49 protein-coding genes and 1 tRNA gene (2 of these 50 running past the window's edge) are annotated in these 57,671 nt (G+C 47.1%); 45 read left to right on the forward strand and 5 right to left on the reverse strand.

Translation table 11 applies throughout. The annotated features are described in order from the left end of the window. A protein-coding gene (gene mfd / locus LG211_RS02165; protein WP_148397688.1) for a transcription-repair coupling factor crosses the window boundary here: on the forward strand, nt 1-2,429 show its 3' portion. Its footprint begins 991 nt before the window's first position; only the last 2,429 of its 3,420 coding nucleotides appear in the window; the start codon falls outside the window, past its left edge; its stop codon occupies nt 2,427-2,429. A gap of 135 nt (nt 2,430-2,564) precedes the next feature. Continuing rightward, a complete protein-coding gene (locus LG211_RS02170) occupies nt 2,565-3,494 on the forward strand; it encodes an ATP-binding protein (protein WP_336246021.1) in 930 nt (309 codons plus the stop codon). 73 nt (nt 3,495-3,567) lie between these two features. Here LG211_RS02170 and LG211_RS02175 read toward each other — a convergent pair whose 3' ends face one another. Both LG211_RS02175 and LG211_RS02180 read right to left on the reverse strand, forming a co-directional pair. Continuing rightward, a complete protein-coding gene (locus tag LG211_RS02175; protein WP_148397689.1) occupies nt 3,568-3,768 on the reverse strand; it encodes a hypothetical protein in 201 nt (66 codons plus the stop codon). Between the two features lie 108 nt (nt 3,769-3,876). Continuing rightward, nucleotides 3,877-4,053 (reverse strand): hypothetical protein, encoded by a 177-nt coding sequence (locus LG211_RS02180; protein WP_227754695.1) that lies wholly within the window; start codon nt 4,051-4,053, stop codon nt 3,877-3,879. Nucleotides 4,054-4,326: 273 nt separating this feature from the next. Here LG211_RS02180 and LG211_RS02185 point away from each other — a divergent pair, with 273 nt between their 5' ends. The 22 genes from LG211_RS02185 to LG211_RS02290 all read left to right on the forward strand — a co-directional run bounded on the left by LG211_RS02185 (nt 4,327) and on the right by LG211_RS02290 (nt 27,597). Continuing rightward, nucleotides 4,327-4,701, forward strand: coding sequence for a metallopeptidase family protein (locus LG211_RS02185; protein ID WP_148397690.1), 375 nt, complete (start codon nt 4,327-4,329; stop codon nt 4,699-4,701). Beyond that, on the forward strand, nt 4,702-5,454 hold the full coding sequence (gene dapB, locus LG211_RS02190) for a 4-hydroxy-tetrahydrodipicolinate reductase (protein ID WP_148397691.1): 753 nt from the start codon (nt 4,702-4,704) through the stop codon (nt 5,452-5,454). 73 nt (nt 5,455-5,527) lie between these two features. Beyond that, the gene (locus tag LG211_RS02195) at nt 5,528-7,117 is read left to right on the forward strand and encodes an acyl-CoA dehydrogenase family protein (RefSeq protein ID WP_269476937.1); all 1,590 of its coding nucleotides are present in this window, start codon (nt 5,528-5,530) and stop codon (nt 7,115-7,117) included. A gap of 20 nt (nt 7,118-7,137) precedes the next feature. Continuing rightward, a complete protein-coding gene (locus LG211_RS02200; protein ID WP_148397692.1) occupies nt 7,138-8,487 on the forward strand; it encodes an MATE family efflux transporter in 1,350 nt (449 codons plus the stop codon). Nucleotides 8,488-8,651: 164 nt separating this feature from the next. After that, nucleotides 8,652-9,533: an acetamidase/formamidase family protein gene (locus tag LG211_RS02205; protein WP_148397693.1), complete on the forward strand. Its 882-nt coding sequence runs from the start codon at nt 8,652-8,654 to the stop codon at nt 9,531-9,533. 16 nt (nt 9,534-9,549) lie between these two features. Continuing rightward, nucleotides 9,550-10,920 carry an APC family permease gene (locus LG211_RS02210; RefSeq protein WP_148397694.1) on the forward strand — a complete coding sequence of 457 codons (1,371 nt, stop codon included), beginning with the start codon at nt 9,550-9,552 and terminating at the stop codon, nt 10,918-10,920. Nucleotides 10,921-10,950: 30 nt separating this feature from the next. Further along, entirely contained in the window at nt 10,951-11,841 is an 891-nt protein-coding gene (locus tag LG211_RS02215) for a MerR family transcriptional regulator (protein ID WP_227754691.1), read from the forward strand. Nucleotides 11,842-12,237: 396 nt separating this feature from the next. Next, a complete protein-coding gene (locus LG211_RS02220) occupies nt 12,238-12,762 on the forward strand; it encodes an RNA polymerase sigma factor (protein WP_148397696.1) in 525 nt (174 codons plus the stop codon). Continuing rightward, entirely contained in the window at nt 12,762-14,009 is a 1,248-nt protein-coding gene (locus LG211_RS02225) for a hypothetical protein (RefSeq protein ID WP_148397697.1), read from the forward strand. The genes LG211_RS02220 and LG211_RS02225 overlap by 1 nt, the downstream gene beginning before the upstream one ends. Nucleotides 14,010-14,408: 399 nt before the next feature. After that, nucleotides 14,409-17,522 (forward strand): isoleucine--tRNA ligase, encoded by a 3,114-nt coding sequence (ileS, locus tag LG211_RS02230; RefSeq protein WP_148397698.1) that lies wholly within the window; start codon nt 14,409-14,411, stop codon nt 17,520-17,522. Nucleotides 17,523-17,946: 424 nt separating this feature from the next. After that, nucleotides 17,947-18,552: a VanZ family protein gene (locus LG211_RS02235; RefSeq protein WP_227754688.1), complete on the forward strand. Its 606-nt coding sequence runs from the start codon at nt 17,947-17,949 to the stop codon at nt 18,550-18,552. A 127-nt stretch (nt 18,553-18,679) separates the two neighbouring features. Then, complete coding sequence (locus tag LG211_RS02240; RefSeq protein WP_148397700.1) at nt 18,680-19,072, forward strand: hypothetical protein; 393 nt, start codon at nt 18,680-18,682, stop codon at nt 19,070-19,072. A gap of 8 nt (nt 19,073-19,080) precedes the next feature. After that, nucleotides 19,081-20,127 carry a dual-specificity RNA methyltransferase RlmN gene (gene rlmN / locus LG211_RS02245; protein WP_148397701.1) on the forward strand — a complete coding sequence of 349 codons (1,047 nt, stop codon included), beginning with the start codon at nt 19,081-19,083 and terminating at the stop codon, nt 20,125-20,127. Between the two features lie 99 nt (nt 20,128-20,226). Next, complete coding sequence (gene modA, locus LG211_RS02250) at nt 20,227-21,024, forward strand: molybdate ABC transporter substrate-binding protein (RefSeq protein WP_269476938.1); 798 nt, start codon at nt 20,227-20,229, stop codon at nt 21,022-21,024. A gap of 5 nt (nt 21,025-21,029) precedes the next feature. Beyond that, nucleotides 21,030-21,692 (forward strand): molybdate ABC transporter permease subunit, encoded by a 663-nt coding sequence (modB, locus tag LG211_RS02255; RefSeq protein ID WP_148397703.1) that lies wholly within the window; start codon nt 21,030-21,032, stop codon nt 21,690-21,692. A gap of 1 nt (nt 21,693) precedes the next feature. Beyond that, entirely contained in the window at nt 21,694-22,386 is a 693-nt protein-coding gene (locus LG211_RS02260) for an ATP-binding cassette domain-containing protein (RefSeq protein WP_269476939.1), read from the forward strand. 102 nt (nt 22,387-22,488) lie between these two features. Beyond that, entirely contained in the window at nt 22,489-23,508 is a 1,020-nt protein-coding gene (locus LG211_RS02265) for a molybdopterin-binding protein (RefSeq protein ID WP_227754684.1), read from the forward strand. A 117-nt stretch (nt 23,509-23,625) separates the two neighbouring features. Next, entirely contained in the window at nt 23,626-24,048 is a 423-nt protein-coding gene (locus tag LG211_RS02270; protein WP_148397706.1) for a hypothetical protein, read from the forward strand. A 135-nt stretch (nt 24,049-24,183) separates the two neighbouring features. Continuing rightward, nucleotides 24,184-25,083 (forward strand): DMT family transporter, encoded by a 900-nt coding sequence (locus tag LG211_RS02275; RefSeq protein ID WP_148397707.1) that lies wholly within the window; start codon nt 24,184-24,186, stop codon nt 25,081-25,083. Next, complete coding sequence (locus LG211_RS02280) at nt 25,064-25,705, forward strand: NUDIX hydrolase (RefSeq protein WP_148397708.1); 642 nt, start codon at nt 25,064-25,066, stop codon at nt 25,703-25,705. Before LG211_RS02275 ends, LG211_RS02280 begins: the two co-directional genes overlap by 20 nt. Next, entirely contained in the window at nt 25,698-26,504 is an 807-nt protein-coding gene (locus tag LG211_RS02285) for a carbon-nitrogen hydrolase family protein (protein WP_269476940.1), read from the forward strand. Before LG211_RS02280 ends, LG211_RS02285 begins: the two co-directional genes overlap by 8 nt. A 10-nt stretch (nt 26,505-26,514) precedes the next feature. Continuing rightward, complete coding sequence (locus tag LG211_RS02290; RefSeq protein WP_269476941.1) at nt 26,515-27,597, forward strand: BMP family lipoprotein; 1,083 nt, start codon at nt 26,515-26,517, stop codon at nt 27,595-27,597. Nucleotides 27,598-27,841: 244 nt separating this feature from the next. On the opposite strand, the gene LG211_RS02295 is transcribed toward LG211_RS02290, so the two are convergent. Together LG211_RS02295 and LG211_RS02300 are read right to left on the reverse strand one after the other, a co-directional pair. Further along, on the reverse strand, nt 27,842-29,242 hold the full coding sequence (locus LG211_RS02295; protein ID WP_265333421.1) for a citrate/2-methylcitrate synthase: 1,401 nt from the start codon (nt 29,240-29,242) through the stop codon (nt 27,842-27,844). Between the two features lie 264 nt (nt 29,243-29,506). After that, a complete protein-coding gene (locus LG211_RS02300) occupies nt 29,507-30,877 on the reverse strand; it encodes a sigma-54 interaction domain-containing protein (protein WP_148397711.1) in 1,371 nt (456 codons plus the stop codon). Between the two features lie 321 nt (nt 30,878-31,198). On the opposite strand from LG211_RS02300, the gene LG211_RS02305 reads away from it, so the two are divergent. The 10 genes from LG211_RS02305 (at nt 31,199) to LG211_RS02350 (ending at nt 45,300) form a co-directional block, all read left to right on the forward strand. Beyond that, on the forward strand, nt 31,199-32,476 hold the full coding sequence (locus tag LG211_RS02305) for a glycine/sarcosine/betaine reductase component B subunit (protein ID WP_227754681.1): 1,278 nt from the start codon (nt 31,199-31,201) through the stop codon (nt 32,474-32,476). Nucleotides 32,477-32,495: 19 nt separating this feature from the next. Further along, nucleotides 32,496-33,800, forward strand: coding sequence for a glycine/betaine/sarcosine/D-proline family reductase selenoprotein B (locus tag LG211_RS02310; protein WP_148397712.1), 1,305 nt, complete (start codon nt 32,496-32,498; stop codon nt 33,798-33,800). A gap of 124 nt (nt 33,801-33,924) precedes the next feature. Next, nucleotides 33,925-34,021, forward strand: a tRNA-Sec gene (locus LG211_RS02315). A gap of 108 nt (nt 34,022-34,129) precedes the next feature. Further along, nucleotides 34,130-35,275, forward strand: coding sequence for a sigma-54 interaction domain-containing protein (locus LG211_RS02320; RefSeq protein WP_227754680.1), 1,146 nt, complete (start codon nt 34,130-34,132; stop codon nt 35,273-35,275). After that, complete coding sequence (locus LG211_RS02325; RefSeq protein ID WP_269476942.1) at nt 35,272-36,711, forward strand: L-serine ammonia-lyase, iron-sulfur-dependent, subunit alpha; 1,440 nt, start codon at nt 35,272-35,274, stop codon at nt 36,709-36,711. Before LG211_RS02320 ends, LG211_RS02325 begins: the two co-directional genes overlap by 4 nt. 547 nt (nt 36,712-37,258) lie before the next feature. Further along, the gene (locus LG211_RS02330) at nt 37,259-38,404 is read left to right on the forward strand and encodes a YkvI family membrane protein (protein WP_148397715.1); all 1,146 of its coding nucleotides are present in this window, start codon (nt 37,259-37,261) and stop codon (nt 38,402-38,404) included. Between the two features lie 15 nt (nt 38,405-38,419). Then, nucleotides 38,420-39,520, forward strand: coding sequence for an NAD/NADP octopine/nopaline dehydrogenase family protein (locus LG211_RS02335; RefSeq protein WP_269476943.1), 1,101 nt, complete (start codon nt 38,420-38,422; stop codon nt 39,518-39,520). A 189-nt stretch (nt 39,521-39,709) separates the two neighbouring features. Further along, on the forward strand, nt 39,710-40,504 hold the full coding sequence (locus tag LG211_RS02340) for an aspartate/glutamate racemase family protein (protein WP_148397717.1): 795 nt from the start codon (nt 39,710-39,712) through the stop codon (nt 40,502-40,504). Between the two features lie 407 nt (nt 40,505-40,911). After that, nucleotides 40,912-43,824 (forward strand): molybdopterin-dependent oxidoreductase, encoded by a 2,913-nt coding sequence (locus tag LG211_RS02345; protein ID WP_253021222.1) that lies wholly within the window; start codon nt 40,912-40,914, stop codon nt 43,822-43,824. A gap of 198 nt (nt 43,825-44,022) precedes the next feature. Then, nucleotides 44,023-45,300, forward strand: coding sequence for a MerR family transcriptional regulator (locus LG211_RS02350; protein WP_253021223.1), 1,278 nt, complete (start codon nt 44,023-44,025; stop codon nt 45,298-45,300). Between the two features lie 142 nt (nt 45,301-45,442). On the opposite strand, the gene LG211_RS02355 is transcribed toward LG211_RS02350, so the two are convergent. Then, complete coding sequence (locus tag LG211_RS02355) at nt 45,443-46,000, reverse strand: aldehyde ferredoxin oxidoreductase N-terminal domain-containing protein (RefSeq protein ID WP_227754670.1); 558 nt, start codon at nt 45,998-46,000, stop codon at nt 45,443-45,445. 307 nt (nt 46,001-46,307) lie between these two features. Between LG211_RS02355 and LG211_RS02360 the strand changes: the two genes are divergently transcribed. The 11 genes from LG211_RS02360 to grdC all read left to right on the forward strand — a co-directional run. Then, the gene (locus tag LG211_RS02360) at nt 46,308-47,627 is read left to right on the forward strand and encodes an aspartate aminotransferase family protein (protein ID WP_227754669.1); all 1,320 of its coding nucleotides are present in this window, start codon (nt 46,308-46,310) and stop codon (nt 47,625-47,627) included. Nucleotides 47,628-47,768: 141 nt separating this feature from the next. Beyond that, nucleotides 47,769-49,403 carry an amidohydrolase gene (locus LG211_RS02365; RefSeq protein ID WP_227754668.1) on the forward strand — a complete coding sequence of 545 codons (1,635 nt, stop codon included), beginning with the start codon at nt 47,769-47,771 and terminating at the stop codon, nt 49,401-49,403. Beyond that, on the forward strand, nt 49,404-50,780 hold the full coding sequence (locus LG211_RS02370) for an APC family permease (RefSeq protein ID WP_253021225.1): 1,377 nt from the start codon (nt 49,404-49,406) through the stop codon (nt 50,778-50,780). A gap of 336 nt (nt 50,781-51,116) precedes the next feature. Next, the gene (locus LG211_RS02375) at nt 51,117-51,479 is read left to right on the forward strand and encodes a GrdX family protein (RefSeq protein ID WP_148397722.1); all 363 of its coding nucleotides are present in this window, start codon (nt 51,117-51,119) and stop codon (nt 51,477-51,479) included. An 11-nt stretch (nt 51,480-51,490) separates the two neighbouring features. Then, nucleotides 51,491-52,771 (forward strand): glycine/sarcosine/betaine reductase component B subunit, encoded by a 1,281-nt coding sequence (locus LG211_RS02380; protein ID WP_148397723.1) that lies wholly within the window; start codon nt 51,491-51,493, stop codon nt 52,769-52,771. Between the two features lie 9 nt (nt 52,772-52,780). Next, nucleotides 52,781-54,088, forward strand: coding sequence for a glycine reductase complex selenoprotein B (grdB, locus tag LG211_RS02385; protein WP_269476944.1), 1,308 nt, complete (start codon nt 52,781-52,783; stop codon nt 54,086-54,088). A 541-nt stretch (nt 54,089-54,629) separates the two neighbouring features. Further along, complete coding sequence (locus LG211_RS02390) at nt 54,630-54,998, forward strand: GrdX family protein (RefSeq protein ID WP_148397725.1); 369 nt, start codon at nt 54,630-54,632, stop codon at nt 54,996-54,998. Nucleotides 54,999-55,019: 21 nt separating this feature from the next. Then, a complete protein-coding gene (gene trxB / locus LG211_RS02395) occupies nt 55,020-55,958 on the forward strand; it encodes a thioredoxin-disulfide reductase (protein ID WP_148397726.1) in 939 nt (312 codons plus the stop codon). Nucleotides 55,959-56,008: 50 nt separating this feature from the next. Next, entirely contained in the window at nt 56,009-56,326 is a 318-nt protein-coding gene (gene trxA, locus LG211_RS02400) for a thioredoxin TrxA (RefSeq protein WP_148397727.1), read from the forward strand. A 117-nt stretch (nt 56,327-56,443) separates the two neighbouring features. Continuing rightward, nucleotides 56,444-56,905 (forward strand): glycine/sarcosine/betaine reductase complex selenoprotein A, encoded by a 462-nt coding sequence (gene grdA, locus LG211_RS02405; RefSeq protein WP_148397728.1) that lies wholly within the window; start codon nt 56,444-56,446, stop codon nt 56,903-56,905. A 272-nt stretch (nt 56,906-57,177) separates the two neighbouring features. After that, on the forward strand, nt 57,178-57,671 hold the beginning of the coding sequence (gene grdC, locus LG211_RS02410) for a glycine/sarcosine/betaine reductase complex component C subunit beta (RefSeq protein WP_227754664.1). Its footprint extends 1,051 nt past the window's final position; the window shows 494 of its 1,545 coding nt (coding positions 1-494); the start codon lies at nt 57,178-57,180; its stop codon lies beyond the right edge, outside the window.

Raw genomic sequence — 57,671 nt, forward strand, 5'->3', positions numbered from 1 at the left:
ATTTCTCCAATAAAAACGATTATCTCCGCCTCTATGATTTGGACAGGGCCTATTTGTTCACACCCTTTCAAAAGACCATCAAAGGGGTGGATGCTCTGGCGGAAATTCGCAACGTTGTAACCAAGCCGACGCTGGTATTCAACGGAAAGATGGATTTGCTGGAATCGGAAATCCGTTCCTATTTGAAAAACAGCTATAAAGTGACCATCGTCTGCGCCAACGAGGAGCGGGCGGCCAACATGGAAGAATTTCTCTCCAGGGCCGGACTTTTGCAGAGGGTTTGGGTAAAGCAGGGAAGTCTCACCGGAGGCATCGATTTTCCGGAAGAAAAATTCTGCTATATCTGGGACGGGGACATTTTCGGAACGCCCAAAAAGAAAAAACGTAAGAAAAAAACAGCCGGCAGCATGAGCCAGCCCATCAAGTCCTTTGCCGATATGCAGAAGGGCGATTACGTGGTCCATGAAAACCATGGTATCGGTAAATTTATGGGCATCGAACAGCTGTCGGTTCAGAATGTAAAAAAAGATTATCTCAAGATCAAATACAGCGGCCAGGATATCCTTTATGTGCCGGTGGAACAGATGGATATCATCCAGAAATATGTGGGCGCCGACACCGCCAGTCCCAAGCTCAACAAGCTTTCCGGCAGCGAGTGGAAAACCACCAAAGCTAAGGCCAAGGCAGCCATCGCCAATATGGCCAAAGAGCTTTTGGAAGTATCAGCCGCAAGGCAGCTGGAAAAGGGCCACGCCTTTTCTCCTGATACGGTTTGGCAAAAAGAATTTGAGGACAGTTTTCCTTACACGGAAACGGACGATCAGCTCCGCTGTATTGAGGAAATCAAAAAGGACATGGAACAGGATACGGCGATGGACCGGCTCCTGTGCGGCGATGTGGGGTTCGGAAAGACCGAGGTGGCGGCCAGGGCCATGTTCAAGTGCGCTGCCGACGGCAAGCAGGCGGCGGTCCTGGTGCCGACAACCATTCTTGCCAACCAGCATTATTACACCCTCAAGGAACGCTTTGAAAAATTTCCCTTTAAAGTGGAGATGCTCTCCCGTTTTCGCAGCGAGGCTCAGCAGAAAGCCGTCATCGACGGATTGGAAAAGGGCAGCGTCGATGTGGTAATCGGGACCCACCGCATCCTGTCCAAGGATGTGAAATTCAAGGACCTGGGCCTGCTGGTCATCGATGAGGAGCAGCGGTTCGGCGTGCAGCATAAAGAAGTGATCAAGCAGCTGCGAAAGAATGTGGATGTGCTGACCTTATCAGCGACCCCTATCCCCAGAACTCTTCACATGTCGCTGGTAGGCATCAAGGATATGAGCGTCATTGAAGAACCGCCGGAAGAGCGGTATCCGGTTCAAACCTACGTTTTGGAGCAGGACGACATGCTGATCCGGGACGCTGTTGAAAAAGAACTGGACCGGGGCGGACAGGTCTATATCGTCTTTAACCGGGTCAAGGGCATCAACAAGCTGGCCGCCCATATTGAGGAATTGGTGCCCCAGGCACAGGTAGCCGTGGGACACGGGCAAATGAACGAGCATCACCTGGAAGATGTGATCATGGGATTTGTTCAGGGCGAGACCAACGTGCTGGTGGCAACGACGATCATTGAATCGGGCATTGACATTCCCAACGTGAATACCATGCTCATCCTGGATGCGGATCGTTTCGGCCTCTCCCAGCTTTATCAGCTCCGGGGAAGGGTGGGCCGCTCCAACCGCATGGCATATGCCTACCTGATGTTTCAAAAGGATAAGAGCCTTTCGGAAGTGGCGGAAAAGCGTCTGAGGGCGATCAAAGAATTTACAGAGTTCGGCGCCGGCTTCAAAGTGGCCATGCGGGATTTGGAGATTCGAGGCGCGGGAAATCTCCTGGGAACCGAACAGCACGGCCACATGATGAACATCGGTTATGAGCTGTACTGCAAGCTGGTGGACGATGCGGTGCGGGCGCTGGGCGGAGAAGTGGTCAACCCGGATCGGGAAGAAGCGTCGATTGAATTGAATGTAACGGCTCTGATTCCGGATCGGTATATCTCTGATGAAGTGCTGAAACTGCAGATGTACAAGAAGATCGCCACTGCAGCCTCTGCCGCCGACGAGGAAGAAATCATCGATGAACTGATCGACCGCTTTGGCGAAATTCCGCGGGATACCATGAATCTGATTACCATATCCAGAATCCGTTCCATGGCGGAAAAGCTGTGCATCACCAGGATTCACGAAGAGGGCAGTAAAGTGATCTTTAACTTTGCCCAGGAAAACGGCCTCAGCGCCAAATCCCTGTCCGCTCTCTCGGCAAAATACGGCATGAACCTCTTTATACATGGCGGAGTCAAACCCTTTGTAAGATTTACACCCAAGAGCAAAAAGCGGCTGGCGGAAATACTGGAATTTTTGGAAGTGGCTGCGGAATAGCGATTTTTGCAGCAGATATGGCTTGATTGCCGTTTTCTTTGCGAGTATAATGAATAAAAGAGCCTATACGATAAAGTTTCTAACCCATATAATCCGGAAGGACAAAAGATTACGTTTTACGACGCATTAAACGACCTGCGCAGCCTACCCAATCTGGACGTATATGTAACGGGAAGCAATTCCAAAATGCTTTCTTCAGATATCTTGACCGAGTTCAGAGGAAGAAGTGATGAGATTCGTGTACATCCTCTGTGCTTTGCTGAATACTATTCCGCTGTCGGCGGTGACAAGAATGAAGCGTTTGATGAATACGCCTTTTATGGAGGTTTGCCTCTGATCCTCTCACGGCCAAGCGATGCGGCAAAGATGAACTATCTCAAATCGCTTTTTACGGAAGTATATATCAAAGATATCGTAGAACGCAAAAAAATAGAACGGCAGGATGTTCTGGAGCAGATTTTGGACCTGCTATGCTCCTCCATCGGTTCATTGACCAACCCGGCACGGATTGCCAATACGCTCAAATCAAAGCGAAATTTCGATGTTTCCGCAAATACGATTCGCGCCTATATCGACCATTTAGAGGATGCTTTCTTATTTTCTGAAAGCAAGCGTTATGATGTAAAGGGCAAGTCGTATTTTGATTCTCCCAATAAATACTACAGCGAAGACCTGGGTCTGCGCAATGCCCGCATTGACTTTCGTCAGCAGGAAATGACCCACATCATGGAAAACATTCTTTATAACGAACTGATAAACCGCCAGTTTTCTGTGGACGTGGGAGTGGTGTACGCAAGAACAACCAATCAGAACGGAAACTCGGTCCGTACGCCAAGAGAGATCAATTTTGTCGTTAATTCCGGAAGCAAGCGGGCGTATATCCAGTCAGCATATGCGATAACGACCGAGGAAAAGGCTGAAAGCGAGATTCGTCCCTTTGCCCTTGTGGGTGACTTTTTTCCAAAGATCGTAGTAAGAAAAGATATAGGCAAACGTTGGTATGATGATCAGGGTATCCTGCATATCAACATGATTGATTTTCTGTTAGATAAAGGCATTATTTAACACAGAGGTCGCCTGACAAAGAAAACCCGCTGGGAGGCCATAAAGCGCATCCCAACGGGTTTATTTTTTTAGACTACTTGCCTGTTTTGACTTTTCTCCTCTTCTTCTCTTTTTCCAAATCATTGGGCAGGTAGATGACGGTGGCCTCTTTGTCCTTCTGGTCAGGGTTTTTATCGTTCGTTTTTTTTCTGACAAAACCTTCCGAATGACCGGTAAAATACATATAGGCCAACAGGCCGGCTACAACCAGCAGCCCTAAAAGAATAAGCGGCATACCTGACCTCCCTTCCTAATATCCATTCCTTACAAAACTCGGGCTATTTTCATTGAAGTAAAAAGAGGTAAATCCCATTGTTTGCCTCTTCCTACGCCAACGTTTCTCTTAAATAATGTGTCTTTTTCTCTTTTCCAACTCCAAATCGGTTGGAAGATAAATGACTGGGGCAACTTCGTCTGCTTTTCCCTTGGAAGAAGCAGTGTGATGTTTCTTGTTTCTGATGGTTTCGAACAGAGCCAGCAAGCCGCCGAAGACCAATACTCCTAAAATAATAAGTGGCATATTCAGCCCTCCTTTGATTTTCGGATAAAGTCTGCAACTTCCCCATTTAAATGAAACGTTTCTTTGATTCTATTTTACCACGTTTTTTTCAGAATTACCGCTAAATTTTCTAAAAATTTTATTAATTTAAAATGGGGCACGGATCGGTGCCAACGATATCCGTTTACGCTTATAGTTTGTACATGAACGCTTTAATTAATTCGTAAACCTTTGGAATTGTTCCATTGATTGAAGGCTGAAAAAAAGATATACTGTATAGAAAGGAGTATTGCTATGGTAACAATTGATGAAGCACAAGTCATGCTGGATGAAGTCGCAGAAGAGCTGCCGTCGGGCATTTACAAGGAGCTCAACGGAGGAATTCTGCTATTGCCTCAGGCCAAAATGAGTCCCCATGCAGTCTGTGATGATTTGTACATTTTAGGGGAATATCAAAGCGGCGGCAGTATGGGACGGTTGATTAAGGTTTATTACGGTTCTTTCGCAAAGCTTTTTGGCTATTTGGAAGGTGAAGCTTTTAAGTCCAAGCTGAGAGAAACCTTGTTTCACGAGTTCACCCATCACTTGGAATCGCTGGCAGGTGAAAAGGATCTGGAGATTGAGGACGAAAAGCAGCTTAAAAGATATCGAAAGGAGAGAGGTCTTTAAATGGTAAATATCATCATTACGGCTCCGCGGGGACATATGGACGGACTGATCGTCAAGGCGGCCTGTGAGCGGGACGATATACGGATCGTAGGCGGCCTGGGACCAGCGGGAAGAGACTATATCGGCAAGGACATCGGACTGGCAGCCGGGCTGGGAAGAGAAATCGGAGCGCTTGTTTACGACGATCTTACAAAGATCATCGATCAATGCGATTTGGTTGTGGATTTTTCCAGAGTGGAACTTTCCATGGAGGTTCTGGAAATCTGCAAAAAATATAAAAAAGGGTTTTTATGCGGCACCACCGGCTTTACGCCTCAGCAGGAGGAAGAATTGCTGGCGGCCGGGAAAGAAATTCCCATGATGAAAGCGGCCAATACATCTTTTGTCGTCAATGTGATGCGTAAGCTGCTGGGAATTGCCGCCAATGCGCTGGGAGACAAAGCGAAAATTGAAATTTTAGACCTTCACAGCCAGGATAAGCTGGATGCCCCCAGCGGCACGGCCTTGGAGCTGGCGGAGGAAATGGCAGAAAGGTCGGGAAAACCGATGGATTCAATCGCCTTTCATTCCGTTCGTGCCGGAGATACACCTTCCAGCCACAAAGTATTCTTTGGCTGCATGGGTGAGATGATGGAAATTTCCCATCACGCATATAATTGGGAGTGCTATGCCAGGGGTGCGTGCGATGCGGCGGTCTATATGGCCGGGCACGGCGTCGGACTTTATACAATGGAAGATGTGATCGGATTGTAAACAACAGGTATTTGCTTACAGCATCGGATCTTCGGATCAACAGCAATTTTTTTTATGTAACGAGGAGGACAACATGGATTTTGGTTATTCACAAGAGCAGCTGGAGTTGAAAGAAACGTTGAGGGCGTTTGGCGAACGGGAAATCGTGCCCATTCAGGACAAGATGGACCGGGATGCCGAGTACCCGCTTGAAACCGTGAAAAAACTGGGCAGGATGGGAATGCTGGGCATGCCCTTTCCCAAGGAATACGGCGGAGCCGGGCTGGACTACGTGACTTATGTAATGGCAGTGGAAGAGATCTCCAAAATCTGTCCGTCCCACGGCGTCATCGTGCAGACCCACAACGCGCTCTGCTGCTGGCCCATCTTTACATACGGAAGTGAAGAGCAAAAGAAAAAATATCTGCCATCTCTATTGAGCGGGGAAAAGATCGGCGCCTTTGGATTGACCGAGCCCAATGCGGGAACCGACGCGGCCATGCAGCAGACCATTGCCGAGGATAAGGGCGATCACTATCTGCTCAATGGATCCAAGGTGTTCATCTCCGGCGGCGGTATCGCCGATGTCTATGTGGTTATGGCTATGACCGACCAATCTAAAGGAACCAAGGGAATCAGCGCCTTTATCGTGGAAAAAGGGATGCCGGGCTTCTATAAAGGCAAGACGGAAGACAAGATGGGGATCCGCGGTTCCATCGCATCGGAGCTGGTGTTCGACAACTGCATTGTTCCCAAAGAAAACCTCCTGGGAGAGCTGGGAAAAGGCTTTAAGGTAGCCATGACTTCTCTGGACGTGGGACGTCTGGGCATCGCGGCCCAGGCCCTGGGAATCGCTCAGGGAGCCTTTGACAGAACCGTAGAATATATGAAGCACAGAGAACAGTTCGGCAAAAAATTGAGCGGGTTTCAGGCCATGGCCTTTGAAATGGCTGAACTGGAGACCAAGATCGACGGCGCCCGCCTGCTCCTTTACCGGGCTGCCGATGTGCGGGAAAAGGGTCTGCCTGATATGACGGTGACCGCGGCTAAGGCCAAGCTGGCCTGTTCGACCACGGCTATGGAAGTGACCATCAAGGCCGTTCAGTTCCACGGCGGCTATGGATACATCAAGGACCTGCCCATTGAGCGCTATATGAGAGATGCCAAGATTACAGAGATCTATGAAGGGACTTCGGAAGTGATGAAGCTGGTCATTTCCGGACAGATCTTCAAAAAGGAAAAGAAGCAGGATAAGGCGCAAAAGCAGCCGGTCGTTCTCTTTGATACGGTAGAAGAATTGATTGAGGCTTTAAAAGACGTGAAGAAGGACGAGATCATCTGTTCCGGCGGAAGGGGCTTTAAACGGACCGAAGAGCTGGGGTTGGTGAAGCAGCTGGCAGACGCAGTAGGCGGCAGTGTGGGCGCTTCCCGCGGGGCCGTATCCATGGGCTGGATCGATGAGGATGTCCAGGTGGGGCTCACCGGGCGCACGGTAAAGCCGGATCTCTATTTTGCCTGCGGTATCTCAGGAATGAACCAGCATTTGGCGGGGATGAAAGAATCATCGGTGATCGTTGCCATCAACCGCAATCCAAAGGCGCCGATTTTCAAAGCCGCTGACTACGGGATCGTGGGCGATGTCTATGAAGTGATTCCCCAGCTGATTGAAAAGTGGGAGAAATAGCGTTTTGATTTGGAGGGTGTATGAAAGATGAGAGAGCGCTGGTAAGGGGGCCGATTGTTCCCACTCTGCTTAAATTTGCCGCGCCGTTTTTGCTGGCCAGCATTCTGCAGGCTCTGTACGGGGCCGTGGACCTTTTGGTGGTGGGCCAGTTCGCTGATTCAGCCGGCGTTTCCGCGGTGGCCATCGGAGGACAGGTCATGCAGACGATCACCGGAATCGTTCTGGGGATCAGCACGGGAGGAACGGTGGTCATCGGCCAGTTCGTAGGAGCCAGAAGGGATAAGAATGCAGCCATGGCTGTGGGCAATCTGGCGGCTCTGTTTCTGGTGATCGCAGTGGTTTTGACTGGTGTTATGCTGGTCTTTGTAACTCCCATCACAGAGATCATGCAGACTCCGCCGGAGGCCTTTGAATATACCATAGAATATATTACCATCTGTTCGCTGGGAGTGCCTTTTATCGTGGGCTACAACGGTGTCAGCGGTGTGTTTCGGGGATTCGGCGATTCCAAATCGCCCCTGTATTTTATTGCCCTGGCCTGCGTAATCAATATTGGTCTTGACCTGCTGCTGATCGCTGTCTTTCATATGGGGGCGGCAGGCGCGGCCATTGCTACGGTTACGGCCCAGGGAATCAGCTTTTTGGCGGGGATTCTCTATATGATGAAAAAAGGTTTGCCGGTGCCTTTCCGTATGGGCTACATCGGCTTTAAAGGGGGCCAGGCCTTCCGTATTTTGAAAATTGGCAGTCCCATCGCAGTCCAGGACGCGCTGGTCAATGTGTCGTTTCTCATTATCACGGCCATCATCAATACCATGGGGCTGGTGGCATCGGCGGCAGTGGGTATCGATGAGAAGATCATCGTCTTTGCCATGCTGGTGCCGACCTCTTTTGCGTCGGCTGTGGCGGTTATGACCGCGCAGAATGTGGGAGCAAGGCGCATGGACCGGGCCAAAAAGAGTCTATGGGTGGGCGTGGGAATGTCCTTCCTCTTCGGCCTTGCCATATGGGTGTTCTGCCAGTTTTATCCGGAGACTCTGACCGCCATTTTCAGCAAAGACCCTGAGGTGATTTACACGGCGGGCCTGTATCTGCAAAATTATACCATCGACTGCATGCTGGTGGCCTTCATTTTCTGCGCCAATTCCTTCTTCAGCGGCTGCGGCTACTCGCTGTTTTCGCTGATACACAGCCTTCTGGCCACCTTCGGCGTCCGGGTTCCGGTCTCCTATTTCCTCAGCAGGCTGCCGGGAATTACCTTATATGAAATGGGATTTGTCCCGCCGCTGGCCAGTTGTCTGTCCATTGTTCTGTGTTTGATTTATTTGAAAGTAGGGAAAGGTTTTCGCGATCATCCGCCCCGCAGATGACCATTGGTTTTTCGAGAGAGCATTGTCAAAAAACGACAGGATGCTCTCTTTTTTGTTTGCATGGAAAAGATCATCCTTGACTCTAAAGTAGACTTTAGGGTTAGCATAAGAGCATACAGACGGGGTAAATCAAGGGAAATTTATAAACAAAGCGAGGAGAAATCATGAAAACGATCGAAGCAGTTGTCAGTACTTTTTCGAAAAACCATCAACCATGCTGTACGGTGAAACCAGGTGAAACGCTGCTGTTCAAAACACTGGACTGTTATTCGGGCAATATCAAGACCGAAGCGGACTACCCGGAGGACATAACCGGCGGAGACGCCGACCTGGCAACCGGGCTGGTGTATGTGGATGGCGCTGAAAAGGGAGATGTTCTGGTGGTGGATATCCTGGATATCGATGTGGCAGACCAGGGGGTGTGCTGCAATATCGGCGGACCTCTTATGGAACAGTCCGTTCCCCGGACAAAGATCATTCCAGTGAAAAACCGTATCGCCCATTTCAACGATATAAAGTGGGAAGTGGATCCCATGCTGGGCGTCATCGGCGTAGCGCCAGAGGAAGGGGAGCCTCTCTGCTTTTTGCCGGGGGATCACGGCGGCAACATGGACAGTAAAATGATTAAGCGGGGATCCAGAATTTATTTGCCGGTCCAGGTTCCGGGAGCGCTCTTGGGCATGGGAGACGTACATGCTTCCCAGGGCGACTGCGAGCTCTGCGGAAATGGGATTGAAATCGCCGCCGACGTTAGGGTGAAGATTTCGCTGATTAAGGACTTTGAACTTCATTGGCCGATGACGGAGACAAAGGATAAATGGTATGTCAATGTGGCTGCGCCGGATTATGAGACCGCCCTCAATCAGTCATGCCGGGAATTGCAGCGGCTGATGGTGGATGCCTATGGCTGGGATCAGACGGACGTGTTCCTGTATCTGTCCCTGCAGGGCGATATTGAGATCAACCAGTTTACGCTGCCGTGTCCCATTGACATGATTTTGAGAGCCGGCGTTCCCAAAATCCCAGGCAAGGAATTGATCAAGTAGAAAGGAGACAAGTTAAATGAACAACAATGCGGCCCCTCAGGCCTCGTCAGCAGATGGACAGGTTCAGCTCAAACGTACGCTCAAGCTGAAGGACCTGGTCTTTTATGGAATGATCATGATGGTGCTCATCGCGCCGATGGCGGTGTTCGGAGAAATTGAACAGGCCAGCGGCGGAATGACGCCCTTTGTCTATCTGGTAGGCGTCATCGCCATGGTCTTTACGGCTCTCAGTTATATGCAGATGAGCCGGCGATTTCCCGTAGGCGGATCGGTGTATGCCTATGTTCAGCGGGGAATTAACCATCATGTGGGTTTTGTGGCAGGATGGATGATCCTCTTGGATTACATCTTCGTGCCAGCCCTTTTGTATGCGCTGGTCTCCAACATTTGTGTGGAAACGTTTCCCGGAATTCCGGCGATCGCTTGGATTATCGCCTTTATCGTCGTCAATACCCTGATTAATGTGAGAGGGATCGATTATACGGCGAAAGCGGATATCATCCTCTTTTTCATTGAACTGGTGGTGGTGGTTATCTTCCTCATCGGCGGCATCAGCTTTATCGCCGGCGGCGGAGGCACAGGTGGTTTCTCCATTGAGCCTATTTACCAGCCGGGCAAGATCAACCTCAATTTCATCGCTTCGGCCTGCACCATAGCCGCGCTGTCCTTCCTGGGCTTTGACGGCATCAGCACCCTTGCGGAAGAGGCGTTGGAACCAGCCAGAGATATCGGAAAAGCGATTATGATCGCCCTCATCAGCATCGGGCTCCTGTTTATTGTTGAGACTTATGTGGCTTGTCTCATTCTTCCCGATTGGCAGAATACGGATATCGCAGCGGGCTTTTACGATGCGGCCGCCCTGGCCCTGGGAGAATGGTTTCGGATTGTGATGGTCGGAGTGACCATCGTTGCTGCCGGTATTGCCAATACCATGGTAGCCCAGTCATCAGCGGCAAGGCTCCTTTATACCATGGGCAGAGACCGGGTAATTCCTCATATCTTCGCCAAGGTGCATCCCAAGTTCCGTACACCGTATGTGGGCATTTATCTGCTGTCCATCTTTTCGCTGGTGATTGCCATCGCGGTTCCCATCGACACCCTGGTCAGGCTGGTTAATTTCGGAGCGCTGGGATCCTTTATCATGCTCAATTTCGCCACCTTCTTCTACTTTTTCATCAGAGAGAAGATCAGGGGCGGAGCAGGATTTATCAAAAATTTGGTCTGCCCCTTCATAGGTATGGCCATCTTGATCTATGTCTTTACCGGCTTTGACTATATCAGCTATATCGTAGGCTTCGGCTGGCTGATCATCGGAGTGGTCATCGGATTTATCAAGTCAAAAGGCTACAAAGAGGTACCGGAAGCCTTTAAAAATATTGAATTATAGGATATGATAAAGGAAAAAGGCTGGGAACAAATGTATTCGATTGGAAAATTATCAAAGCTTACCGGGCTGAGTATCCCGACACTGCGCCATTACGATCAGGTGGGGCTCCTCAAACCCGCATATCGAAATGATGCTACCGGATACCGGTATTACGATGAAGAGCAGATGCTCCAGGTTCAGCTGATTAAAAATATGAAGATGCTTGGGTTTTCTCTGGAAGAAATGCGGATGATCCTGGTCAAAAAAGATCTTTCCGGTTTTCGGGAAAAGGTCAGTGAGGCCAAGCGGAAAATTGAATTGCAGCTGCAGGCGGTCAGCGACATTGATGACTATTTGTCCAAGGGAGAGTACATTCTGCGCCAGTATCAGGCGGCAGGCAGCGAATGCTTTTATCACAGTCATCCGCCGGAGCTGCGGCAGCTGCCTGCTGCCGATGTCCTTTGCATGAACATGGAAGAGCCCTTTCACGACCTTGCCTTCTTTACCCAATGCTGTCTCAAGATCCAGAACTTGCGGGACCGCCTGGGACTTTTACAGACAGGGGCTTTGATTCTGACTCCGCAGACCAACGATGTCCGCAGCTTTATTCGGGGATACGGCGGTTTTCTGCTCTGCATGCCGGTTCAATACAAAGAAAACTGCTGCTCAAAAGCGATCAGGCGTTTTAACGGCGTATTGGCGGCTTCGGCCCTTTGCGTAGGCGGATATGAGGAGCTGGAACGGATCTACGACAGACTGCGTTCCTGGGTCCGTGAAAACCATCTTCAGCCTGTGGGCAAGCTGATTCTGCAGTGCCTTTTGGAACCCAGCGATACTATGAAGCCCGATCAGTATATTTTCCGGCTCAATCTGCCGGTTGCTGGGGATGGGCGGGAGACGGACGGAGAAACAAAGGTGCCGGTCCTTGATCTGGGCCTGTGAAGCTGGGACGGCTGTAAATTTGAAAAGATTTGGGGCTGATTGCATCAAAAAGAGTGATAGATGCGATCAGCCTCTTTTTGTGTAAACTCCGCGAAGCGCTGAGCGGCGAATGATCTGCTTTTGCGGTGCTGAAGTATTGACGCAAATCGGGAAAATTTCATTGAAAGGTTTCTTTTTTTACGCAATCTTGTGGGTTTGCGGGACCTGGTATTGAGATGAAGCAGGTTTTGCTGCTTCTGGTTGATTTTGAGAGGGCGCAAGCGTTGAAATCTGCGTAAAAACTTGTATTTATTTATGCTTTTTTCGTAAGCCTTATGCCATCTGAACTTCGCTGCTTAAAAAGCGATGTTACCTGACAGAAAAATTCGCATATATGGGTAAGGAGGTGAGTTCCACTTGAAAAGCTTCGAAGATCGATATCAAGAAAATTATGGACGGATCTATAACTACATCCATGGAATGACGAAGAATCCGGTTCTGGCGGAGGATCTGACCCAGGAAGTGTTTTTGATCGCCTATAAAAAAGGAAGCCGATTTCTCAGGCATGAAAATCCGCCGGCATTTCTCTATCGGACAGCAAAACTAAAGACTTACGAAGCTCTGCGGGATGATGCCAAACACAGAGCGATGGAATTGAAAGAAGAGCCAGTGTCAGGTGATCCTGATTTGCTTGAGGCCATCCTCGCCGAAGAAGATCGGAACATTGATGAAAGGAAATTTGTCCCTCAAGTGATGGAGCGGCTGAGTCAGGAACAGCGGGAACTCTATCAGTCTTACTATCTGGATAAGAAGTCCATGCGCCAGATCGCCCAGGAAAAAGGCATAAAAGAGACGGCGCTGAAGATGCGGTATGTCAGGTTGAGAAAAGAGGTGCGAAGGATTATCAGGGAAATGGATATGGGGAGCGGAGGTGTGTGTTGATGAAAAAATACAAGGATGAAATGATTAAAAATCAGCTGGATCAGGCAATCGAGGAGGGAGATGTAAATCTGGCCGATCAGCTTACGGCCAAGCTGCTGGAGCTGGAAGGACTGGCGGCAAAGACGGACGTGCCAAAGTGGCGCTATGGAAAGGGATGCGGCAGAGCCGGGGGGAAAAGAAGGCGGCTGCTCATCAGCCTGGCGGCGGTGATGGCGGCGATCCTGACCATTGGAACCGTCGCCTATGCGTCGGGAATTTTGTTCCCGGAAATCAAAAACGAAGATGGCTCGGCCACGCCGGTTAATGCGGCCATGGATTCAAAAGAGTATCGGGCGGCCCGGGAGTACAACCGGTATTTAGACAGCCTGACCGAAGAAGAACTGGCTAAAACAGCAGATCGCAGCGCGGATGCCGTCTATGACATGCCGCAGAAGGTCAAAGAAATCTGCCAGGAATATGGACTTAAATATGCAACAGAGGGACAAGCGATTTCTTCCTATGAAGACATGGAGAACCAATTGGCAATCAGGGGCCTGAGTGGAATTCTGAATCGGCAGCTGGCCGATGCCTTGAAAAGTACCATCAGCCAGTCCAGTGGGGGCTATTCGTTTGACGATGGCAATCTGCACTTGGAAATGGAAATCGCAGACCAGAATCAGGCGCAGGGAAACACGATTTTGTCGATCGACCTCACTCCCGAAGGGAGTTTTCCCTGGATGGGGTTTGAGTCCAACACCGGCCCCAAAGAACAGCAGAAAAAAACGGTTCAGATTGAAACCAATTCAGGAATTACATTCATCGGCACTGTGGATGAAATGCGTGTTTCTGCTTTTGGAAAGGCGGGCCGCTATTTTGTAACTGTGCATGCGGCCAGGGATTTTGCCCAGGAAGATTTGGACCAATATAACCGACAGCTGGATGGAATCAATCGCATATACGATAAAAAAATTAAGGAGGAGACAAAACTGAGCGGGCGCGAAGCACTGGAGGAAAAAGTCAGCGCTGCCATCGATACGGCAGACAAAGAGGAGCCCCAGCTGATGAAAGAGGCTTTTGCAGAGAACGGAAACGCCGCTGCCTATGCGAAACTTTTGAAACAATACGGCAATCTGAGCGATGAAGAGGTGCGGATCTGGGATGCATATATGGCGGAGCTGAACCATTTATCCCTCGAAGAACCAGAGGTGGCGATACAGGATCTAAAAGCGTGTTTGGAAAAAATCAATTTTGATCGGTTTACTGAGTGAGTTCGCGGGATTTATCCCTTGACTTTAGAGGCGGGAGCATATAAAATATCAACGTATATGAAGTCAATAACAAGAGGCGAGGATGAAGACAGTAGCCCCGTGTAAAACCCTTACAGAGAGATGTTTGATGGTGAGAAAACATCGGTGAAGCGGATCGTGAAGATCACTTCGGAGCCTTGATTACAAAATGAAGGGGCAGCTTGCAGCTGCAACCAGGGTGGTACCGCGGTATTTTATCGTCCCTGATTCTCTGCTTTGGAGAGTCAGGGATTTTTTCGTACTTGGCTTTGCGGGAGGCATTGAATAAGGTACCCGCGCCGTTTGCACCATTTACCCCGCGCGATACTGAGCTTTTGTGCTTTACAAAACTTAAAAATAGAGATAGAAAGGAAAAGAGATATGTTTAAAAACTTATCGGAAAAACCCATTGCAAAACTGCAGATGGAGCAGGCGGACCAGTGGGAAAAAGAAGATCTTCTCCACAAATGTGTAACCACAAGAGAAGGACAGCCGTCCTTCATCTTTTACGAGGGACCGCCGACAGCCAACGGCAGACCTGGAATACACCACGTTATCGCCAGAACGCTGAAGGACTCGGTATGCCGCTACAAGACCATGCAGGGCTTTGAGGTAAGGCGGAAAGCCGGCTGGGACACCCACGGCCTTCCCGTTGAAATCGAGGTGGAAAAACAGCTGGAGATGAGCGGCAAGCAGGACATTGAAAAATACGGCATCAAGGAATTCAATGAAAAGTGCCGTGAGTCCGTATTCACCTATGAAAGCATGTGGCGGGAGATGACCAAACGGATGGGGTATCTCATCGATTTGGACAACCCCTACATCACCCTGGATAACGATTTCATCGAGAGCGGATGGTGGATCCTCAAGGAATTCTTTAAAGAAGGGCTGATCTACGAAGGCCATAAAATCCTGCCATACTGCCCGCGGTGCGGAACAGGACTGGCTTCCCACGAGGTTGCCCAGGGCTATAAAGAAGTAAAAGTAAACACCATCACAGCAAAATTCAAGCGCAAAGACGCGGATGAATATTTCCTGGCCTGGACTACAACCCCCTGGACACTGGCGTCCAACGTTTCACTGACCGTAGGTCCGGACGTGGATTATATCAAGGCAAAGATGACCGCCGGCGACGAAGAAGGCAAAATTTTCTATGTTGCCAAGGTTCTGGCAGACAAAGTTCTGGGCGGGGAAAACTATGAAGTCCTGGAAGAAATGAAGGGCAAGGCTCTGGAATATATCGAGTACGAGCAGCTGATGCCTTTTGTCAAGCCGGACAAAAAAGCCTTTTTCGTAACCTGCGCGGACTACGTTACCATTGAAGATGGTACGGGCATCGTCCATACGGCACCGGCCTTTGGTGAAGATGACTATCAGACCGGCCGCCGCTATGATCTGCCGGTTGTCAATCCGGTGGATGAAGAGGGGAAATATACAGAAACGCCATGGGCGGGCCGGTTTGTTATGGAAGACGGTCTGGATATTGATATTATCAAATGGCTGGCAGGCGAAAACAAGATTTTCTGCAAAGAAAAAATTGAGCATAACTATCCCCACTGCTGGAGATGCGGAACGCCGCTGGTCTACTATGCCAAGCCCAGCTGGTACATTGAAATGAGCAAGCTGAAGGATCAGCTGGTCGCCAACAACGATACGGTCAACTGGTTCCCGGACTTTGTCGGTGAAAAACGTTTCGGCAACTGGCTGGAAGAGGTGAAGGACTGGGCCATTTCCAGAAACCGTTACTGGGGTACGCCGATCCCCATCTGGCGCTGTGAATGCGGCCATCTGGAGTGCATCGGCAGCAGGGCGGAGCTGGTAGAAAAGGCCCAGGAGGATGTCGATGAGAGCATCGAGCTCCACAGACCGTATGTGGACGATGTGCACCTGACCTGCCCGGTTTGCGGCAAACCGATGACCAGGATTCCGGAAGTTATGGACTGCTGGTTTGACAGCGGCTCCATGCCTTTTGCCCAGCAGCACTACCCGTTCGAAAATAAAGAAAAGTTTGATGAAGAATTATTCCCGGCAGACTTTATCTGCGAAGGGATCGACCAGACCAGAGGCTGGTTCTATTCTCTGATGGCGATTTCCACCTTTATTAAAGGAAAAGCGCCTTACAAGAATGTGCTGGTAAATGACCTGATCCTTGATAAAAACGGCAAAAAGATGAGCAAATCCAAAGGCAACACGGTGGATCCGTTCCAGCTTTTCGATAAGTACGGCGCCGACGCCACCAGATGGTACCTGCTCCATGTTTCGCCGGCCTGGTCGCCAACCAGATTTGATGAAGACGGGCTGGTGGAAATCGTCAGCAAATTCTTCGGCACTTTGAAGAATGTTTACAATTTCTTCGTCCTTTACTCCAACCAGGATGGAATCGATCCGGCCCAGCTTTCTGTGGATTATGACAAACGTCCTGAACTGGATCGGTGGATCATTTCCAAATATAACAAGCTGGTAAAGGAAGTGACCTTTGAAATGGATCATTACGATCACATGAAATCCGTGCGCAAGATCCAGGAGTTTGTCATTGAAGATTTGTCCAACTGGTATATCCGCAGAGCCAGAAGACGGTTCTGGGGAGAAGAGCTGAACGATGATAAAAAATCCGTTTACGCGACCACTTACGAAGTGCTGGTGGGTGTATCCAAGCTGATCGCGCCTTTCGCGCCCTTTATTGCCGATGAAATCTATGTGAACCTGACCGGCGAGGAATCGGTGCATATCGCTTACTTCCCCAAGGCGGATGAGTCCTTGATGGATGCCAAGGTTGAAGAGCGTATGGACCTGGTACGCGACCTGGTCGGCCTGGGCCGCGGAACCCGCGAAAAGGAAAGAATCAAGGTCCGCCAGCCGCTGGGCGAAATTCTGGTAGACGGCAAATATGAATCGCTGATCGGCGATTTGACGCCGCTGATCATGGAAGAGCTGAATGTGAAGCGAGTGGTCTTTGAAAAAGAACTGGACAAATTTATGAACTACAGCCTCAAGCCCAATTTCAAGGTTGCAGGTCCGATGCTGGGCAAAAACATCAAGGCCTTCGGCGGTGCATTGGCAAAAGCCGATGCGGCGGCCGTAGTTGGAGAGCTGGAAGCAAAGGACAAGATTACCCTGGATCTGAACGGCGAAGCAACGGAAATAACGGCTGATATGGTGGACACCAAGATCAGCGCCAAGGAAGGCTTTGCGGTGGCCATGGAAAACAACGTATTTACCATTCTCGACACGACTCTGACCAAAGAGCTGATCGATGAAGGTCTGGCAAGAGAGCTGGTTTCCAAAGTCCAGCAGCTGAGAAAGCAGCACGATTTCGAGATGATGGACAATATTAAAATTACCATCGATGCGGATGAAGCTGTTGCGGCGGCTGTGAAAAGCTACAAGGACTATATTATGAATGAAACGCTGGCCGTGGAGATGGAAGCGGGCAGCGGTTTGCAGGAATATGATCTCAATGGACATAAGACAGGGATCGGGGTAGAACGGAAATAGTTGTCTCAGCGGCAAGATGATATCGGACCCGCCGGTGCTGCTTTGCGGCACTGGCGGGTCCGTAAATGTATCGCAAAAACTGCAATTACTTGTACTTTTTGGTTTACCATAACGAAAACGGGATATTTTATTTAAAATTAGTGTAAATTTTGTGGGCCTCAGGGCGCAAAATTTCGAGACATATAAATTTTCAGGGATTTTGACACAATTTGACCCTTGAAAACATTGGAATTTTACACTAAATTTTAAAACATTAAAAATTTATTGCAGCCCACATGCCTCACAACACCAGATCCCTCCCGCATCCACCAAAAAAATTAAGATTTCCTAAAACAACCTTAATAATTTCTACCTTTTCTTACAAAGTTTTTCTGTTATGCTAATGATAACGATATTTGTTTACAAACGAGAAAAGGAGCAAACTATGTCTACCATAACCAGTCTATTGATCGACAGTCTTATCAACGTAAGTTTTGTAGTACCAGTCATCTGGTGCTGGCAGCGGGCATGCCGCAAAGATGCCGGCTGCGGCCACCGATGGCTGGTGGTGCTTTTTGGCTGCGGCCTGGCGGAAATCTTTGCCCTTACAGGGATTCCTTCTATCTGGCGGATAAACCTGGATCCAACGGTCAACCTGATCCCCTTCGACGGAATGCTGGCCAGCCCGGTCCAGTTTTTCCTCAATATTATCTTATTCATGCCGGTGGGAATACTGGCGCCTTTGATCTGGGACAAGCTGGGCCGGGTAACAAACATCCTTTTGCTGGGAGGAGGCCTTTCCTTTTTTATCGAATTCATGCAGCTGTTCAACTTCCGGGCAACCGACCTGGATGACCTGATCGCCAACACGGCCGGCGCCCTCATCGGGTTTCTGATTGTAAAAATAATTGCCGGAAAGCGTATCGGAGGAAAAGCGAGGGCGGACAAAAAAGAAGGCAGAGAAGTGATGATCCTGTGCTCTCTGGTATTTTTGATCAATTTCACCATTCAGCCGCTTTTATCCGAGTGGGTATGGTCGCTGCTCCTTTAAGACTCCTGAAAAAACTTCCTATACCATGCGGCCGATTCGTAGTATAATAAAGTCTGAAATGCCGGCAAACAGCCGCAGAACGATTTAACTGCCTGGCAGAGAACCGGCAGCGGAAGGAGGACCAGCCATGAGCGCACCGATCGCAAAGCTCAGAGAAGCGGCAAAGCTTCCCCCAAAAGATCATCTGGCAATCTTTGACCATTACGTGGCGCTGGGAAGAGACCTGGAATACATCGCCATCAAATTCGGCTATGACATACCGATGATTATCACCATCTTAGAAGGCTACGGCGAAACCGTCTGCCCGGAGTCATGCGGCAGACTAAAGCACCTTTCCCAGATTCTGGTGAAAGAATATATTGAACGGTTTTATCCGGGAATCGCTTCGGAAAATCCGCAGAACGACTGGATTAACATCGAGGCATACTTGGATATTTACCATCCCCGCTGGCGCGGCGAGGTTCAAAAGCAGACAGTAAATGAACGGAAGCGGCTGAGCAGGAATAAAGGATTATATTGAGGAGATTTATGATAGAACAAAAATTGAAAACCAATTTAAAGGACCTGACGCTGGAACAAATGAAAGATTTTTTTCTTGACCAGGGAGAAAAAGCGTTCCGGGCCAAGCAGGTGTTTTCCTGGATATACCGAGGCGCCAGCAGCTTTGAAGACATGACCGATCTTTCCAAGGACCTGCGGCAGAAGCTGGCGGAACACGCATATTTGGGTACCTTGCAGATTCTGCGGGTGCAGAACTCCCGCAAAGACGGAACCCGCAAATATCTGCTGGGACTTGAGGACGGAAATACCATCGAAAGCGTGTTCATGAAGTATAAATACGGCAACTCCATCTGCGTATCCTCTCAGGCTGGGTGCAGAATGGGCTGCCGTTTTTGCGCGTCTGGGATGGACGGGCTGAGAAGGAATTTGACTCCGGGCGAAATTGCCGATCAGATTCTGACCATCCAGAAGGATACCGGTGAAACCATCAGCCGCATTGTCGTCATGGGAACGGGAGAGCCCTTTGATAACTATAACAACCTGAAGGCGTTTATCGAGAACGTCCACCAAAAGGAAGGGCTGAATATCAGCCTGCGGAATATCACCGTATCCACCTGCGGAATCGTGCCCCGGATCCGGGAGTTTGCCGAAGATATGAAGCAGGTGAATCTGGCTGTTTCCCTCCACAGCGCCGACAATCAGACAAGAGAAGGGATGATGCCCATCTGCAGGCGCTACCCGGTAGAAACCTTGCTGGAAGCTTGCAGAGATTACACCCAAGCTGCCGGCAGACGGATCACCTTTGAATATGCCCTGGTAAAAGACAAAAACGATACAAAAGAGCAGATCGATCTCTTGATCAAAAGGCTTCGAGGCATGCTCTGCCACGTCAACTTGATTCCCCTTAACCAAGTGACAGAAACCGGTATGGCTGGCAGCAACCGCAATCATGCCCTGCAAATCGCCGCTTACCTGGAGGAGCATGGAATTCCGGCCACGGTAAGGCGGGAACTGGGGGCGGACATCGATGCCGCCTGCGGACAGCTGCGCCTGGGGGAATTGGAAAAAAATTGAGGAAATGTTGTTCGGCCAACAGACTTGTTTTCCAAAGTGTGGTATTCTAACGCCATGTGAATGAACAAAGCACTTATACACACAGGAGGAAGACACATTATGAAAGCTAGAAAGATTAGTTTGCTGTTGGCGCTGCTGCTGCTGACCGCATGCGTATTCGCAGGCTGCGGCAGCTCAAGTGACGATTCGGCAAAGAAGGATGAAGGCGTGGATGTCACCGTATTGGCAGCAGCCAGCCTGACCGACGCGCTGGATGAGATTATCAAAGAATACAACAAGGATTGCAGCGACAAGATCCTAACCAGCTATGCGGGATCGGGAGATTTGGTCCAGCAGATCAAAGGCGGAGCGGATTGCGACCTGTTTATTTCCGCATCCAAGGCCAACATGGATGATTTGGAAAAAGAAGATTTGATTGACAAGGATTCCCGCAAGGATTTGCTGGGCAATGCTTTAACACTGATTGCCACCAGTGAAGCGGCGGATAAAGTGTCAATGGACGCTCTGACTACCGACGCTGTAAAGCAGATCGCCATCGGTGAGCCGGAAACGGTTCCTGCAGGAAAATATGCGACACAGGTATTTGATAACCTGAAAATTGCTGATAAAGTAAAAAGCAAGATCGTAAAAGCCAAGGATGTAAGGGCGGTTCTAAATTACGTGGAGACCGGCGATGCGGACTGCGGATTTGTTTATATGACCGACGCCAAGATGCTCAAGGAAGAGAAAGGCAAGATTGTAGCAGAAGTGGACGACAACCTCCACGATCCTATCGTTTATCCGGCGGCCCTTCTAAAAGACGCTCCTCAGAAGGAGGCCGCAAATAAGTTCTATACGTTTATTCAGGGAGATTATGCGAAAGGCGTATTTGAAAAATACGGATTTACGGTAAAATAACCAGCATGCTGAGTCCGATTTTATTATCCTTAAAAGTTGCTTCGATCGCAACCATATTTGCCTTCATATTGGGGGTATTCTTCGCCTATATTCTGACGAAGAAGCAGGTACCGCTCAAAAGCGTCTGGGAAACCTTGATAATCCTGCCCATGATCCTGCCGCCCTCCATTGTCGGTTACTTGTTATTAAAACTGTTCGGCAAAAGGGGCCCTCTGGGCGCCTTTCTGCTGGATACCTTTGGGATCCAGGTAGTCTTTACCTGGATTGCCTGCGTTATCGCTGCCTGCGTGGTGGCGCTGCCTTTGATGTATCAAAATGTGAAAGCGGCTTTCCAAAGCGTCGATGAAACGTATGAGCTTGCGGCCAGCACTCTGGGAAGCAGCGAGTGGAAGATCTTTTGGACAGTAGTCTTTCCCCTTGCAAGGCCGGGAGTGGTCAGCGGGATCATCCTTACTTTTGCCCGGGCGCTGGGCGAATTCGGGGCGACGCTGATGCTGGCGGGAAATATCGAGGGCAAGACCCAGACTATCCCCACGGCCATCTATTATGCGGTGGCAACGGGAAAAGAGGATCAGGCCAATACCCTGGTGATGGTTATGACCGTGTTCAGTTTTCTCATGATATTCGGCCTCAATGCCTGGCTGAAAAAGAAGAATTACAAGGTGTGATATGTGTACATATTTTAAAGTGAAAAAAAAGTTGGACCGTTTTTCCGTGGATGTGGAATATTCCTTTGACCGGGGAGTTCTGGTGATCCAGGGTGAATCGGGGGCGGGAAAGACCACGGTGCTCAATTGCATTTCCGGCCTCAAAGAACCCGATGAGGGCAAGGTGTTGATTGAGGATACTTTGGTTTTCGACGACAAGGTCAATGTGCCGGTGAAAGATCGGAAAATCGGCTACTTGTTCCAGAATTACGCCCTTTTTCCCAATATGACCGTGGAAAAAAACGTGATTTACGGCATTAAAAACAAGAAAGAATATCGGGATAAAAGCAAACGGAAAGAATTACTCGATTATGCCGATTATATCATGGAAACCTTCCAGATCACCCATTTGAAAAAGCGTTATCCGGCCAATATTTCCGGCGGGGAGAAACAGCGGGTGGCCCTGGCCAGGGCCATCGTCACCCAGCCTAGACTGCTGCTCCTGGACGAGCCCTTTTCCGCTCTCGATGTGAAAACCAAGGAAGTGGTTTACGAAGAGTTCGCGGCCTTTAAGGAAAATTTGGGAATCCCTACGATCCTCATCACCCACGATCCCCGGGAGAGCGAGCTGTTCGCCGACCATCGGATTTTCATGAAGGGAGGGCGTCTTATGCGGCAGGCCGGCGATGAAAAAGAGCCGGAAAAGTGCTGCTGATCCGATCTTTGGCGCTGTGTAATTGAAAAAATGTTATTTATGTCCGGGCCCGGCAAGGCTCGGAATTCTGCAAATTATTATTAAAGAAGAGGTTTACACAAAATGAAGGAAATTGAAGTAGAAAAGGCGGTCGGAACCGTCCTTGCCCACGATCTTACCCAGATCATACCGGGCGAGTACAAGGGACCCAAATTTAAAAAAGGACATGTAATTAAAGAAGAAGACATCGACGTGCTCCTGTCCATGGGCAAAAAGCATCTTTATGTGGTGGAAAAAGACGATACGGATGTTCATGAAAATGAAGCTGCCCTGCGGATTGCGAAAAAAGCTGCAGGTCCGGGAATCCGGCTGACAGAGCCCAGCGAAGGAAAAATTGAACTGATCGCTAAAGAGCGCGGTCTGCTGAAAGTGGACGGCGAGCTTTTGATCGACCTCATCGATCAGGATGAGATCATGTTCGCCAGCATCCACGAAAACATCGTCGTAGAACCTGGGCAGAAGCTGGCGGGTACCAGAGTCATCCCTCTCTTTGTCGATGAAGCGGTGGTCAAACAGGCGGAAGGTGTTCTGGAACGGGGAACGCTGATTCAGATCGAGCCGCTGCGCAATCTGAAAATCGGCGTCGTTACAACAGGCAGCGAAGTCTATAGCGGAAAAATCAAAGATGCGTTCGGACCTGTGCTGGTAAAAAAATTCGGCGACCTGGGGAGCACGGTGGTCAAACAGCTTTTCGCCGATGATGACGAGGAAATGATCGCGGACTGCATCCGCCAGCTCATCGACATGGGCGTGGATATGATCGGAGTTACAGGCGGCATGTCGGTTGATCCGGACGACCGGACTCCTTCCGGCATTAAGAAAGCCGGCGGTTATATCGTTACCTATGGGGCTCCGGTGCTGCCGGGGGCCATGTTCATGCTCTCTTATATCGATGATATCCCAGTAGTGGGACTCCCCGGATGCGTGATGTACAGCCGTACCAGTGTCTTCGACCTGATCGTTCCCAGGCTGCTGGCGGGAGAAGTGATCACCAGAAGAGATATTAAAAAGCTGGGTCACGGGGGACTTTGCCTCAACTGTAAGGAATGTACTTACCCCAACTGCGGATACGGAAAAGCTTAACAGCAGCAGCCTGCAGCAGAAATAAATTAAGAATTGCTGTTGCCCCAAATGGCCGGGTAGTGTATAATATATTTCAACATAAACAATCACGAAGTACAGAAAAGGGAGGGCTTTGCTATGGTGAAATTATTAATTGGACATAAGGGAAGCGGCAAAACAAAACAGATGATCGACTTAGCAAATGACAAAGTTGAAGAAAGTAACGGCAGTGTCATTTTTATAAATAAAAATCACAGATTAACCTATGATCTCAGTCACAGAATTCGGGTGATCTGCATGGAAGATTTTGAATACATTACCAACAGCGATGAATACATCGGATTTATTTACGGAATTATCAGTTCCGATCACGATATCGAGACCATGTTCATCGACAGTATTTTAAAGCATGCGGACGTCACATTGGGCGATCTCCCTGAGTTTATTGACAGAATTAAAAAGATTTCCAAGAACTACGATATTGAGTTCGTAGCCAGCCTGAGCGCCGAAAAAGAAGAAATGATCGGAGTTGACTTTACAGACTGTGAGATTTTGAACTAGTTCAGCCCGCGGGCAATCTTGATGCCGCAGATCCCAGCCAGGCTGGGAGAGCGGAAGGTTTAACCTGTACATAGCAAAAAACGGCGGTGTTTTATCACCGCCGTTTTCAATGACATAAAGAGTTTGGAGAAAAAAATGAAGAAGGTTTATTTTTTTGTTGTTTTAACCGCGTTTTTGTTCGGGACCATGGAAGTGGCCCTCAAGCTGGCCGGCAGCGAAATGGATTCGTTTCAGCTGACCTTTCTCCGCTTCATGATCGGCGGCCTTTTGCTGCTGCCCTTCGCCATCGCGGAAATAAAGCGGAATCATGTAAAGCTGGAATTGAAAGATTTTGCCTATCTTTTATATGTGGGCGTTCTTGGCATTCCATTGAGCATGCTCTTCTTCCAGATGGGCGTCATGCATTCCAATGCGTCCACCGCATCGGTTCTGATTTCCATCAACCCTCTTTTCACCATGATCTTTGCTCACTTTATGACAGAAGAAAAACTTACAAAAAATAATGTAATTGTACTTTTGATCGGGCTTTTGGGCATCATATTCATGGTGAAGCCTTGGCACATGCAGGAGGGAAATACGGTTTTGGGCGTAATCCTCATGCTGCTTGCTGCTCTCTTTTTCGGACTTTACACCGTGGCCGGCAAGATCAGCGTGCAGAAAATGGGCATTATGGCTCAGACCAGCATCAGCTTTATTTTGGGTTCCCTGGTTTTGCTGGTGGTTATGCTCTTTATGGGCCGGCCCATTACTTCAGGAATTGTGGATAACTGGCTGGTGGTGGCCTATATCAGCATCTTTGTCACAGGCCTGGGCTATTACTGCTATTTCATGGCAATCAAGCTGTCAGATGCAACGACCGGTTCCATTGCATTTTTCCTCAAACCCGCCATTGCACCGGTCATGGCCGTGATCGTTTTGGGAGAATCCATTCTCTGGAACACATACATAGGAATTGCTTTAATCTTGGCGGCATCCTATCTGAATATAAGAGGAAAGCGAAAAGAGGCGCAGTTAAATGAAGACCATCACCCTTGAAAAAATTGAAGATATTATGAACAATCGAACTCCCCGGGCCATCGGAAAGCATAATTTTTTTTCCGTGCTGGTGCCCCTGGTCCAAAAGGACGGGGAGCTTTGTCTTTTATACGAGGTGAGAGCCGAACATATGAAGCGGCAGCCGGGAGAGGTTTGTTTTCCCGGAGGACAGGTGGAGGCGGGCGAATCCTTCCAAACCTGCGCAGTAAGGGAGACGGTGGAAGAGCTGGGTGTTTGCGGGGATGATATTCAGGTGATCGGCCAGCTGGATACACTTTATACCTACAGCAACTTTACAATGTTCTCTTTTTTAGGTACTATAAAAGAAGAAAGTCTGTCTGAACCGGCGCTGAACCCGGAAGAAGTCAAGGAAATCTTTCTGGTCCCGCTCCGCTATTTTCTGGAGCATGAGCCGATTGTTTACAAAATGAAGGTAGAACCGGTGGTAGGGGATGATTTTCCTTATGAAAAGATTAAATTTTCCAAAGGCTATCATTGGCGGAAAGGCGATACGGAAGTACCCATTTACGAGTTTGAGAACAGGGTCATATGGGGGCTTACAGGCAGGATAACAAGAAGTTTTATAGAAGTTCTGAAAAGTCAGGAGGCAGAAAATGTTTAAAATCGCATTATGTCAGATGATGGGCTCTATGGATAAAGAGGAAAGCAAAGAGAAGGCCAGAGCTATGGTGGCTGAGGCGGCTGAGAAAGGCGCTCAGATGGCGGTGCTGCCGGAAATGTGGAACTGTCCCTATTCTAACGATTATTTCCGGGATTACGCAGAACCGGAAGACGGCCCGTCGGTAAACTTTCTTTCCCACTTGGCAAAAGAAAACGATCTTTATCTGATCGGAGGTTCTATTTCCGAATTGGATGACAATAAAGTATATAATACATCCTTCAGCTTTGACCGGCAGGGCAATTTGATCGGAAAGCACAGGAAGGTACACTTGTTCGATATTGATGTCAAGGATGGCATTCGTTTTATGGAATCCGATACCTTGAGCCCAGGCGACCAGTGTACGGTCATCGATACGGAATACTGCAAGATCGGTGTAGCCATCTGCTACGATGTGCGATTTCCGGAATTATCCAGGAAAATGGCGCTTATGGGGGCAAAATTGATCGTGCTTCCCGCCGCCTTTAACCTGACCACAGGACCGGCCCACTGGGATTTGACCATGCGGGCCAGAGCGCTGGATAATCAGGTGTATTTTGCTGCAGCATCCCCGGCCAGAGACATGGAAGGCGTTTATCAAGCTTACGGCAGCTCCTGCATTGCCACGCCGTGGGGTGAGTTCTTGGCCAAGGCGGATGAAAAAGAGACGATCGTGTATGGCGATATTGATTTGGATTATGTAGAAGCCATTCGGCAGCAGCTGCCTCTGCTGAAACATCGGAGGGAAGAGATCTATAAATAGGGGGATTTGGATGAAAACAAAAAAAGTATGGGCTGTTTTGATAGCGGCTTTGATGGTTGCCGGACTTGCGGGCTGCGGCAAGAAGGCGGAAGAAAAGCCGGTGACCTACGAGATCGCTATGGTGACCGATACAAACAGCATTCAGGATGGAGCCTTCAATCAGGCCGTATGGGACGGAATTGAAGATTTTGTGGAAGAAAAGCCAGTTTCCTATAAAGCATATTTGACTACTGAGGATACGACAGACGGCTATCTGCGGGCTGTGAAGGATGCGGTGGATGGAGGCGCAAAGATCATTATTGCCGCGGGTTCGGCCTTTGGCAATACCATCGATCAGGCTCAATCCGAATATCCGCAGGTTTCCTTTGCACTGATCGACGGCCGTCCTCAGGATGGGGAAGGAAATGATGCGGAGGTCCGCAAAAATACGACAGCCATTACCTTTGCAGAGGAGCAGGCCGGGTATCTGGCCGGATATGCCGCAGTAAAAGAGGGATATAAGAAATTGGGATTTCTAGGAGGGAAGGAAGAGCCTCCGGTTCAGCGATTTGGGTATGGTTTTATCCAGGGTGCGGATGATGCGGCAAAGGAAAGCAGCCTTGCAGGAATTCAAGTCCGCTATGGTTATACTGGTACTTTTAACGAGGATGAGGCAGTACAAAGCCAGGCGGCCGCTTGGTATGAGAAGGGTACTGAGGTGATCTTTGCCGGCGCGGGCGCTGCCGGGCGCTCCATTATGAAGGCTGCAGAAGAAAAGCATGGCCGGGTGATCGGTGTGGATTTGGATCAGAGCAAGGATTCAAAGACGGTTATTTTTTCTGCTGTAAAAAATATTCGCCCGGCGATCAGCGATATTCTGTGGGAGTATTACGAAGATAATGAATTTGCCGGAGGCCAGGTGATTGTCTTAGATGCCAAAACACAGGGAGTCGGTCTGGCGATGAACCCATCTACAATGAACAAGTTCAGCAGCGATGACTATGATCAGCTGTATAAAAAGCTGGCGGACGGAGCGGTTACCGTTAAGCGGGAAGATATCAAGGATGCCGGAGCTTTAGCCACCGATCGGGTCAACGTGAAGATAGAAAAATGATATGGATGAGAGAAGGGGCTGTCCAATGCGAACAGTCCCTTTTTCATACAAATTTCGCAAAGCGTTGAAACGAGAAGGAACCGAAAATCTATGCCGTTGCTGCGGCCGTATCAGAGGCCGAAAACTGTCAATAGTGGATGGTTTGCGCAGGGATTGAGATAGTAGCCGCCTTTTCAATGGCCGCTTTCTCTCAGGATCGTCATCCTTATGAGGCGAAGCCTGACACTTTTCAAATTTAAATCCGTTATTTTCTGTCTTTGATCGGCTTGTAAGTCAGGTGCTCCTGCACGCAGTTGTATGCCGGGCGCATCAGCTTTTTGCCGGCGATGAGTTCTTCCAGTCTGTGGGCGCACCAGCCGGAAAGCCTGGCGGTGGCAAAGAGCGGGGTCGCGATATCGGTGGGGATATCCAGGGCGCTGTAAACGAACCCGGAATACAAATCCACATTGGCCGGCATCGGTTTTTCAACCCCGTTTATTTCCGCATACAGTTCCGGTACTTTTTTCTCAATAAAATCGCAGAGCATAAAATCGTCCACCAAGTCCTTACTTACAGCCAGCTGTTTGGCCATACCTTTCAGAACTTTGGCTCTGGGATCGGAAAGCGTGTAGATCGCATGGCCCACACCGTATACAAGGCCGCTCTTATCGTTGGCCTGCTTTTTCAGAATCTTGACCAGATAATCTTCCACCTGTTTGTGGTTGGTAATATCTTTCACATTGCGTTTCAGGTCATTGATCATATTGATTACGGCAATATTGGCGCCGCCGTGCCTCGGCCCTTTGAGAGAGCTGACTGCCGCGGAAATGGTGGCATAGGTGTCTGTGCCGGAGGAGGAAATCAAATGGGTCGTAAAAGAAGAATTGTTTCCGCCGCCGTGCTCCGCATGGAGAATCATCGCGATATCCAAAAGCTTTGCTTCCAAATCGGTGTACTGTCCCGTAGGACGGATCATGCGAAGAATATTTTCCGCTGTGCTCAGCTCCGGAATTGGATAGTGAAGATGCAGGCTCTTATTATCAAAGGTTGATGACTTGGCCTGATAGGCATAAGCAATCAACGTGGGGAAGTATCCGATCAGGTCTATGGACTGGCGCAGAACGTTTTCAATGGAAGTGTCGTCCGGGTTGTCATCGTAGCAATATAGCGCCAGCACGCTCCGGGCCAGCTTGTTCATGATGCTCCTGGAAGGTGCGGTTAAAATCATATCCCTGGCAAATCCCACGGGAAGCTCTCGTTTTTCGCCTAAAAGGGCGTTGAAATCATTTAATTGTTTCTGAGTAGGAAGCTGTCCGAATATAAGCAAATATGTAACTTCTTCAAAACCAAAACGGCCTTCCTCGATGCAGCTTTGCACCAACTCTTCGATACTGTAGCCTCTGTAATAGAGCTTTCCTTCCATTGGGACCTTTTCTTTATTTTCATTGACGGAATATCCCAGGACTTCTCCGATTCTGGTAAGGCCTACGACTACACCAGTACCGTTGGAATTACGCAGTCCGCGCTTTACGTTGTGCTTGATGAAAAGCTCGCTGTCAATCGAGTCTTTTTCCTCGAGTTCCCGGGCCATTTTATGAATAAAATTGGAAGGATCATTGCTAGCAGAAAGCCTAGCTTCACGTTTCTTTTTCATTCTTTCTAACAATTCGAATAACTCCTTTCCTATGTGCAAATTAGTCACATATAAGAATAATATTATATCATGTAAAAGGAGTAATTGGAAGATAAAACGTAAATATTATTCCTCATTCCAAACATCCCCATGACAACCAAAAAGTCCTTATTACGCTGAATCTGCCATTCCGCATCTTTGGAATTCTGTTGACAGCGGCCGGAGCGGCGGTGGTGCTCCACTCCCTCATAGAAAGGAGGAAGAATTGCAAATAATTGCGATTCCCCGCCGGCGGCCTTACAATTTAATTTTATGCTTCTGAAGCTTTCTCGTGGCTGTTGATTTATCGATGGATAAGCTGACGGCCAGATCGGTAATGGTTTTGCAATACTTCATTTTTGATAAAATAATGTTTTTTTCAAAATTGTCCATTTCCGACTTCAGGTCAATAACCGTCGGATTATTATGATTGGCCGACTCCAGATTGGACATTGGGAAAAGGGTGGAAATGCTTTCTCCGGATATAATATCGGCATTATTAATGATCACGATCCGCTCCATGATGTTTTCCAATTCTCGGATGTTTCCCGGCCAATTATAGCAGTGGAGTATTTTTTTCGCTGAGGAAGATAAAATTTTGTTGCATCTGTATTTTGCGTTGAATTTCTCCAGAAAAAATTCGCACAAAGGGGCAATGTCCTCTTTGCGATCTTTTAATGAGGGCATAGTAAAGGAGCATACGTTCAGCCTGTAAAACAAATCCTTTCGAAATTCACCGCTCTTTACCAGATCCTCCAAGTTGGAATTGGTAGCAGATATGATGCGGATATCAATGGGAATATACTTGGTGCCGCCAACCCGCATAATTTCCTTTTCCTGCAATACGCGAAGGATTTTTACTTGAAGGTGGGGCGGTATGGTGCTGATTTCATCCAAGAAAATAGTGCCGCCGTTGGCGATTTCAAACAAGCCGATCTTGCCTTTATTGTTGGCGCCGGTAAAAGCGCCCTTTTCATATCCAAAGAGTTCCGATTCCAGGAGATTTTCAGGAATTGCGCCGCAGTTCAGTTCTACAAAGGGTTTATCCTTTCGCAAGCTGTTCTGATAAATGAATTTTGCGATCAAGCTTTTGCCTGTACCGGATTCACCTTGAATGAGGACCGTGGCATCGCTGGCGGAAATTCGCGCGACCATACTGATTAAATCCAGCATAACAGGGCTTTCAAACACCAGCTCGGACTTAATGTTGGGCATACTCGCCTGGTAATATAGATCTTTCTCCGTTATTTCCTTCAATTGATTCAGCTTGCGTTCCAGTTTGCCCAATTCCGTAACGTCTCTTTCCGTGATTACAACATAAGAGATTTTCCCGTCTTTATAGAATGGCGTGCCAGTTACCAGCAGATCCAGCTTGTCCGTCAAACTTTTCTGCATTTCGGTTACCGTAGAGTTCCGCTCGATGACTTTTAAAGCAACGGAATCGTCAAAGAACCCTTCTTCGACCAAATCCCGCATATTTTTTCCAATGAGGTCCTCTCTTTTAGAATAGCAAAAACTTAAAGAAGCATCGTTGCATGCGACTACGGTTCCGATCCCATCCGTTATAAAGACGCCGTCCTGTATGCAATTTAACAACCCCTGAAATTCTTCTTCGTTGAACGTGTTCATAGTATTCTCCTCGTTTTCGTGGATAAACGTTAGTTATATACATTGATAATTTATATAATTATAATATAACGTTATAGATATAATCAATATAAAAAGAAAAGTGGTGCATTTTTGCATTGGTTGTAAAGCGGCAACAATCGAGAAAGAATTTATGCCTATTGTCGCTCTTGGAAAAAGAATGAAAAAAATAAAGTATCCGACGAAACCATTGAAAATAGATGGCGTCAGGGCTGGTTAATATTTTTTCTGTCAATAAGAGCGCAGTTGGCATGCGAAATGCTTATATTATAGGCAAACAATAATATAGGAGGTTGGAATCCAATGAAGGACATGAGCTTAAACCTGGAATACATCCATATCAAAGATGTCGTTTTCGGTGAAAAAACGTTCATCGAAAACGGGGTGTTAACGGTTAACAAGGATGAGCTTATCGATACGATAAAGACAGACAGATTGATAAACATCGATGTTGACATTGCAAAACCAGGTGAATCAACAAGAATAATTCCTGTGAAAGATGTAATAGAGCCAAGAGTGAAGGTGGAAACCGAAAGGGCTTTCCCCGGCGTATTAGACGGCTATACATCCTGCGGGGAGGGAACAACAAAAGTATTGAGAGGCTGCTGTGTAACTACATGCGGCAAGATTATCGGTTTCCAGGAAGGAATCATCGATATGTCGGGTCCGGCAACAAAATACTGCAGATTTTCAGAACTGATCAATGTGGTTGTTGTGGCTGATCCGATCGACGGCATTACACCGGCGGAACACGAAACCGAGATCCGTATGCTGGGACTGAAAGCGTCCCTGTACTTAGCAAAGGCGGGCCTGGATGTGGAAGCAGACGAGGTAAAGACTTACAGAAGAGATCCGGTGGACCCGGCGAAAAAACTGCCAAAGGTGGCATATGCGTTTCTGATTATGGCCCAGGGCCTGCTGCATGATAACTATGTTTACGGTCTCAACGCCATTCAGCTCAACGCACAGCTGCTGCATCCCAACGAAGTCTTTGACGGCGCCATCGTTTCCGGCAACTGCGTAACGGCAAGCGACAAAAATACGACCTATGACATTCAGAATCACGCCATCATCGAAGAGCTGTACAAGAGGCACGGCGTTGATTTGGATTTCTGCGGCTTGATCGCATCCCCAATCAGTACCATTTTGGCTGAAAAAGAAAGAAACGCTATGGTAACGGTAAATCTGGCTCAGACATGCCTGGCGGACAGCATCATTATCAGCCAGGAAGGCGGCGGAAATCCGGAAGCTGACCTGATGCTCATCTGCGAAAGAGCGGAAGAACGGGATATGGCCAGCGTTATCGTGCTCCACGACAATCCTGGTCCTGACGGAACTTCAGAGCCGATGGCAAACACTTCTCCAAAAGCCACGGCTGTCATTACAACCGGCAACGACAACTGCATCATCGAGCTGCCTGAAATGGAAAAGAACATCGGCTACAGAGAACAGCTGCATCTGCTTTCCGGCTCACCCGATGACTGTGAAGTCGGCGACGGAAAGATCAAAGTCGGTATTCTGGTAATTATGGGATCAGCAAGCAATTCCGCAAACGGATATTACTGCACAGAGCCGTACTAAAGAAGGAGGAAAATTGAAAATGAGAGCGTTACATTACATCAATCAGTTTTTCGGCCAGCTTGGCGGTGAAGATTCCGCTTACGCCCCTCTCGAATTAAGAGAAGGTACAGTTGGACCGGGAAACGTTCTGCAGAACATGTTAAAGGATATTGAAATCGTTAACACAGTCGTCTGCGGAGACAACTATTTTGTAGAAAATACGGAAAAGGTTGAAGAAGAGCTGGCTAAAATTTTAGACGAAAAAGAAATCGACATCGTGTTCGCAGGTCCGGGATTCAACGCCGGCCGTTACGGTATGGCATGCGGCGGCGTATGCAAGATCGCTTTTGAAAAAGAGATCATCGCTATTTCCGCCCTCAACGAAGAAAATCCAGGTTTAGAACTCTACAAAAAATACGGATATATCTTCCCAACCGGAACAAAAGCCAAGGATATGAAGGACGCCTTGACAAAGATTTCGGCCTTTGCCAACAAAATCGCCGAAGGAAAAGAAATCGGCCTTCCCGATGAAGAGGGATATTTCCCAAGAGGCATCAGAAGACCGTGCTGGAGAGATAAGAGCGGAGCCGAAAGAGCCGTCGATATGGCAGTAGCCAAAGCTTTGGGACAGCCCTACACTACAGAGGTTGAAATGCCCAAATTCGATCATATCGTTCCCAGCGCCCCTGTTGCGGATCTTTCCAAGGCCAAAGTTGCCATCCTCACATCGGGCGGCATGGTCCCTGTCGGCAACCCGGATCACCTGGAAGCTTTATCCGCATCCAAATGGTGCGCGTACTCCATTGAAGATTTCGGCGGCAGCGCAGAAAACTTTAAGGGCGAAGTCGCTCACGGCGGATATGACCCGGTATACGGCAATGACTGGGGAACTAGAATTCTGCCCTATGACGCTTTTAAAGAGTTGGAAAAAAGAGGCGTTATCGGTGAATTATACGACAAAATGCTGGTTACAGTGGGCAACTGCATGGACGTAGCTAAAGCCACAAGATATGGCAAAGAAATGGCTCAGCATCTGAAGGATGCCGGTGTTCAGGCAGCGCTGCTCACCTCCACCTGAGGAACTGACACACGTTGCGGTGCAACGTTAGTTAAGCAGATCGACGATGCGGGTATCCCGATCGTACATCTTTGCACGATTTGTCCAATTTCATATTCAGTAGGAGCAAACCGGATCTATGCTGCTGTAGCGATTCCGCATCCTGCTGGTTATCCAAACCTTTCCAAAGAAGAAGAACTGGAAGCCAGAGTTCAGCTTTGCGAAAAGGCGATCAAAACGACAGCTGTCCCAGTGACCGAACAAACGATTTTCGGAAAAGACATGTAGCATTTAAGGACATACGGAGGGGCGAGAGCCTCTCCGTATGTTTTAACCAGGAACACATTTTCAATAATTTTGTCGCAAAATATAGAAAAAAACTATTTTTTATGTTAATATGGAAGCGATTTATGGGGGTAGATGGGTGCTGGTGTGCCCTCTGGTCTTCAAAACCAGTTTGAGGAGTTAGCAGCTTCTTGGGTGGGTTCGATTCCCACATACTCCCGCCAAAACTTATGCGAAGCGATTGCTTGCTGATGAGGTTGATATGCGATTGAGAAATATGTGCTCCGTTATAGGGCACATATTGTATTTTATGGGCGAATCAGGTGAAAAGAATGGAGAAGATTGACAGGAAAGAATTTATTTCTCTCATCGATGAGATGGATAAAAAATTCGTTGTTTATAATCAAGAAAAGAACGCGATCGCCGTTGCAGCAAGCTTGGATGAGCTGAAGGACTTCAGCAAAAACCAACCTGTGGAAATTTTCAAATATCATCAAGCGTACAAAGGCAAATCGGAAAATGAGTTGAACTATAAAGACTCGGACTTTATTTTCAAAAGCAGCACCATGCGCAAAACCATTGAGCTGATCGAAGCCGTGGCGCCTACGGATACGACGGTTCTTGTCCAGGGGGAAACCGGGACCGGAAAAGGCTTTGTCGCCAAGCTGCTTCATATGAACAGCGACCGAAAGGACAAGGCTTTTGTCGATATCAACTGCGCGGCCATTCCTGAAAAACTGCTGGAATCCGAATTGTTCGGATACGAAGCCGGTTCTTTTACAGGAGCCCTGGATACGGGAAAAGCTGGTTTGTTTGAAACGGCCGGCGAGGGAACGGTCTTTTTGGATGAAATCAATTCTCTGCCCATGTCCCTGCAGGTGAAATTTTTAAGGGTGGTGCAGGAGAAGGAAGTGATGCGAATCGGCGGAACGGATTACCTGCCGGTGAAGGCCAGGATCATCGTAGCCACCAATACGGATCTGCTGCAGGCAGTGGAAGCTGGAACCTTCAGGGAAGATTTGTATTACCGGCTGAATATCGTACCGATCACGGTTGCTCCTTTGCGAAGCCGCAAAGAGGATATCCGGGCGCTGGGGGAGTATTTTCTGGAACGATGCAACCAGCGCTATAAACAGAACAAATACCTGAGCGATGAGGCATGGAAGGAGCTGGAAAAATATAAATGGCCCGGAAATGTCCGCGAGCTGGAGAACATGATTGAACGTTTATCGATTGTTAACCAGAAGGAACAGATTGAAAAAGGAGATTTAACCGATCTTTTTTCCAATTTACAGATTGAGGAGCAGTTTCAATCCTCTCTGAAAATGACCTTAAAAGAAGAAATGAACGCATATGAAAAGCGGATCATTGAGGCAAGAATGGGTACATGCAAAACGACTGCGGAGCTGGCCAAGACACTGGGCATCGATAAATCTACGTTAACGAGAAAACTGAAAAGGTTAGGTATCAGGCGATGAAAGCATATCCGAGCATTTTTAATGACGTCTTGTCTCCCGTTACCCCCGGCCCATCAAGTTCCAATACTTGCGGGCCGTTTCGCATTGGAAAACTTCTGCGCCAGCTGCTGGGCGGAACGCCCGCGGGCATGAAAATTGAAATGGCAGAAAAGGGCGGTTACAGCCAGACTTTTTATGGGATGCACAGCGACAAGGCATTCATCGGCGGCATCTTAGGAAAGGATTTGCACAGCTATCAATTTAACCGGGCCTACGATGACGCCCAAAAGGAGGGGATGACGGTTGAAGTGGAGTTCAATGATTCCGTTTCCTCAATTCCAACAGAACTCAGTATCATAACCATTGAAAATTCCCGGCGCAGATTGTGCATTTCTGCGGCCTCCTTGGGCGGCGGCGAAATCTTTATAGATAGAATTAACGGCGCGGCTGTTGCCATTGACGGCAAGCGTTATTACCTGATTGTTGAAACAAACGATCAAGGCATAACCTGCCGCCCATCCACCCGACCCTTCGATCAGTCTTTGATCGATGAAGTGGAACAGGACCCTCGTGTGAATTGGTACAGCATTACAAATCCGGTCTATGAAATCCTTCCTGTGGAAAATTCCCGGCCGCCGTTTGAGTCGGCGGCGGGTATGCTGGCCTATGTTGAGAAAAAGGGAATCAGTCTTTGGCAGGCGGCCATCGATTACGAAACTTCCATATGCGGATTGCCGGGTGAAGCCGTATGGAACCTTTGCCAAAAGGTATATGACTTGACCATCGATGCGATTGAAAAGGGCTATCGAGTCGCGGGCTTTGAAGGCGTTACTACGCCAAAGGCTTTAAAAGCAGCTGATTTTTACACCAGCGGCAGAGCAATCCCCCTGGGAATGGCATCGGCGGCTGCACCGGAAGCTCTGGCGATTATGGAATACAGCAATGCCCATGGAACGATTGTGTGCATGCCTACGGGCGGTTCTTCCGGCATTATCGTTCCCGCCATCCGAAATTCGGCAATGGCGTTGGGACTGTCTGCGGCGGATGAACGAAAAGCGTTGCTGACAGCCGGTTTGATCGGTACCTTTTATTACCCTACCCATTATTCCGGCGATCTGGGCTGCCAGGCGGAAATCGGTATCGCCGTGTCCATGGCTGCCGGGGCGCTGGCATCTCTCATGACCGATGATGTCAGGACTATTGAGAGAGCTGCTGTCTTAGGTGCACAGAGCTTGCTGGGGCTTCTCTGTGATCCCATCGACGGATATGTGCAGGTGCCGTGCTTTATTCGCAATATGACGGCCGTTCCCACGGCAGCTGTCTGCGCTAACAGCGCCATGGCCGGGCTGGACACCTTGGTCAGCTTGGATGAAATGGCGCAGACAATCCTCAGGACCGGAGAAAAGCTTTATTCCATTAACGACTACGGAGTTTGCTATTGCAGCAAACTCCGATAGGGGATCAGCCGGCCAGCTCGCCTGCGATGGAGTAAATCCTGGTATCTGGTATAAAAACCGGCAATTTTGAATTTTTGTATCTGCTTTCAACGCCTATAAAGGCCAATTTTCTCAAAACCTGTGAAAACTCAAAAAAAGCGCCTCTTTCACTCGAAAATCCGCAGCAGCAACCCTCTCCAAGCTATAATTTTGATACAAAAAATGAAAAGAATCAGATTTTTATAACCCGGCAGCTCGTCTGCTTGACTCAAAGCAGACTGGGCCAGCGAGGGGCCCTTGGCTTATCCACTATATCTCCAAACACCTGCTTGAAGGAAGCGGTGCATTCTTGCAACTATTGTAAAACTGCAAAGAAGAATAAGGAAAATCCAAGGCGTTTGGTGAAAAATGCCCAAAAGTCCGAACCAGTAAAAACCCTTAAATTTCAGGGATGAAAGGCAATTTTCTGAAAATATCTTCTATTTTGCTCCGTTGGCATATGAATTGCGGTTATTACTAATGTAATCGTTATTTTATATGTGAGAGATAGTAAAGAAAGGAAAAGGCTATGCTAAAAATCGGAAAAAGCGAAGTTCGCATCAGCATGGTAATTAAGCTTGCCGGTGCATTCTGTGCATTCCTCATCGGAGCGGGGTTTGCCACAGGACAAGAAATTATGCAGTATTTTACAAATTATGGACTGGCAAAAGGTATCGGAGTTATGGTGGTAAACTGTTTACTCGGAGCCTGGACAGCGGCAGCAATCATGAACCTTGGCAATGAATCAAAGGATGAACAAGGTTTGAACTCTTATAAGAACTTATGCGGAAAATATGTGGGAGCATTTTTATCCTGGTTTATCCCAATTTTCATGTTCCTCACCCTGGTAATTATGATCGCCGGATTCGGCTCAACACTTAATCAGCTTTTTGGAACCCCCAACTGGGTGGGATGCCTGGTCTTCGCCGTTGTTGTAACAGCAGTGGTATTGCTGGGACTGGCAAGAGTTATTGACACCATCGGTTTCATCGGGCCGGCCATCATCATCGTCACCATGATCATGGCAATCGGCGTTTTAGCCACAAAAGGCATTGATCTTGCAAATTGGGAAAATTACATAAATACCCACGACGTCCTGCTCGCTTCCAGCAGCTGGTTCATGTCAGGGGTACTGTATGCATTGTGGAACATTGTAATGTGCCTGCCCTTCATGTCAGCCATGGGCTCCAAGGCGCAGAACAAGACAGAAGTCATCACAGGAACCGTTTTAGGAAATGTTTTATTCACAGTGGGCACTTTATTCTTAGTACTGGCCGAAGGTTCCCAGATCGATATTGTAGGAGAAATGTCCATACCAGCCTTAACCATGGCACAGGAGCTTTCACCTATATTCGGCGTCGTCTACGCAATTATTCTCGTTCTTGCCATCTTTACCACGGCCGTTCCTCTCATGTGGTCCGTATCCTCCCGTCTGGCAAAGGAAAAGACCGTAAAATTTGCTGTTATCTGCCTGATCATCGCAGTACTGGGCTTTTTCGGAGGACAGCTGCCATTTGAACGTTTGATTAACTATATCTACCCATTGATCGGATACGTTGGATTTATTGAATTCGCCTTTATCATTTGGAGAGATATTAAATTGATTCGGGGAATGAAATCGGGAGAACCCCTTCCGGCCCACGATGAGGAAGAGAAGAAAACGGCGGAAAAATAGTTAGGAGGCTAAACTATGAACAAAAAAGTTGTAGCGGTATTAGGCGGCGGAAACGGAGCTCACGCTCTGGCCGCGGATCTGACAAACAGAGGCTACCTGGTCAATCTTTATGAAATGCCCAGGTTCAAAAAAAACATGACAAAGGTGTTTGAAACAAAGACGGTTTCATCCATTGGTGTCATCGAGGGAATCTTTGAAATGAATATGGTGACCGATGATATCGAAGAAGCCATTAAAGACGTCAAGTACATCGTAATCCTGACGCCAGCCTTTGCCCATGCCGATTATGCCAAGTTATTAAAAGGAAAGGTTACTTCTGATCAGGTAATCGTCTCCATTCCGGGAGCATTTGCTTCACTTAAGATTAAAAAAATCATTGGCAGCGACCCATGCCCTGTGCTGGTAGACGCCAACAACCTGATGTACGATGCCAGGCTGGTCGAACCGGGCAAAGTAAATATTCTGGAACTGGATAAAATCGAACTGGGCTTTCTGCCGACTACAGCTGAAGCTGAATTAATGCCTGAACTTAACGACATGTTCGACATTTGCGGCACCTTCCACGATGTGATGGAATGCGGTCTGGCTTTGATAAATCCCGCGCTGCACAGCGGTCCCTGCATTCTCAACGCAGGCCCTATCGAATATAAGAACAACGACTTTTATTTGTATGAGCACGGGTTCACTCCTTCTGCGACTAAGATCGATATGCGGCTGGACCAGGAGAGAAAAGCTATCGCCAAAGCTTTGGGATATGACATCAATCCATTCCACTGTTTCCCCAATATCAGACATATTGAAGAGCGGGGAGAAGAATATGAATGGCAGGATTTGTACAGAGCCGCCCATGGAGACATCGGACTTACGCCGATCGGGGGCCCCAACGACATTTTCAGCAGATATCTGACTGAAGATGCTCCCTGCGGCCTTGTCCCATGGTCCTGTATTGGAAAGGCGGTGGGAGTCCCCACGCCGACGATCGATTCCATTGTCAATCTTTATTCTGTTTTCCACGAAATCGATTGGTGGGAAAAGGGAGTGACCTTGGAAGACTTGGGGCTGACCGACTTGACAAAGGAACAAATGAAGACCTACTGCGAGACTGGCACAAAATAATCACCTGACAACGATTAAGGCTGCTGCACGAAGCAAATCGCTTTTTATGCAGCAGCCCTGTTTTTTCTCAATATCAGGCCCCACAAACCCATAAGTTTGCGTAAAAAATAAAATATTTCAATAAAATTTTTCCGATATTAAACACACTGTGCCAAACCATGTACCCAGATCTGAAAGGAGAAACTTTAAATGAAAGCGACAGGAAACGGTATCTTTAGACACTACAATTACATAAAACCCGGGGAAGATATGCATTATTGGTCCAACAAAGGCGGTACCTGCACCGGCGAGCTGGTGGGGATCATCGTGGTGCCGGCCTGGCTCCCATGCCCTCCCGGCCACGTGAGCAACGCCTATACCTTTGATTTTCCCGTAAAATATATGGAATTGACAGGAACCAATCAAACCATGGTTCACGGTGGGGAAGAGGCGATTGCAGACCATCTGGTTGAAGCGGCCAGAAAGCTGGAGCGGGACGGATGCAGGGTCATCTGCGCAGACTGCGGATATTTCGGACATTTTCAAAAACAGGTGGCCAATGCGGTGGATGTTCCTGTTTACTTATCGGGCGTGATCCAGGTCCCCTGGATCCGGTCAGGACTGAAGGATCATCAGAAAATTGGCGTGTTATGCGCAGACGCGCCTCATCTGACTTATAGTCTCTTTCAATCCTGCGGCGTGTCAAAGGAGGATTTCGACCGCTGTATCATAGTGGGGGCGCAGAATGAAGCGGAATTCTACAAAATCGATAAAAATGTAGGCAACCTGGATTCGGCCAAGATCAGGGAAGAACTGGTGAATCTTGCGCTCACAATGCAGCAGGAGCATCCTGATATGGGAGCGGTTCTGCTGGAATGCACGGATATGTCACCGTATATCGACTCGGTGCAGGCAGCCGTCAACTTGCCCGTATTCGACGCAGTTACCATGATAAAGTTTTTATACAATACCGTTGCCCACAGGGGCTGCGGGGGATTTCTGTAGGGCTTGTCGCAGTAACGTGAGGCAAGGTGAAGAACTATTTATAATATAAATAATTCGACTTACGGTACCACGAATAACTAAAATCGTATCGAGAATATGAGTAAATACATAAAACTAAGGTTCTTAAATAGCTATCGGTTCGATATCGACTACATATTTACTGGGAGGGAAACGTATTCCAGACTATAAACAATTGCCTGAGATCGTGTGAACACGGTCTCTTTTTGTTTTAGCATATTTTCTGTATATGTACTTGGGGTGGGGGAAAAGACATCAAGTCCTGTCTACTGTGTATTTTCCCAACAATGATTAATAATTGATATTGACGTATAGTGAGCTGTGCAGTGTAAAGTAATCATAAATATATTGCTTATTTATTAAACCAAAAATCAAGGCGGAGGTAAATTATGATGAGGCTGAAGAAAATGATACTGAATATTAACGGTGCCGATCGCATGTTTATTTGCGATCCTGAACGCGATACGCTGGCATCTGTAATACGGCGGCTGGGACTTACAGGGACAAAAGTGGGCTGTGGAGAGGGTGTCTGTGGATCATGTTCTGTAATCTTGGATGGAAGAGTAGTCCGATCCTGTGTTAGGAAGATTTCAGATGTGGACGAGTATAGTCATGTAACTACGATCGAAGGCATCGGAGCCCCCAATTACTTGCATCCGATCCAAGTAGCGTTCATGCATGCCGGAGCGGTCCAGTGCGGGTTCTGCACTCCGGGGTTTATCGTATCCGCTTATGCGCTGCTGCGACAAAATCTCGATCCAACTAGGGAAGAGATCAGAGATTGGTTTCAGAAACACAGAAACATCTGTCGCTGTACAGGGTACAAACAGATCGTAGACGCAGTAATGAACGCTGCTAAAGTGATGAGAAACGACTGTGCATTGGAAGATATCATGGTGAAGCTTCCGGAAGACAAGGAATATTACGGCAAACCTCTGGTACGGCCAGCTGCGTTGGCAAAGGTGTGCGGTGTTGCAGATTATGGCGATGATATTGAATTAAAGATGCCTGAGAATACGCTGCACGCAGTACTGGTACAGCCTAAAGTGGCATTTCATGCTAGAATTAAAGCAATCCATAAAGAAGAAGCAGAGAGAATGCCGGGTGTATACAAAGTTGTTACCGCAGAAGACGTAAAAGGACCAAATCGCGTGGGGTTCTTTACTTTCTCTCCAAGAACCCTGGCAACTGGGCAAACTCACCCAATCATTGCAGAGGATAAGATTTACAACTATGGTGATGTAGTTGCTTTTGTAGTGGCTGATACCAAAGCTCATGCTCAGGATGCAGTAAAAAAAGTCACCATTGACTGGGAACAGTTGCCGGAATATAAGACCTATCTGGAAGCTGTTATGCCGGATGCAGAACGGATCCATGAGGACCATCCAAACCTCTGGTCAGAGCAGCCGACCGTTAAAGGCGCAGGACATGATACACCAAGCCTGTTTAAAGAAGCACCTTACACAGTCGAAGGCTCTTTTTACTCCTCCAGAGAACCACATATGAATATCGAGGGCGATACGATCCAAGCTTATTGGGGTGATGATGGACTTCTAACCATTCACTGCAAGGCAATGATGATCTATACGCACATCGGAGATATCGCTGAGGCCACTGGATTGCCGGAAGAAAAAATTCGCGTTATCCAGAATCCAACAGGATCCACCTTTGGTTGGGGTGTATCCGCCGCGACATTTGCCATGGCGGCGATCATCTGTCTAGCCTGTGACGATATGCCAGTAGCCCTTTCAATCACTCATCAGGAGTTTATGGCACTGTCAGGTAAGCGGGCTCCTTCCTTCAGCAACGGCAAACTAGCCTGCGATAACGATGGAAAAATCCTTGCGGCAGAATGGGATTGCGGCCTGGATCATGGATCTTACAACGAATTTGGTGATGACTTGATAACCAGACCGGCAAGATTCATGTTTTTCCCGTACAATGTACCCAATTGTCTAGGATTGACCAGAGTTGCCTGCACCAACCACAATTACGGGACATCATACAGAGGCTATGGCTCTCCACAGGCATATACCTGCAGTGAAGCACTGATGGACATGATGGCTAAGAGAATCGGTATGGATCCATTTGAATTCAGATATAAGAACATCGCAAGACCAGGAGACACTAACATCAATCAGTATCCTTTCCGTGAATATCCGATGGAAAAGATGATGGATATCTTAAGACCGATTTATGAGGAAGTAAAAGAAAGAGCTGCCAAAGAATCTACTCCTGAAAAGAAGAGAGGCGTAGGTATCGCATGGGGCGGATACAATGTAACAGAAGGAATCTTTGACCAATGCACCGTTGCCCTTGAACTGCTGCCAGACGGAAGGATTGCAAAATATGATACATGGCAGGATCAGGGGCAGGGCGGAGATATCGGAGCGCTGATGACTACGCTGGAAGCTCTGAAACCACTGGGCGTTACTCCAGATGATATCAAGCTGGTGCAGAATGACTCCAAAATTTGTCCGGACTCTGGTGCTACCGCCTCTTCCAGACAGCACTATATGAACAGCAAAGCAGTAGCTATGGCAGCAGAGCAGCTGATGAATGGGATGAGAAAAGAAGACGGAAGTTACAGGAACTACGATGAAATGGTCGTCGAAGGCATTCCACTCAAGTATGAAGCACAGTATCAGAACCCGGAAGACAGGACTTTGAAGTATCTGGACCCAAATACAGGAAAAGGAAATCCGGTACCAGCTTACACCTATGCCCTGCATATGGCAGAAGTAGAAGTTGATACCAAAACTGGTAAGGCCACTTGTATCGGTTATTGGTGCATCGATGATGTAGGTGTTATCGGAAATGTAGCTGCTGTCGATGGTCAGGCTTATGGCGGGCTTTCGCACTGCATTGGTTTTGCACTTACGGAAAACTATGATGACGTCAAAAAACATACGAGCCTTGCTGGTGCAGGCGTTCCAACCATCAAGGATATTCCCGACAATTTTAATCTGATCCACCACTGCACACCAAGAAACACTAACCCGTTTGGTTCCTCCGGAGCATCAGAGGCCTTTCAGTCAGCGGGCCATATGGCAGTAATCAATGCCATCGATAATGCCTGTGGCGTAAGGATCTTTGACCTGCCTGCCTATCCGGAAAAGATCAAAGCTGGTTTGGATAAGCTGGCAAGGGGCGAAGAAATCCTGCCTCCAAAAAAATACTTCCTGGGTTCTGATTTCTATGAAGAGATGGAATACATAAAGGACAATCCCAAGACAGACTTGTTTGAAGATATGTTCCCGGAAGATAAAGCAGAAACCTATGAGCCGATCGTAGTAGAATAGACGGCATACATATTAAAAAAGACATTTCGCATAGATTAAGAGTTAAAAGGTTAAATAAGCCAAAATTTTTCGCTATTTTCAATTTGTTAAAATGATTGAGAATAAACGAAAATCTTTTGGCTTGTTTTTTCAATATGATATAATAACTATATTGAAAAAAATTATATTGTGCATAAAAGAACAAATGTGAGGTAGAGAATGAGGACAGGGCAATTTGCGGCTAGGTATAATTTAAGCACAAATGGAATTCGCTATTATGTGGAACAAGGGTTGTTGTCTCCTAAAATGAAGGGAAACCAGTATGATTTTGATCAGAAATGTATAGAAGCTATGGAGGAGATACAAAAACTAAAACAGATGCATTATTCACTTCCAGAAATCAGCCAGATCTTTCATATACGTAGTTTAATACAATATACCTTAAATGCTGATGCGATTACAAAATACAACAAACTATTTTATACCAAGCAGAAAGAACTGAACACTCAGATAAAAGAACTTGAGAAATGTGTACAGGACCTTGGAAAAGAAATTATCAAAATCCCAGATAAAGCAGCAGATATCAGTGTAGGCGTCCCCATCGAATGTCTGCCCCTGCTGGCGTGTCCACGCTGTAAAAGAACCTTGTCATTTGACAATACCATAATCCAGAACAATAAAATCTTGTCGGCCAATATCGGCTGTCCCGCCTGCGGCTATCAATTGAGAGTCATAGACGGCGTCATTCGTGGGGCCCAAAGCAGTTTTGCTAAGGTTGAGTGGAGCAATATATTGAATCTTATGACAGAGTATTCGACTGACTATCTGAACCTGGAGGCAAAATCCTACTATCAAGTAAAAGAAAATATCGAAAAGCACCTTAATGAAAAAACTCAGGGAAAACAAACGATTATTACATCGGGAGGCTTTTCCGGTGATTTGATCTGCTCCTATCCAACGTTGTTTGAAAGTGACACTACAATCATTATTGCGGACCAGCACCTCAGTGTTATTGATTATGTCAAAGACAAAATGGGTGTATTGAATAATCAGTACAACATCCTGTATATCTGCGACGAAAATTTTGAGCTGCCACTGAGAGAAAACAGCATTGACTTTTTCCTGGATGATTATTCTTCCAGTGAGTTTATTTTTTACGAGCCAATATATCCCTTTGAAAAAATTAGATCGCTGCTGAAACAGACAGCATACATAGGCGGTGCGTACACCTATTACCAGAAATCCGCCAAAACGCTTGCCAACATACAAAAGAATTACCCTAAGAGCGATTCTCGATTGTTTTGCCTGGAGATCTTCAAAAACCGTCTTCGCGGGATCGGATTGGAATTCTTGTATGATAAAAAGATGGGAAAAGCTCAGGAGCCAGGAAGTGGATATTCGTTTGACTACCATGCCAAAGGGGATGCCCTCTACTTTTATGCTTATTTTGGGAAAGTCGGTGTGGACTCGAATAAGGAAAGCATAATCACCGCATAAAGAGCCCATTAATAGAAACGGTCGTGCGAAACAAAACTGCCCAAGGATTGCTCCGGGGCAGTTTCTGTTTTTGACAGTTTTGCGGCACCTAGTTCTATACGGGTTAGAGTGCATGGTCAAAAATAGAGGGGGTGTTTGGACATCAAACGGCCAGCCGTACATTTGTATCCGCCTTCTGAACAGCTATGCCCAGCAGATTCTTTTCTTTTAAGACGGATGATACTTCCTCTTCTGAAAGCAAGAGGTGGATCAGAGTATATTCTGACCTTTGAAAATGGGCAGCATTTGTAAGCGATCCGGCACCAGAAGAAATTTTCAGATATACTGGAGCTGAAGATTTTCCGTAGATGGTGACAAAATTGAAGCCGGCCCGGTTCATGTTAAGGGCAAATGGGCTTTTACATTTAATTCCCCTAAGGGCCCCGGTATCAGAGGAGCGATAACAGATGGCTGTCTCGCTGTCTGCGTCTCTTGAAGGGAGGGGTGCCAGCATAATAGCGCTGTCTGTTCCAGGAGGGCCTGTTTCAATATTCAGCTCGTTATATAATGTATAGAGATAGAGCTGGCCATCAAATCGATACCGATACATCTCTTCTTTTCGTATATAGCGTGCGCTGATGATCTTTTTTGTCAAATTGACGATCAATTCTTTACCAGCGTATCCATCAAAAGATCGCATGGCCTGATTATTATTTTCCATAATCGTTTAAGCCTCCTTGTATTATACAAACATTCAAACTTTAGATGAATTCTTAAATGATGATAGCAGGCACAGAGGACTTCGTGTCAATATGAAAAAATAAAGAAAATTTGCGCATCGCACAGCTGATGGGTGCATGTTAGGAAAAAAAGCGAATTTTCTAAATTGACACATAGCGAACTGGATAGTCTATATTAATGGCATCGCCTGAAACGATGCAAAACACTTCAACAGAGGATCGTTATTAGGCCCGTAAGTTACAACTATTAAAAACCTGTATCACGTTAAATTAAAGAGGAGAAAAACAATGGAAAAATTTTTACAAAATTATTATGACGCGCATCCGAAATCATTGGCTATGTATGAGAAAGCAAAAGAAATATTGCCATTGGGCGTAACAAGTAACATTCGAGCAAATAAACCCTTCCCGTTTTTTGTTGAGAAAGCAGGCGGCTCCAAAGTCTGGGATATTGATGGAAATGAATACATAGACTGCCAGTGCTCTTTCGGACCGACTATGATCGGGCATAATCATCCAGTCTTATCAAAGGCCGTGATTGAGCAGATTGGAAAAGGTGTAGACTATGCCATCCCATATGAAAATGAAAGAGTCGTTGCAGAGCTTCTTAGAGAACGATATCCGTTCATGGATATGGTGAGATTCTCCTGCTCAGGAACAGAGGGAACTATGCATGCTTTACGCGTTGCCAGAGCTTATACAGCAAAAGATAAGATTATCAAGTTGGAAGGGGGATTCCACGGAGCGCATGATTCCGTGCTGTGGAGCATTCATCCAGACGTAGCGCAGGCAGGTCCGGCTGATGCACCGACAAGCGTATGTATGTCCGCAGGGGTTCCTTCCTGCCTGGCTGACACTGTGATCACCGTACCTTTCAATGATATCGAGGCCCTTGAAAGAGCGATCGCAGCAAACAAGGGTCAGATCGCAGCATTTATTTTAGAGCCGATCATGGCAAACTCGACCGTGATCCTACCAAAAGAAAACTATCTCGACAAAGTAAGAGCGATCACCACAAGAGAAAATATCGTTCTTATCTTTGACGAAGTCATCTGTGGTGCACGTGTTTCCTATCATGGGGCGGCTGGTAAAGTGGGCGTTACTCCGGACCTGGTGGTAGTTTCAAAAGCCATCGGCGGCGGATATCCGATTTCGGCCTTTGGCGGCAAGAGAGAGATCATGCAGCATATCGAAGTAGATACGGAACACTGCGGAACCTTTGGTGGAAACCCTCTCAGCATCTGTGCGGCTAAGACCGTTTTGGGTAAGATTCTGACAAAAGAAGCAACAGAAAGCCTGATTAAAAAAGCTGATAAGACCTTTGAAGAAATGAAGGGCATGCTGAAAAAGGCAGGTGTCACTTCCAGACTTAAGCATATCGGTGCTATGGGGTCCATTAACTTTGGCATCACGGAAGTAAACAATTACCGCGATATGGCAAAGCAGGATTCTGACATGTGGTTCAAGTTCTACATCTCCATGCTCAACAGGGGAGTTATTATGCAGGGAGGCGACGCTACAGAAACAATTTTCTTTTCCTTGCAGCATACAGATGAAGACTTCGAAAAAATCCTTACTGCATTCAAAGCAACTGTGGAAACTCTGTAAAACAATGCGGAACTAAAGAGTCAAATTTACAGAACAAAAGGCAACTGTATGAAAAAACCGAAATTTGCATGCAGTTTACAAAGAGCTGTTGTGAGCTGCATGCAGATAGAGCAGCAGGTCAACTGCTAAGGAGGACTGGTAATGAAAGCGGATATTATACTAAAGAGCGATGCTATATTTGACAGTATGTGCGATGACCCTTTCCCAGGGTTTGTGGCTATTGCTGGGAATAAAATTATTGGTGCCGGGGCATGTGACGAAGGAACAAAAACACTCATCGACAGCAATACGAAAATATATGATTTTAAGAATAAATTGATCATACCAGGGCTGCATGACAGTCACGTACATCTGGCACTGGCAAGTCTATATTTGTCAAGCGTAAATTTGGGGGCGGCTAAGTCGGAAGAAGAGTCCGCTAGAATGGTAGCTGAATTTGAGAAGCAGCATCCCACCGAAGGATGGATTTTCGGTTTTAACTGGTACAACTTTTATTGGAAGGATCAGGCGCTGCCAACGAGAAAATCCCTGGATGCCTATTTTCCTGACCGGCCGGTTTTCTTAATGAATACCGAGTGTCATGGAATCTGGGTAAATAGCAAGGCGCTGGAAATCTGCGGGATTGACCAAAATACCGAAACGCCCAAAGGCGGGACGATCCACAAGGATGAGAATGGCAATCCGACCGGAGTACTGGATGAGGATGCCGCGGGGCTTGTGGCAGCAAAGGCTATGGATATGCCGCTGGAGCTCCAGCTGAACTATCTGCGACCCTTCCTGGAAGAAATGTCCGCATACGGAGTGACTTCCCTTGTGGATGTGCAGCCGCTGTTTGGCGTAGAAATGAGTTTTTTAAAGGCTGTCAAATATCTGGAAGATAAAGATGAGCTCCCGCTGCGGATCCATATCGCCGGCAACCTGTTTGAAGATATTGCTGTGCATGAAATTCGCCGCTCTACCCTTAGTACAGATAAAGTCAGATTTGACCAGCTCAAACAGTTTACAGAAGGAATTTTTCCGACTCATACCTGTCTGCTTCTGGAAGATTATACGGATGAGCCTGGGAACAAAGGAACGGTCATCGGTGATCTGGAAAAACTGGAACAGTGCGTGATGACGGCACACCAGCATGGGTTTTCTGTAAAACTGCATGCGCAGGCAGATAAAGCGGTGCAGCTTGCACTGAATTACTATCAAAAAGCGATAAAAAAATATGGCCCTCTCCGTCATACGATTGAACATGCGGAGTTGGTAGATAAAGCGGATATTATGCGTTTTCGTCAGCTGGATGTCGTTCCCTCCATGCAGCCTGAACATTTGGGGCTTTCTCCTCATTGGGATAATCACGAATATCGGATTACCCTGGGCGATGAACGAGCTTGGCGGTGCTGGCCGGTCAAATCGTTGTTAAAGTCAACAGGTGTTGTTGCTTTGGGCACCGATTGTCCGGTTGTTTCAGGAAACCCGTACTACCAGATCAGCCGCTCGATCATCCGTACGTTGGACAACGGCGAACCGGAGGGAGGCTGGAATCCTCAGGAGAGGCTCACTGTAGCAGAAGCAATTCGTAGTTATACATATGGATCAGCCTACGGAGTCGGTAGAGAAAATGAGCTGGGAACGATTAAGGTTGGAAATTTTGCGGATATAACAGTTATTGATAGAGATCTTTTTAAGATTCCAGCAGAGAAAATCCGTGAGGCCCGGTCAGCAATGACCATCATGGATGGAACAGTCAGATATGTCTGTGAATGGAAGAATGAAAGGGGAAGGTAAATGAACAGTATCCAAAATACAACGGAGAAGAAACAGACTCTTAAAAGAATATTAAAACTTCGTCACCTGGTATTTTATGGAGTGGCTTATATACTACCCCTCACCATATTTACAACCTATGGTTTGGCAACGACAATGTCGCATGGAATGATTTCCTTATGCTTTGTTGTAACAACAACTGCTATGGCTTTTACGGCTTTCAGTTATTCAAAAATGGCACGATCTTTTCCGGTAGCGGGTTCAACATATACCTATGTAAGTAAGAGTATGAATCCATATGTGGGATTTATTTCCGGATGGACGATCCTCATGGGTTATATGCTGCTTCCAATGCTGACCTATTTAGTAATGTCTATCTACCTCAACCAGGCGGTTCCGGCGATCCCAATTCCTGTTTGGATTCTTATCCTTATTTTTATTACCGCAGTAGTCTGCTACCGGGGAATCGAAGTTGCCATAAATGTAAGCAGTATGATCGTTCTGATACAGGCTGTATTCATTGTAGCACTTTTTATATTTATGATCCGATGGCTGACAGGAGGCAATGGCGCTGGCACCTTCTTTGATCTGAACTGTTTCTTCAACTTTGAAGAGTTTAACAAGGCCGGCATGGGAGTTCCAATGCTGTTTTCAACAGCATCAATACTGGCGCTTTCATTTTTGGGATTTGATGCCATATCAACACTTTCGGAAGAAGCCATCCAGCCTGAAAAAAATGTGGGCAAAGCTATTATCATTACCTGCATTATCATGGGCCTATTCTTTGTTTTGATTACCTATTTCCTGACATTGTGCTGGCCTAATGCTTGGAACGAGCTGGTTGACCCTGATGCTGGCAGTTATGAATTTATGACAAAAGTAGCAGGATCGACCATGGCATATGTTTTTACCGGAACGTATACTGTAGGCTGCTTTGCTTCCGTAGTTAATTGCCAGACCTCAGCTGCCCGTATTCTGTACAGTATGGGTCGAGATGGCATCCTTCCGGGAAAAATATTTGCGCACATTCATCCAAAGCACAAGACCCCATCCTATAATGCCATTATTATAGCAGTGATAAGTCTGGTAGCGCTATTTATCTCACTGGTTACCGCAACCTCTTTGGTGAGTTTCGGAGCATTGCTTGGATTCACATTAGTTAATTTATCTGTGGTCGTTTTTTACTACGTTAAAAAGAAAGAACGAGGACTCAATGCGATCTTAAGCTATTTGATTGCGCCTCTGATTGGTGCCGGATTTACTTTTTTCGTATGGCTAGGGTTGGATTGGCACTCAAAGGTATTAGGATTTTGTTGGCTGGGCGCGGGATTGATCTACCTGACCATAAAGACCAGGTTTTTCAGAGAGCTTCCGCCAGAGATGTCATTGGATGAGTAAATATCGAACAATTGTATTATATTTTGTCACCGTCAAAATATAATACAGCATGAAAACGGCTTTATTTTAACGAGTCTCTAAGGCTATATGTATCATATTTTGACACAGGATCTTTGTATGTGTGTGAATATATTGGAAAATCAGTATCTTTGGATTGGCACGATACTTGCTCTATATATTAGCGTTTAAACAGTAGCCGTATTTCGATATCGAAAAGATCAGGTATTAGGATTTTGCTGGCTGGGCGCGGGATTGATCTGCCTGACCATAAAGACCAGGTTTTTCAAAGAGCTTCCGCCAGAGATGTCATTGGATGAGTAAAAAAGGGGGGTAGCCATGATAATTGTTACAAACAACATAATGGTATCAGCTGCATATGAAGAAGGATATAATTTAAAATTTTTTCAGGTGACGCATAGAGAACTTCTCTGCCTAGTCAGGGACTATGTACATAAAGGACATCGGTTGCTGACGCACCCTTTGTCTGGCAGCATAAAACCCACAGAAACACCCTTTAAATCAGTTGTGTTATCAGAGCAGCAGGATGGTCTGGATTATCGGTCATTAACATTGATTGAGGAGGCTATCAGTATGCATGATAAACTTTATCATAGCTGTAACGTTACAAATTATACACGAACTGTTTTAGAGGACTTTCGAAGAGTAGACCTGGCACTGCTTGACAGTGCAATAAAATGAGGAGGAATAATATGAAATTGGAATTAGGATATGTGCCTATCAATGATATCCGCTTTGATGACCAATCAAAGATTGTAGGAGATGTACTCTATGTCAATAAAGAAGAGTTGATCGACTATCTTAAAGAGGATGAGACCCTAGAATCTATTGATCTGGAAATTGCAAAGCCTGGAGACAGCATTCGAATCATGCCGGTAAAAGATGTGATCGAGGCACGAGTCAAGGTATCCGGAAGCGGGGACGTATTCCCAGGAGTGCTTTCCAAAGTCAATGTTGTGGGATCTGGACAGACCAATGTACTTACGGGAATGGCCGTTGTCACGACAGGAAAAATCGTGGGTTTTCAGGAAGGCATCATTGATATGTCTGGAACGGGAGCAGAATATACGCCATTTTCAAAGTTGAATAATCTGGTGGTAGTGTGTGAGCCTGTAAAAGGAACCAAGCAGCATGATCACGAAAAAGCCGTGCGGTTTGCCGGGCTGAAAGCAGCTAAATACCTGGGAGAATTGGCCAGAGATATAAAATGCCGAGAAGTGGAGACTTTTGAAACTTATGGTGTAAAAGAAGGATTGGAAAAATTTCCTCATCTGCCGAGGGTGGCATATGTGCTGATGCTTCAGAGTCAGGGTTTGATGCATGATACATATGTATACGGTGTGGACATGAAAAAATCATTGACAACGATCATCCACCCCACGGAACTGATGGATGGTGCAATCATAAGTGGAAACTGCGTTTCTGCATGTGACAAAAATACGACCTATCATCATTTGAACAATCCAGTTATCTTGGACCTGTTTAAAGAACACGGGAAAAAGCTGAATTTTGTCTGCGTAATTATTACAAATGAGAATGTGTATCTGGCAGACAAGGAACGGTCGTCAGACTGGACAGCAAAATTAGCAAGATTGTTGGATTTGGATGGGGTTATTATTTCCCAGGAAGGTTTCGGAAACCCAGATACCGATCTGATCATGAACTGTAAGAAAATAGAGGATCAAGGGATCAATACGGTTATCATCACAGATGAGTATGCGGGGCGTGACGGAGCTTCACAGTCTCTGGCGGATGCGGACGCCAAAGCAGATGCAGTTATTACAGGCGGAAATGCCAATGAAGTCATTGTGCTCGGACCAATGAAAAAAGTGATCGGTTATCAAGATACAGCAAATATCGTTGCAGGCGGATTTGATGGAAGTCTGAAGGAAGATGGGAGGATTACCGTAGAACTTCAAGCAATAACTGGAGCAACCAATGAACTTGGTTTTAACAAACTAAGCGCAAGATAGGAGCAGAGAATGGAAAAAATAAAAGTTGTTCATTATATCAATCAGTTCTTTGCCAATATAGGCGGCGAAGAAAAAGCAGACTACAGGCCGGAACTCCGGGACGGCGTCGTAGGTCCGGGAATGGCCTTTCATGCAGCCTTTGGCGGGGAAGCAGATATCATTGCCACTGTAATCTGTGGCGATACATATTTTAATGAAAATATGGAAGAAGCGAAAAAAATAGTATTACAAATGATTGCAAGTAAAAAACCGGATCTAGTGATCTGTGGCCCGGCATTTAACGCGGGAAGATACGGAGTAGCCTGCGGTACGGTTGCAGCCGCGGTGAAAAATGAACTTAATATTCCGGCTGTGACGGGTATGTACAAAGAGAACCCCGGGGCAGACATGTTCAAGAAAGATGTATATATCATTTCTACAAAGAACAGCGCCGCAGGGATGAGAGATGCTGTAAAAGTAATGGCACCTTTTGGGCTGAAGGTGGCGAAAGGTGAAAAAATTGGCTTTGCCGAACAAGAAGGCTATATACCAAACGGGATTCGGGTAAATTTTTTCGAAGAAAAGAGAGGCTCCCAACGGGCTGTGGAAATGCTGCTCAAAAAAATGGCAGGAGAAGAATTTACGACTGAATTTCCGATGCCTGATTTTGATAGAGTTACTCCCAATCCGGCAATCAAGGATATGGGCAAAGCAAAAGTCGCTCTGGTTACTTCCGGCGGCATTGTACCAAAAGGCAATCCGGATCATATTGAATCTTCCAGCGCTTCCAAGTTTGGAGAATATGATATCAGCAGTTTCTTGGATTTAACGGAAAAGACCTTTGAAACTGCCCATGGCGGATATGATCCTGTGTATGCCAATGAAGATGCGGACAGAGTACTGCCGGTAGACGTTCTTCGGGAATTTGAGAGAAAAGGCAAGATTGGAAGCTTACATGATAAGTTCTATACGACAGTTGGCAATGGGACTTCCGTAGCCAATGCTAAGAAGTATGCAGCGAAAATCGGTAAGCGGCTGCTTAGCGCAGGAGTGGACGCTGTCATCCTCACTTCCACCTGAGGGACCTGTACACGTTGCGGCGCAACGATGGTAAAAGAAATTGAAAGAGCAGGGCTTCCGGTTGTGCATATTTGCACAGTAGTACCGATCTCATTGACTGTGGGGGCCAACCGAATCGTTCCGGCTGTTGCCATACCCCATCCACTGGGAAATCCGGGTCTTTCGCTGGAAGAAGAAAAAAATATCAGAAGGCGTATTTTAGAAAAATCTTTAAAAGCGTTAACGACAGAGATTAAAGGACAGACTGTATTTGAATAACGCAGGAGTATTATTTGCGAACGGTGCAAAAATGCACCTGTTGCGATTGTGCATTAACAGACGCATTCATTTCTTGAAAAATAAATGCTGTTTTTGACAAAATTGAAAGTTCACATAAAATCTTTTCGTAGAATGCAAATATGTATTCTACGAAAAGATTATTGCTGTTCAGCCAGGTATAGTTGGGAATATGGGAGAATATACGGACGGTAAAATGTAGTACATCATGCATTTTGAATAAGAATCATTGAAAATCAGCTGATTGATAATATGAATGGCGAGAATTAAAAAAGTGGCATGGGACTTGCTTTTAATAATAGTGTCAAACAGTTCCATGCAGGGAATCATGCAAAATGAAGCAGACTCTCAATTTTGAGCAGCTGCGATCATAATTGCGCAGCGATGGATTTGACATCCTTATAGATTGGCTTGTTTTGGCGGATTTGAAAAGTGGCACTATATTTGCATTAATATAAATTGTAATCAGCAAATACAAAGATACGGCAGCTGGTATCGAAAAAAACAGGTGGAGGCAAAAGCCATGAATTACGTTGTATTGACCAACAATCCGCTGACAAAGCAGTTGGTGGAAGAAAAAACAAGCCACGAATTACAGTTTATCGACGGCAGCGTTCAAGCGGTCTTGTCAAAGTGCGAGGAACGCTTTTCAAAGGGCAATCACTTTTTAGCCGCAGACCCCATGGGAGGCAGACGGGCCAGACCCTTTCCCTATTTGACCATTATCCTGGAAAAAGGAAAAGACGCGGCTTTGGAGGATTGGGAACGGATCGCCGACTATTCGGTGCTCAACGGAAAACGAATCGACAAGTACATAAATAACAGCGAGCGGTTAAATGAGGATTTCCGGATCTTGGACTACTCGCTGACAAAGACAGCTTTAAAACTTTAAAAAAAGAAAGGACGAACCCAAATGAGCAAATTGTATGATGTAATCATAATCGGCAGCGGCCCTGCCGGTTTAGCGGCAGGTCTGTATGCAGGAAGAGCCAGATTATCCACATTGATCATTGAAAAGGATAAGGACGGCGGCCAGATCGTGCAGACAGCGGAGATCGAAAACTATCCCGGAGGACTGGAAGAAGAATCCGGACCTACCCTCATCGATCGGATGAGCCGGCAGGCGGACCACTTCGGAGCAGAAAAAGTCCTCGACACCATCGTGGATATGGAGCTGGAAGGCAAGGAAAAAATCCTTACAGGAAAGAAAGATACATACCGTGCAAAGACCGTAATCATCGCGGCTGGAGCATCCCCGGTACCCATCGGTTGTCCGGGCGAAAAGGAATTTACAGGAAAAGGCGTATCCTACTGCGCGACCTGCGATGCGGCTTTCTTCGAAGACTTTGAAGTATTCGTAGTGGGCGGAGGCGATTCGGCGGTGGAAGAAGCCCTTTACCTGACCAAGTTCGCAAGAAAGGTCACCATCATTCATAGAAGAGACGCCCTCAGAGCGGCAAAATCCATACAGGAAAAGGCCTTTGCCAACAAGAAGATCGAGTTCATGTGGGACAGCGTAGTGAAAGAACTCAAGGGCGACGGGCTGCTGGAATCCATGGTGGTGGAAAATGTAAAAACCAAAGAGCTGACGGAAGTGACCGCAGATGAAGAGGATGGAACCTTCGGCGTTTTCGTATTCATCGGCTTTAAGCCTGAAAGCGAAGTTTTCCAGGGCAAGGTAGAGATGGAAAAGGGATACATTGTTACCGACCCTGACATGAAGACAAGCGTAGACGGCGTATTCGCGGCCGGAGACATCCGGGTCAAGAGCCTGCGGCAGGTGGTAACAGCAGCGGCGGACGGAGCCATCGCAGCTGTACAGGCAGGCAAGTATATTGAAGAGAATGAATAATTCCAATTGATTGATCAACCAAAACCCCAAAGATAGAAAAGGAGAATGAAATGATTATTTGTGACAAAAAAACATTTGAACCGGAAGTTTTACAGGCAGAAGGCGTCGTATTAGTAGACTTTTTCGGAGACGGATGCGTGCCATGCCAGGCCCTCATGCCTCATATCGAAGGCTTTGCCGAAACCTACGGCGACAAGATCAAGTTCTGCAAGCTGAACACCACATCGGCGAGAAGACTGGCCATCAGCCAGAAGATCATGGGTCTTCCGGTCATCGCCATCTACAAAGACGGCGAAAAAGTAGAAGAGCTGGTGAAAGATGACGCCACACCGGAAGCAGTGGAAGAGATGATTAAGAAATACGTTTAATCAAGGGACAAACTTACATCGTTCAATTTTGATATATATAAATTTATGTATATATAGTGACTATGGCAGTGCCCTCAAAGCGCTGCTGCAAAAAAGCAAAGAAAGGAGGACAACATAATGGCATTGTTAAAAGACAAGAAAGTAGTCATCATCGGAGACCGTGACGGTATTCCGGGCCCTGCAATCGAAGAATGCGCCAAGAGCGCTGGAGCAGAAGTCGTATTCTCATCAACAGAATGCTTCGTTTGAACGGCCGCAGGTGCTATGGACCTGGAGAATCAGAAGAGAGTAAAAGAATTCTACGACCAATATGGTAAGGAGGATTTAGTTGTTCTGTTAGGGGCCGCTGAAGGAGAAGCAGCTGGCCTTGCAGCAGAAACCGTAACTCTCGGAGATCCGACCTATGCAGGTCCTTTAGCAGGAGTCTCGTTGGGACTCTCCGTATATCACATCTGTGAACCTGAAGTTAAGGCAGAAGTCGATGAAGCTGTCTATGATGAACAGATCAGCATGATGGAAATGGTGCTGGATGTCGATGATATCGTAAGCGAAATGACTGCGATCAGAGATCAGCTGTAGTATTTTTACCATTGAATACGGCTTCGCCGCAGGGTAAAAAATACTGAATCTTGCTGCGACACAGCTTGCAAGTTATAGTATTTTTACCATCTATCCGGCGTTGCCGCGGGGTGGGAAATACGAAGACATGCGGGAGCCGCCTTCTGTCAGAGGCGAAAGGCGGCTTCTCTATTATACAGGAGATATCATCAGCGATATTTCCCAAGCATTGACAAAGGCGGCTTCTCAGGGAAGCGGGCTTTGTTCGAAATAAATGATGGAGGAAAAATTAAATGGGCGGATACGCAGTACTAAAGGGCAGCAGTTACACACTGGCAATCACACCTGACATGGTTTTATATAACGGTACGACACAGACAACCGAGAAAGCGGTAAATCCCGAATCGGAGTATTTGAAGGAACTTCCAAACCACCTGAGAAGCTATGAAGCTGCGGCAGGCTACCTGCCAAACCAGGTGTACATAGGAAACAAGACGCCGGAAGATTTGTCGGCGGAACCATTCCCATGGTACGACAAAAAAGTAGAAGGCAAAAGAGAAGGTAAATATGGAGAGATCATGCCCCAGGATGAATTCATCGGACTGATTCAGATCTGCGACGTATTTGACCTGGTAAAATTGGAAACATCTTTTGCAGCAGAGGTTGGAAAAAAACTAGCGGCCCATACGCTTATCGGAGCCGAGCGGGCAGCGATTTTAGATAAAAACAAAGAAACAGAAGAAGAAATAGCAAAGCTTGTTGAAGAAGAACACGCAGAACCGCTGTA

Origin of the sequence: Hominibacterium faecale (genome assembly GCF_020734085.1) — a bacterium.
Taxonomy (GTDB): domain Bacteria; phylum Bacillota; class Clostridia; order Peptostreptococcales; family Anaerovoracaceae; genus Hominibacterium; species Hominibacterium faecale.

Coding starts and splice junctions, on each gene's coding strand:
- LG211_RS02175 (WP_148397689.1), bottom strand. CDS start 3,768: ATGCCGCTTATTCTTTTAGGGCTGCTGGTTGTAGCCGGCCTGTTGGCC.
- LG211_RS02180 (WP_227754695.1), bottom strand. CDS start 4,053: ATGCCACTTATTATTTTAGGAGTATTGGTCTTCGGCGGCTTGCTGGCT.
- LG211_RS02185 (WP_148397690.1), top strand. CDS start 4,327: ATGGTAACAATTGATGAAGCACAAGTCATGCTGGATGAAGTCGCAGAA.
- dapB (WP_148397691.1), top strand. CDS start 4,702: ATGGTAAATATCATCATTACGGCTCCGCGGGGACATATGGACGGACTG.
- LG211_RS02195 (WP_269476937.1), top strand. CDS start 5,528: ATGGATTTTGGTTATTCACAAGAGCAGCTGGAGTTGAAAGAAACGTTG.
- LG211_RS02200 (WP_148397692.1), top strand. CDS start 7,138: ATGAAAGATGAGAGAGCGCTGGTAAGGGGGCCGATTGTTCCCACTCTG.
- LG211_RS02205 (WP_148397693.1), top strand. CDS start 8,652: ATGAAAACGATCGAAGCAGTTGTCAGTACTTTTTCGAAAAACCATCAA.
- LG211_RS02210 (WP_148397694.1), top strand. CDS start 9,550: ATGAACAACAATGCGGCCCCTCAGGCCTCGTCAGCAGATGGACAGGTT.
- LG211_RS02215 (WP_227754691.1), top strand. CDS start 10,951: ATGTATTCGATTGGAAAATTATCAAAGCTTACCGGGCTGAGTATCCCG.
- LG211_RS02225 (WP_148397697.1), top strand. CDS start 12,762: ATGAAAAAATACAAGGATGAAATGATTAAAAATCAGCTGGATCAGGCA.
- ileS (WP_148397698.1), top strand. CDS start 14,409: ATGTTTAAAAACTTATCGGAAAAACCCATTGCAAAACTGCAGATGGAG.
- LG211_RS02235 (WP_227754688.1), top strand. CDS start 17,947: ATGTCTACCATAACCAGTCTATTGATCGACAGTCTTATCAACGTAAGT.
- LG211_RS02240 (WP_148397700.1), top strand. CDS start 18,680: ATGAGCGCACCGATCGCAAAGCTCAGAGAAGCGGCAAAGCTTCCCCCA.
- rlmN (WP_148397701.1), top strand. CDS start 19,081: ATGATAGAACAAAAATTGAAAACCAATTTAAAGGACCTGACGCTGGAA.
- modA (WP_269476938.1), top strand. CDS start 20,227: ATGAAAGCTAGAAAGATTAGTTTGCTGTTGGCGCTGCTGCTGCTGACC.
- modB (WP_148397703.1), top strand. CDS start 21,030: ATGCTGAGTCCGATTTTATTATCCTTAAAAGTTGCTTCGATCGCAACC.
- LG211_RS02260 (WP_269476939.1), top strand. CDS start 21,694: ATGTGTACATATTTTAAAGTGAAAAAAAAGTTGGACCGTTTTTCCGTG.
- LG211_RS02265 (WP_227754684.1), top strand. CDS start 22,489: ATGAAGGAAATTGAAGTAGAAAAGGCGGTCGGAACCGTCCTTGCCCAC.
- LG211_RS02270 (WP_148397706.1), top strand. CDS start 23,626: ATGGTGAAATTATTAATTGGACATAAGGGAAGCGGCAAAACAAAACAG.
- LG211_RS02275 (WP_148397707.1), top strand. CDS start 24,184: ATGAAGAAGGTTTATTTTTTTGTTGTTTTAACCGCGTTTTTGTTCGGG.
- LG211_RS02280 (WP_148397708.1), top strand. CDS start 25,064: ATGAAGACCATCACCCTTGAAAAAATTGAAGATATTATGAACAATCGA.
- LG211_RS02285 (WP_269476940.1), top strand. CDS start 25,698: ATGTTTAAAATCGCATTATGTCAGATGATGGGCTCTATGGATAAAGAG.
- LG211_RS02290 (WP_269476941.1), top strand. CDS start 26,515: ATGAAAACAAAAAAAGTATGGGCTGTTTTGATAGCGGCTTTGATGGTT.
- LG211_RS02300 (WP_148397711.1), bottom strand. CDS start 30,877: ATGAACACGTTCAACGAAGAAGAATTTCAGGGGTTGTTAAATTGCATA.
- LG211_RS02305 (WP_227754681.1), top strand. CDS start 31,199: ATGAAGGACATGAGCTTAAACCTGGAATACATCCATATCAAAGATGTC.
- LG211_RS02320 (WP_227754680.1), top strand. CDS start 34,130: ATGGAGAAGATTGACAGGAAAGAATTTATTTCTCTCATCGATGAGATG.
- LG211_RS02325 (WP_269476942.1), top strand. CDS start 35,272: ATGAAAGCATATCCGAGCATTTTTAATGACGTCTTGTCTCCCGTTACC.
- LG211_RS02330 (WP_148397715.1), top strand. CDS start 37,259: ATGCTAAAAATCGGAAAAAGCGAAGTTCGCATCAGCATGGTAATTAAG.
- LG211_RS02335 (WP_269476943.1), top strand. CDS start 38,420: ATGAACAAAAAAGTTGTAGCGGTATTAGGCGGCGGAAACGGAGCTCAC.
- LG211_RS02340 (WP_148397717.1), top strand. CDS start 39,710: ATGAAAGCGACAGGAAACGGTATCTTTAGACACTACAATTACATAAAA.
- LG211_RS02345 (WP_253021222.1), top strand. CDS start 40,912: ATGATGAGGCTGAAGAAAATGATACTGAATATTAACGGTGCCGATCGC.
- LG211_RS02350 (WP_253021223.1), top strand. CDS start 44,023: ATGAGGACAGGGCAATTTGCGGCTAGGTATAATTTAAGCACAAATGGA.
- LG211_RS02355 (WP_227754670.1), bottom strand. CDS start 46,000: ATGGAAAATAATAATCAGGCCATGCGATCTTTTGATGGATACGCTGGT.
- LG211_RS02360 (WP_227754669.1), top strand. CDS start 46,308: ATGGAAAAATTTTTACAAAATTATTATGACGCGCATCCGAAATCATTG.
- LG211_RS02365 (WP_227754668.1), top strand. CDS start 47,769: ATGAAAGCGGATATTATACTAAAGAGCGATGCTATATTTGACAGTATG.
- LG211_RS02370 (WP_253021225.1), top strand. CDS start 49,404: ATGAACAGTATCCAAAATACAACGGAGAAGAAACAGACTCTTAAAAGA.
- LG211_RS02375 (WP_148397722.1), top strand. CDS start 51,117: ATGATAATTGTTACAAACAACATAATGGTATCAGCTGCATATGAAGAA.
- LG211_RS02380 (WP_148397723.1), top strand. CDS start 51,491: ATGAAATTGGAATTAGGATATGTGCCTATCAATGATATCCGCTTTGAT.
- LG211_RS02390 (WP_148397725.1), top strand. CDS start 54,630: ATGAATTACGTTGTATTGACCAACAATCCGCTGACAAAGCAGTTGGTG.
- trxB (WP_148397726.1), top strand. CDS start 55,020: ATGAGCAAATTGTATGATGTAATCATAATCGGCAGCGGCCCTGCCGGT.
- trxA (WP_148397727.1), top strand. CDS start 56,009: ATGATTATTTGTGACAAAAAAACATTTGAACCGGAAGTTTTACAGGCA.